50 protein-coding genes and 3 pseudogenes are annotated in these 54847 nt (G+C 60.1%); 20 read left to right on the top strand and 33 right to left on the bottom strand.

The window, feature by feature from the left end; translation table 11 throughout:
- Positions 1 to 51: 51 nt before the first annotated feature.
- The 4 genes from ACNA0J_RS07770 to ACNA0J_RS07785 form a co-directional block, all read right to left on the bottom strand.
- Positions 52 to 468 (bottom strand): DUF4168 domain-containing protein, encoded by a 417-nt coding sequence (locus ACNA0J_RS07770; RefSeq protein ID WP_415818118.1) that lies wholly within the window; start codon positions 466 to 468, stop codon positions 52 to 54.
- A gap of 133 nt (positions 469 to 601) precedes the next feature.
- A complete protein-coding gene (locus ACNA0J_RS07775) occupies positions 602 to 1879 on the bottom strand; it encodes an RNA polymerase sigma factor (RefSeq protein ID WP_415818120.1) in 1278 nt (425 codons plus the stop codon).
- Positions 1876 to 2286, bottom strand: coding sequence for a VOC family protein (locus tag ACNA0J_RS07780; protein ID WP_415818122.1), 411 nt, complete (start codon positions 2284 to 2286; stop codon positions 1876 to 1878). The genes ACNA0J_RS07775 and ACNA0J_RS07780 overlap by 4 nt, the downstream gene beginning before the upstream one ends.
- 200 nt (positions 2287 to 2486) lie before the next feature.
- The gene (locus ACNA0J_RS07785) at positions 2487 to 2840 is read right to left on the bottom strand and encodes a YciI family protein (protein ID WP_415818124.1); all 354 of its coding nucleotides are present in this window, start codon (positions 2838 to 2840) and stop codon (positions 2487 to 2489) included.
- Between the two features lie 237 nt (positions 2841 to 3077).
- Between ACNA0J_RS07785 and ACNA0J_RS07790 the strand changes: the two genes are divergently transcribed.
- A complete protein-coding gene (locus ACNA0J_RS07790; RefSeq protein WP_415818126.1) occupies positions 3078 to 4745 on the top strand; it encodes a SulP family inorganic anion transporter in 1668 nt (555 codons plus the stop codon).
- A gap of 112 nt (positions 4746 to 4857) precedes the next feature.
- Here the strand turns inward: ACNA0J_RS07790 and ACNA0J_RS07795 are convergent, their stop codons facing one another.
- The gene (locus tag ACNA0J_RS07795; RefSeq protein WP_415818128.1) at positions 4858 to 5481 is read right to left on the bottom strand and encodes a DUF937 domain-containing protein; all 624 of its coding nucleotides are present in this window, start codon (positions 5479 to 5481) and stop codon (positions 4858 to 4860) included.
- Between the two features lie 201 nt (positions 5482 to 5682).
- Here ACNA0J_RS07795 and ACNA0J_RS07800 point away from each other — a divergent pair, with 201 nt between their 5' ends.
- Complete coding sequence (locus tag ACNA0J_RS07800; protein WP_415818130.1) at positions 5683 to 6549, top strand: ParB N-terminal domain-containing protein; 867 nt, start codon at positions 5683 to 5685, stop codon at positions 6547 to 6549.
- A 27-nt stretch (positions 6550 to 6576) separates the two neighbouring features.
- Here the strand turns inward: ACNA0J_RS07800 and alkB are convergent, their stop codons facing one another.
- The 4 genes from alkB to ACNA0J_RS07820 all read right to left on the bottom strand — a co-directional run bounded on the left by alkB (position 6577) and on the right by ACNA0J_RS07820 (position 10840).
- Positions 6577 to 7227: a DNA oxidative demethylase AlkB gene (gene alkB / locus ACNA0J_RS07805; RefSeq protein WP_415818132.1), complete on the bottom strand. Its 651-nt coding sequence runs from the start codon at positions 7225 to 7227 to the stop codon at positions 6577 to 6579.
- A 182-nt stretch (positions 7228 to 7409) separates the two neighbouring features.
- Complete coding sequence (locus ACNA0J_RS07810; protein ID WP_415818134.1) at positions 7410 to 7739, bottom strand: I78 family peptidase inhibitor; 330 nt, start codon at positions 7737 to 7739, stop codon at positions 7410 to 7412.
- A 207-nt stretch (positions 7740 to 7946) separates the two neighbouring features.
- A complete protein-coding gene (locus ACNA0J_RS07815) occupies positions 7947 to 10031 on the bottom strand; it encodes an acetate--CoA ligase family protein (protein ID WP_415818136.1) in 2085 nt (694 codons plus the stop codon).
- Positions 10032 to 10036: 5 nt separating this feature from the next.
- Positions 10037 to 10840: an enoyl-CoA hydratase/isomerase family protein gene (locus ACNA0J_RS07820; RefSeq protein ID WP_415818138.1), complete on the bottom strand. Its 804-nt coding sequence runs from the start codon at positions 10838 to 10840 to the stop codon at positions 10037 to 10039.
- Positions 10841 to 11023: 183 nt separating this feature from the next.
- Between ACNA0J_RS07820 and ACNA0J_RS07825 the strand changes: the two genes are divergently transcribed.
- Positions 11024 to 11824: an IclR family transcriptional regulator gene (locus ACNA0J_RS07825; RefSeq protein WP_415818140.1), complete on the top strand. Its 801-nt coding sequence runs from the start codon at positions 11024 to 11026 to the stop codon at positions 11822 to 11824.
- A 63-nt stretch (positions 11825 to 11887) separates the two neighbouring features.
- Here ACNA0J_RS07825 and ACNA0J_RS07830 read toward each other — a convergent pair whose 3' ends face one another.
- Both ACNA0J_RS07830 and gorA read right to left on the bottom strand, forming a co-directional pair.
- Positions 11888 to 13015, bottom strand: a complete 1128-nt coding sequence (locus ACNA0J_RS07830; RefSeq protein WP_415818142.1) for a 3-deoxy-7-phosphoheptulonate synthase — start codon at positions 13013 to 13015, stop codon at positions 11888 to 11890.
- Between the two features lie 111 nt (positions 13016 to 13126).
- Positions 13127 to 14485, bottom strand: a complete 1359-nt coding sequence (gene gorA / locus ACNA0J_RS07835) for a glutathione-disulfide reductase (RefSeq protein ID WP_415818144.1) — start codon at positions 14483 to 14485, stop codon at positions 13127 to 13129.
- Positions 14486 to 14701: 216 nt separating this feature from the next.
- Between gorA and ACNA0J_RS07840 the strand changes: the two genes are divergently transcribed.
- The gene (locus ACNA0J_RS07840) at positions 14702 to 14998 is read left to right on the top strand and encodes a hypothetical protein (protein WP_415818146.1); all 297 of its coding nucleotides are present in this window, start codon (positions 14702 to 14704) and stop codon (positions 14996 to 14998) included.
- Between the two features lie 58 nt (positions 14999 to 15056).
- On the opposite strand, the gene pdxR is transcribed toward ACNA0J_RS07840, so the two are convergent.
- A complete protein-coding gene (gene pdxR / locus ACNA0J_RS07845; protein ID WP_415818148.1) occupies positions 15057 to 16598 on the bottom strand; it encodes a MocR-like pyridoxine biosynthesis transcription factor PdxR in 1542 nt (513 codons plus the stop codon).
- Between the two features lie 74 nt (positions 16599 to 16672).
- Between pdxR and ACNA0J_RS07850 the strand changes: the two genes are divergently transcribed.
- Positions 16673 to 17395, top strand: coding sequence for a GNAT family N-acetyltransferase (locus tag ACNA0J_RS07850; RefSeq protein WP_415818150.1), 723 nt, complete (start codon positions 16673 to 16675; stop codon positions 17393 to 17395).
- 35 nt (positions 17396 to 17430) lie between these two features.
- On the opposite strand, the gene ACNA0J_RS07855 is transcribed toward ACNA0J_RS07850, so the two are convergent.
- On the bottom strand, positions 17431 to 17766 hold the full coding sequence (locus ACNA0J_RS07855) for a thioredoxin family protein (protein ID WP_415818152.1): 336 nt from the start codon (positions 17764 to 17766) through the stop codon (positions 17431 to 17433).
- A gap of 293 nt (positions 17767 to 18059) precedes the next feature.
- On the opposite strand from ACNA0J_RS07855, the gene ACNA0J_RS07860 reads away from it, so the two are divergent.
- From ACNA0J_RS07860 to ppk2, 3 genes are all read left to right on the top strand, one after another.
- Positions 18060 to 19916 carry a phosphoenolpyruvate carboxykinase (GTP) gene (locus tag ACNA0J_RS07860; protein ID WP_415818154.1) on the top strand — a complete coding sequence of 619 codons (1857 nt, stop codon included), beginning with the start codon at positions 18060 to 18062 and terminating at the stop codon, positions 19914 to 19916.
- A gap of 136 nt (positions 19917 to 20052) precedes the next feature.
- Positions 20053 to 20595, top strand: coding sequence for a DNA-deoxyinosine glycosylase (locus tag ACNA0J_RS07865; protein ID WP_415818156.1), 543 nt, complete (start codon positions 20053 to 20055; stop codon positions 20593 to 20595).
- A gap of 213 nt (positions 20596 to 20808) precedes the next feature.
- Positions 20809 to 21729 (top strand): polyphosphate kinase 2, encoded by a 921-nt coding sequence (gene ppk2, locus ACNA0J_RS07870; RefSeq protein ID WP_415818211.1) that lies wholly within the window; start codon positions 20809 to 20811, stop codon positions 21727 to 21729.
- Positions 21730 to 21768: 39 nt separating this feature from the next.
- Here ppk2 and ACNA0J_RS07875 read toward each other — a convergent pair whose 3' ends face one another.
- Entirely contained in the window at positions 21769 to 22734 is a 966-nt protein-coding gene (locus tag ACNA0J_RS07875; protein WP_415818213.1) for a 3-hydroxyacyl-CoA dehydrogenase family protein, read from the bottom strand.
- A 78-nt stretch (positions 22735 to 22812) separates the two neighbouring features.
- Entirely contained in the window at positions 22813 to 24558 is a 1746-nt protein-coding gene (locus ACNA0J_RS07880; protein WP_415818158.1) for an IlvD/Edd family dehydratase, read from the bottom strand.
- Between the two features lie 127 nt (positions 24559 to 24685).
- Here ACNA0J_RS07880 and ACNA0J_RS07885 point away from each other — a divergent pair, with 127 nt between their 5' ends.
- Entirely contained in the window at positions 24686 to 25690 is a 1005-nt protein-coding gene (locus tag ACNA0J_RS07885) for a Bug family tripartite tricarboxylate transporter substrate binding protein (protein WP_415818160.1), read from the top strand.
- A gap of 82 nt (positions 25691 to 25772) precedes the next feature.
- Here ACNA0J_RS07885 and ACNA0J_RS07890 read toward each other — a convergent pair.
- The 3 genes and pseudogenes from ACNA0J_RS07890 to ACNA0J_RS07900 all read right to left on the bottom strand — a co-directional run.
- A partial coding sequence (locus tag ACNA0J_RS07890) for an Ldh family oxidoreductase (protein ID WP_415818162.1) occupies positions 25773 to 26775 on the bottom strand: 1003 nt, incomplete at its 5' end.
- A 1-nt stretch (position 26776) separates the two neighbouring features.
- A pseudogene (locus ACNA0J_RS07895) lies at positions 26777 to 26894 on the bottom strand (hypothetical protein); the annotation flags it as partial.
- Positions 26891 to 27865 carry a Bug family tripartite tricarboxylate transporter substrate binding protein gene (locus ACNA0J_RS07900; RefSeq protein ID WP_415818164.1) on the bottom strand — a complete coding sequence of 325 codons (975 nt, stop codon included), beginning with the start codon at positions 27863 to 27865 and terminating at the stop codon, positions 26891 to 26893. The gene ACNA0J_RS07900 and the pseudogene ACNA0J_RS07895, both read right to left, overlap by 4 nt.
- 184 nt (positions 27866 to 28049) lie before the next feature.
- Between ACNA0J_RS07900 and ACNA0J_RS07905 the strand changes: the two genes are divergently transcribed.
- Positions 28050 to 28898 carry a LysR substrate-binding domain-containing protein gene (locus ACNA0J_RS07905; protein ID WP_415818166.1) on the top strand — a complete coding sequence of 283 codons (849 nt, stop codon included), beginning with the start codon at positions 28050 to 28052 and terminating at the stop codon, positions 28896 to 28898.
- A 51-nt stretch (positions 28899 to 28949) separates the two neighbouring features.
- Here ACNA0J_RS07905 and ACNA0J_RS07910 read toward each other — a convergent pair whose 3' ends face one another.
- Together ACNA0J_RS07910 and ACNA0J_RS07915 are read right to left on the bottom strand one after the other, a co-directional pair.
- Positions 28950 to 29915: a 2-hydroxyacid dehydrogenase gene (locus ACNA0J_RS07910; RefSeq protein ID WP_415818168.1), complete on the bottom strand. Its 966-nt coding sequence runs from the start codon at positions 29913 to 29915 to the stop codon at positions 28950 to 28952.
- 90 nt (positions 29916 to 30005) lie between these two features.
- Complete coding sequence (locus tag ACNA0J_RS07915; protein WP_415818170.1) at positions 30006 to 31001, bottom strand: Bug family tripartite tricarboxylate transporter substrate binding protein; 996 nt, start codon at positions 30999 to 31001, stop codon at positions 30006 to 30008.
- Positions 31002 to 31204: 203 nt separating this feature from the next.
- Between ACNA0J_RS07915 and ACNA0J_RS07920 the strand changes: the two genes are divergently transcribed.
- Entirely contained in the window at positions 31205 to 32122 is a 918-nt protein-coding gene (locus ACNA0J_RS07920) for a LysR family transcriptional regulator (RefSeq protein WP_415818172.1), read from the top strand.
- 80 nt (positions 32123 to 32202) lie between these two features.
- On the opposite strand, the gene ACNA0J_RS07925 is transcribed toward ACNA0J_RS07920, so the two are convergent.
- On the bottom strand, positions 32203 to 33786 hold the full coding sequence (locus ACNA0J_RS07925; protein ID WP_415806097.1) for an aldehyde dehydrogenase (NADP(+)): 1584 nt from the start codon (positions 33784 to 33786) through the stop codon (positions 32203 to 32205).
- Between the two features lie 231 nt (positions 33787 to 34017).
- Between ACNA0J_RS07925 and ACNA0J_RS07930 the strand changes: the two genes are divergently transcribed.
- On the top strand, positions 34018 to 35721 hold the full coding sequence (locus ACNA0J_RS07930) for an ankyrin repeat domain-containing protein (RefSeq protein WP_415818174.1): 1704 nt from the start codon (positions 34018 to 34020) through the stop codon (positions 35719 to 35721).
- Positions 35722 to 35882: 161 nt separating this feature from the next.
- Here ACNA0J_RS07930 and ACNA0J_RS07935 read toward each other — a convergent pair whose 3' ends face one another.
- The 6 genes and pseudogenes from ACNA0J_RS07935 to ACNA0J_RS07960 all read right to left on the bottom strand — a co-directional run bounded on the left by ACNA0J_RS07935 (position 35883) and on the right by ACNA0J_RS07960 (position 41653).
- Positions 35883 to 37103: an ABC transporter substrate-binding protein gene (locus tag ACNA0J_RS07935; RefSeq protein WP_415818176.1), complete on the bottom strand. Its 1221-nt coding sequence runs from the start codon at positions 37101 to 37103 to the stop codon at positions 35883 to 35885.
- 251 nt (positions 37104 to 37354) lie between these two features.
- The gene (locus ACNA0J_RS07940) at positions 37355 to 38965 is read right to left on the bottom strand and encodes a GMC family oxidoreductase (protein ID WP_415818178.1); all 1611 of its coding nucleotides are present in this window, start codon (positions 38963 to 38965) and stop codon (positions 37355 to 37357) included.
- A gap of 17 nt (positions 38966 to 38982) precedes the next feature.
- Positions 38983 to 39987, bottom strand: coding sequence for an ABC transporter substrate-binding protein (locus tag ACNA0J_RS07945; protein ID WP_415818180.1), 1005 nt, complete (start codon positions 39985 to 39987; stop codon positions 38983 to 38985).
- A gap of 86 nt (positions 39988 to 40073) precedes the next feature.
- Positions 40074 to 40432, bottom strand: a pseudogene (locus tag ACNA0J_RS07950) (ATP-binding protein); the annotation flags it as partial.
- A gap of 3 nt (positions 40433 to 40435) precedes the next feature.
- Positions 40436 to 40907: pseudogene (locus tag ACNA0J_RS07955) on the bottom strand (ABC transporter ATP-binding protein); the annotation flags it as partial.
- On the bottom strand, positions 40886 to 41653 hold the full coding sequence (locus tag ACNA0J_RS07960; protein WP_415818182.1) for an ABC transporter permease: 768 nt from the start codon (positions 41651 to 41653) through the stop codon (positions 40886 to 40888). The pseudogene ACNA0J_RS07955 and the gene ACNA0J_RS07960, both read right to left, overlap by 22 nt.
- Positions 41654 to 41753: 100 nt before the next feature.
- On the opposite strand from ACNA0J_RS07960, the gene ACNA0J_RS07965 reads away from it, so the two are divergent.
- The 5 genes from ACNA0J_RS07965 (at position 41754) to ACNA0J_RS07985 (ending at position 45146) form a co-directional block, all read left to right on the top strand.
- Positions 41754 to 42479, top strand: a complete 726-nt coding sequence (locus ACNA0J_RS07965) for a GntR family transcriptional regulator (protein WP_094838431.1) — start codon at positions 41754 to 41756, stop codon at positions 42477 to 42479.
- A gap of 13 nt (positions 42480 to 42492) precedes the next feature.
- Positions 42493 to 43638 (top strand): mandelate racemase/muconate lactonizing enzyme family protein, encoded by a 1146-nt coding sequence (locus tag ACNA0J_RS07970; RefSeq protein ID WP_415818184.1) that lies wholly within the window; start codon positions 42493 to 42495, stop codon positions 43636 to 43638.
- Positions 43639 to 43920: 282 nt separating this feature from the next.
- On the top strand, positions 43921 to 44418 hold the full coding sequence (locus ACNA0J_RS07975; RefSeq protein WP_415818186.1) for a YjjA family protein: 498 nt from the start codon (positions 43921 to 43923) through the stop codon (positions 44416 to 44418).
- A 186-nt stretch (positions 44419 to 44604) separates the two neighbouring features.
- Positions 44605 to 44823, top strand: coding sequence for an antitoxin MazE family protein (locus tag ACNA0J_RS07980; RefSeq protein WP_415818188.1), 219 nt, complete (start codon positions 44605 to 44607; stop codon positions 44821 to 44823).
- A gap of 14 nt (positions 44824 to 44837) precedes the next feature.
- Positions 44838 to 45146 (top strand): type II toxin-antitoxin system PemK/MazF family toxin, encoded by a 309-nt coding sequence (locus tag ACNA0J_RS07985; protein WP_460490247.1) that lies wholly within the window; start codon positions 44838 to 44840, stop codon positions 45144 to 45146.
- A 48-nt stretch (positions 45147 to 45194) separates the two neighbouring features.
- On the opposite strand, the gene ACNA0J_RS07990 is transcribed toward ACNA0J_RS07985, so the two are convergent.
- The 6 genes from ACNA0J_RS07990 to ACNA0J_RS08015 form a co-directional block, all read right to left on the bottom strand.
- The gene (locus ACNA0J_RS07990; protein WP_415818217.1) at positions 45195 to 45527 is read right to left on the bottom strand and encodes a YegP family protein; all 333 of its coding nucleotides are present in this window, start codon (positions 45525 to 45527) and stop codon (positions 45195 to 45197) included.
- 152 nt (positions 45528 to 45679) lie between these two features.
- A complete protein-coding gene (locus ACNA0J_RS07995; protein WP_415818190.1) occupies positions 45680 to 46873 on the bottom strand; it encodes an MFS transporter in 1194 nt (397 codons plus the stop codon).
- Positions 46874 to 47061: 188 nt separating this feature from the next.
- A complete protein-coding gene (locus ACNA0J_RS08000; RefSeq protein WP_415818192.1) occupies positions 47062 to 48939 on the bottom strand; it encodes an ABC transporter ATP-binding protein in 1878 nt (625 codons plus the stop codon).
- A gap of 424 nt (positions 48940 to 49363) precedes the next feature.
- Positions 49364 to 49918, bottom strand: a complete 555-nt coding sequence (locus tag ACNA0J_RS08005) for a helix-turn-helix domain-containing protein (protein WP_094820811.1) — start codon at positions 49916 to 49918, stop codon at positions 49364 to 49366.
- Between the two features lie 12 nt (positions 49919 to 49930).
- A complete protein-coding gene (locus tag ACNA0J_RS08010; protein WP_415818194.1) occupies positions 49931 to 50713 on the bottom strand; it encodes an aldolase in 783 nt (260 codons plus the stop codon).
- Between the two features lie 127 nt (positions 50714 to 50840).
- Positions 50841 to 51809: a Bug family tripartite tricarboxylate transporter substrate binding protein gene (locus ACNA0J_RS08015; protein WP_415818196.1), complete on the bottom strand. Its 969-nt coding sequence runs from the start codon at positions 51807 to 51809 to the stop codon at positions 50841 to 50843.
- 232 nt (positions 51810 to 52041) lie between these two features.
- On the opposite strand from ACNA0J_RS08015, the gene ACNA0J_RS08020 reads away from it, so the two are divergent.
- From ACNA0J_RS08020 to ACNA0J_RS08030, 3 genes are all read left to right on the top strand, one after another.
- Positions 52042 to 52941, top strand: coding sequence for an NAD(P)-dependent oxidoreductase (locus ACNA0J_RS08020; protein WP_415818198.1), 900 nt, complete (start codon positions 52042 to 52044; stop codon positions 52939 to 52941).
- 115 nt (positions 52942 to 53056) lie between these two features.
- On the top strand, positions 53057 to 53458 hold the full coding sequence (locus ACNA0J_RS08025) for a carboxymuconolactone decarboxylase family protein (RefSeq protein WP_094820814.1): 402 nt from the start codon (positions 53057 to 53059) through the stop codon (positions 53456 to 53458).
- Between the two features lie 165 nt (positions 53459 to 53623).
- Positions 53624 to 54604, top strand: coding sequence for a Bug family tripartite tricarboxylate transporter substrate binding protein (locus tag ACNA0J_RS08030; protein ID WP_415818200.1), 981 nt, complete (start codon positions 53624 to 53626; stop codon positions 54602 to 54604).
- Positions 54605 to 54847 lie beyond the last annotated feature (243 nt).

Below are 54847 nucleotides of genomic sequence, written 5' to 3' on the forward strand. Positions count from 1 at the left end.
AAATNCGAGGCTGTATGCCGCCGCAGTAGGTGGCAGTGAGCGCAGTAATGCTTACTGTGGCGCCGTACTACCTGCAGGAGCGTTTTTCTGAGCCATGTCGATCACGCGCTGGCGTAGTTGCGGATCTTGTTCGACGGCTTGTCCGATGCCGTTGAACTCATCGACTGTCAGGCCATCGGCTTGCACCATTTTCACCATTTTGTCGTCGGCTTCGCGATAGACCTGTTGGCGGGCAGGCTCATCCTTTGCGGCTTGCAGCTTCGGACGATACTCGTCGGCAACCATGGCGACTTTCTGTGATGCACTGGCGAATTTTTGCAGTTGTGCTTCAGAGGGTTTGATAGCAGGCTGTACTTGGGCAGGGGGTTGCGCAGCCGGTGCCTGTGCCGTTTGGGCCAGTACCACGGCGGGCGACAGGCTCGCGGCGAGTACGGCTGCGGCAAAGAATGCGTATGTAGAACGCGGCATGGAGACCTCCTTCATGGGTTAAACGTCGTACCCCTCCATGATGACAAGTCCACCAAGTATGGTTCAAGCTTTCGGATGTTTGCGCATGTGACAGCCCGCAGGGACCCCGCGTTACGGGGCGTTTCAAGGCGGTTCAGGACTTGAGCGCGCGCGCTCTGGCCAGTAGAAATTCACGTTCACGCGCATTGCGTGTGAGAGCCGCGGCGCGGTGGAATTCCGCATCGGCTTCGTCGCGGCGGCCCAGTTTTTCCAGGAAATCGGCGCGCACGCTGGGCAACAGGTGATAGTCGGCCAAAGACGATTCGGTCAGCAAAGCATCGGTCAGCGCGAGCCCGGCCTGGGGGCCATACGCCATGCCTACGGCGACAGCGCGGTTGAGTTCGACGATAGGAGATGGGGCGGTTTGCACCAGCGCGTCATACAGTGCGACGATCTGTGGCCAATCCGTATCCTCGGCGCGGGCGGCGCGAGCGTGGCAGGCAGCGAGCGCCGCTTGCAGGGCGTACGGGCCCAATGTGTCCGATTGACTTTGCGCACGATGCAATGCGGCCAGGCCGCGTCGAATTTGCAGTGCGTCCCAGCGGCTACGGTCTTGTTCCATGAGCAAGATAGGGTGACCCTGCGCATCGGTCCGCGCCGCCAGACGCGATGCCTGCAGTTCCATCAATGCTACCAGGCCGTGAACCTCGCTTTCCTGGGGCGCGAGTTCAGACAAGATGCGGCCTAACCGCAGGGCCTCGTCGCACAAGGTTGGACGCGTCCAGTCGTCGCCCGCCGTGGCAGCGTAGCCTTCGTTGAAAATCAGGTAAATCACTTCCAGCACAGAAGTCAGGCGCGCCGCCAAATCGTTTCCGCGTGGGACTTCGAATGGGACTTGTGCCTCGCGCAGGGTCCGCTTGGCGCGGACGATGCGCTGGGCAATGGTGGCTTCGGAAACGAGAAAGGCGCGCGCGATTTCGTCGGTACGTAATCCACCTAGCAGACGCAGCGTCATCGCGACACGTGCCTCGGCTGACAACACAGGATGGCAGGCCGTAAAGATCAATCGCAGCAAGTCGTCGCCGATCTCGTCTTGGCGGGCCTGGTCCAGCGCGTCGACGAAATCGGGTTCGACATGGGTTTGCAACGCGTCCATTTCATAACCCAATTGCTCGTGCTTGCGTTCGTGTAACGCGTGTTGCCGCAATCGGTCGAGGGCGCGGTTCTTGGCTGTGGTCATCAGCCAGGCTCCTGGTTTGTCAGGAATGCCGTCGCGGGGCCAGTGCTCCAAGGCCGTGACCAGCGCATCTTGAGCGAGTTCTTCGGCCAGGCCCACGTCGCGCACGACGCGCGCGACGCTGGCGATCACTTTGGCTGACTCGCTGCGCCAGACGGTCTCGATGGCCCGATGGACGGCGTCGCGAGAACTCATTGTTGCGGCATTTCCGCGTTGGGATCCATATACATCAGTTCCCAGATATGACCGTCCAGATCTTCAAACGCATGGCCGTACATGAAGCCATAGTCTTGCGGCTCTCGCGGCACCGAGCCTCCAGCTGAGACGGCGCGGGCGACCAGATCGTCAACCTCGGCGCGGCTGTCGCACGACAGGCAGACCAGCACCTCGGTGCTTTGTTTCGGGTCGCAAAGGGGTTTATTGACAAAGGTCTTGAAGTACTCGCGCGTGAGCAGCATGGCGTACAGGTTTTCACCCAAAACCAGGCAGGCCGCGTTCTGATCGCTGAACTGAGGATTGAAGTCCAACCCGAGTTTGCGGAAAAAGGTCATGGCAGCGGGCAGATCAACAACGGCGAGATTGACGAAAATTTGCTTATGCATGGTGGACTCTCAAAGTGGGAGGTCGAGTTGGAGGATTTGCGACAGCCGGGTTGATGGTGGCTGTTATGCATACGACGAATCAGATCTCCTGCAATCGACATGAAAATTGATGCTCAGGGAAAACCCTAATCAATCGGTCCAGCAATCGGCCTGGCAAGGCCAAATGACAACTCAACGTCCCGCAGACCTGCTACCGCAAACTAAGCGAAGCAGGGCCCGAGTTCGCGTATTTCCACCGTGCACCATTGGGCGGCTGGACATTCTGCAGCGATGGCGATGGCTTGTTCGCGCGTGTCACAGTTCAACAGAAAAAATCCGCCGATCATTTCCTTTGCCTCGGCATAGGGGCCATCCAGCAGACGTTGCCGGCCATCGCGGACCTGGAGTTTTACGCCTTCTTTTTCTGATTTTAGGGATTGGGCGTCTTGCAGCAGGCCGCGGGATTTCAGGTCCGCCGCGAATTGCATCATGCTGTCGTAGGCGGCATGCCCCTCCTCAGGCGTGCGCTGCGCCCGTTGGCCGATGGGTTCGACGATGAGCATCATAAAAGACATGACTGTCTCCTGAATAGGCGAAGAATCGCAGTCTAGCCGGGCAATGGGGCGAATGGAAGTCTCATCCGGGCCGCTGGGGAAGTGCTGCCTGCGGGACGCAGACTGCGTGTTATTTGCGCTTTGTCAGTGACTTCCCCATAGGGGCAGTAGAGAATCGCACCGCCGTAGCAGTAGACTGTGTCATTCTGTATTTGCCCCCTGGGTGGGGCGTGCTGTTTATTCCAAAGGATCGACGTCGTGATCGCGTTGCGGGAAGCTTATCGGGCGGGGCTGTTTCAGCGGCGGCAGTGGTTGCCGAATATCGTGTCTGGAGTGATTGTCGGGGTAGTGGCGTTGCCATTGGCGATGGCATTTGCAATCGCGTCCGGCGTGAAGCCCGAACAGGGTTTGTACACCGCGATTATTGCCGGGTTATGCGTATCGATATTTGGGGGGAGCAGGCTGCAGATTGCGGGTCCCACCGGCGCGTTCATTGTGATCCTGGCTGCCATCGTGGCCGAGCACGGGGTGGCAGGGTTGCAGATTGCCACCCTGATGGCGGGCATCATTCTGCTGTTGCTGGGCGTGGCTCGTATGGGAGCCGTGATCAAATTCATTCCGGCGCCTGTGATTGTGGGTTTTACGGCGGGTATCGGCGTCATCATCTGGGTCGGGCAGTGGAAGGAGTTTTTCGGTCTGCCCAGTATCACGGGTACGCATTTTCACGAGAAATTCTGGCAGCTAATACAGGCTTTGCCCCAGTTGCATGTGGCGACGACGGTGCTAGCCTTGATCAGTTTGGCGATCTTGATTGTGTCGCCTCGGGTGCCATATCTGAGGCGCGTGCCAGGCCCCTTGATTGCGTTGGTGGCTGCCACGGTGCTGCAGGCCTTGTTTGGTTTCGACGGCGTTGCAACGATAGGGTCGGCCTTTGGCGGCGTACCTCAGGGGTTGCCCTCGTGGCATTGGCCGGAGGTCACCTTGTCGCGCGTGGTCGAGTTGATCGGTCCGGCGTTTGCCATTGCCATGCTGGGGGCGATCGAGTCGCTGCTGTCGGCGGTGGTGGCCGATGGAATGGCGGGCACGCGTCATAACTCCAACCAGGAACTGATCGGCCAAGGCATTGCGAACATTGCCGCGCCGCTATTCGGCGGGATAGCGGCGACGGGCGCGATTGCGCGCACGGCGACCAATATCCGTAATGGTGGCACCAGTCCCTTGGCGGGCATTGTGCACGCAGCGACGTTGGTCGCTATCGTCGTGCTGCTGGCGCCGTTGGCAGAGTACGTGCCGTTGGCGGCCTTGGCTGCGATCTTGTTCATCGTCGCCTGGAATATGAGCGATCTGCGGCATTTCGGCAGAATGCTGCGCCGCGCCCCTCGGGCGGATGTGGTGATCTTGCTGGTGACCTTTGCCTTGACGGTGTTCGCTGATTTGGTAGTCGCGGTCAATATCGGCGTGATCCTGGCGACATTGCATTTTCTGCGTCGCATGGCGTCCAGCGTGGGGGTTCAGCAAATGGGCCGCGATGAATTGAGCCGGGAACTGGCGGCCAATGCAGGCATCGATGTCCCGGATGGCGTGTTGGTCTATACCATCGAAGGACCCTTGTTTTTCGCGGCGGTAGAAAATTTCGAGCGAGCGCTCGACAACACGAATACGGATCCCCGTGTGCTCGTGCTTTGCCTGCGCCGCGTTCCGTTTGTCGATGTGACAGGGTTGCAGGTGCTGGAGGACGTGATTGTCCGTTTACGCTCGCGTGGGGTGCGTGTGTTGCTGGCCGAGGCAAATACCCGCGTGCGAGGCAAACTGCGTAAAGCCATGATTGCCGACTTGGTGGGACCGCAGGGGATGTTCGATACGTTGCCACAGGCCTTGTCGGCTGGGGGCGCATCGCAGATGCCAGACGCTGCCGCGACGGCGTAGTAAAACTGGCCGGAAGCGTCAGGCGCCGGACACCGTCCAGCGCCTGACGCAGACCGCAAGGCGCAACCCGGCAGGTGCAGTTGGAGCCAGGTTGCGTCCGATCCCGCGGAATTTAGTTTTTACCGAAGAGTCCGCCGCCCATTTTCAGCAAGTCGCCCAGGCCGACTTGGCCATCGCCGTCCTGGTCCAGCAGCGAGCCCAGCAGGCCGCCACCCACACCGCCTTGTTGTTGGGCGGCGTCGCGTTCCTGTCCTAGTTGGGCGCCGAGTCCGCCGGCGTCCAGGTTGTTGCCTTGCATGCGATTGGCCAGAAAGGCCATGACGATGGGCGCCAGGATCTGGAGCAGGTTCGACGCATTGCCGCCGCCCAGGCCGGTCGCTTGGCCAAGGTTATCTTCGGCGCGTTGCTGGTTGCCGCCAAAGATGTTGCCCAGAATGCTGGCGCCATCGGATTGGCCCGCACCTGCGTTCGCGCCGCCGCCGAGCAACGACCCCAATAGTCCACCCAGATCGGCGCCACCGCCGGCATGATCACGCTGCAGTGCGCCAAACAGGGCGTCGGCGCCTCCCGGTTGCGAGGCGTTCTGGCCTAGCGTACCCAGCAGCATGGGCAGCGCGGCGCTGACCGCGTCTTGCGTTTGAGCCGTATCGGTCCCCAGTTGTTGAGAGATTTGTTGCATCGGCCCGCCTTGTAACTGCGCGAGCAATTCGTCGGAAAGCGTAGTGGGGGAGTTCATGGTGTGTTCTTCCTGGTTAAAGGTGGACTAAGCGTACCACCGGATGGCGTTGCAAGTGTGTTCTTGACAGTTATTGATGATTGGTCCGGGCGCAGGGAAAACGCCGTCCTTGCCGGCCCATCTCGCCAGGCGGCAGCCGGATCGCGAGGCCAATGTTCTAATAGCGGTCGCGCAGATGAACTACACGCCAAAATCGCTACGATGACGATCCAGATTAACGAAGAGTTACGAACTTATATCGACCCGCTGAGCGCCGACGAATACGAGGCGCTGGAGCGCAGCCTCCTGGCCGATGGGTGCCGCGATGCGCTCGTGTTATGGGGCGATGTCCTGGTCGATGGACATAACCGCTATGCGCTGTGCACCAAACACGGCATCGAATTCAAGACTACGCAAAATACCCGCTTTAAATCGATGGACGATGTGCGGTTATGGATGATTGAAAATCACCTGGGCCGGCGCAGTGTCTCGGATTTCCAGCGAGGAGTGCTGGCCTTGCGCAAGAAGGAAATCTTGCAGCAGCGGCAGCAGGAGCTAGAGGCACAGCAACAGGCGCAGCAGGCAGACGCTGGCTCAGCCGGCGAGGCGGAAACGCCCGCGGCCTCACCGGCCGAGCCGGTGGTCATTCCCAATCGCCAGGCGTTGGCACGTGCGGCACGGGTCAGCAGCAATACGCTAGGACAGATCGAAAAGATTCAAAAAGATGCCGCGCCAGAGCTGGTCCGTGCGGTCAAGTCCGGCGAGATTTCCATCAACGCTGCTGCGGCCGTTGCCGAAATGCCGGTCGACAAGCAGGTCGCCGCCGCAGCCGAAGGGCGCAAGGCATTGAAGGAGCTCGCGCGCCAGGCCCGCGAGGCGAAGGCCAAGGCAAAAGAACCGTCAATGGACACTGAGGCGGGGGACGGCGAGTTGGAGGCAGAGCCACCCGTTGAGGCGATCGAGGACTATCCCGCCGAGGTGGCGCGCCTGCGTCGACTGGTGGCGGCACTGACCGAGGAGCGCGATGGTTTGAAAAAGAAAGTCATGCACTTGACTGTGGCATTGTCCGAGGCGCGTCAGGACAAATAAGAGCCAGAGCGCGGGCGTTCGGGCGTATCATCCTGCCCGGCGAAACGTCAGATTGATGCGCATGGCGCCCAACAAAGGGTGCGTGGCGTCTTTCAACTCGGACACGCCGTGATACCGCAGCCGATCCCGGCCGCCCCACACGGCGACGTCTCCATGCTGCAGTGGCACGCGTTGCGCGCGGTCACTGCGTTGTTCGCCGCCGAACAGGAACGTCGCAGGAATTCCCAGCGACACCGATACGATAGGCGCGCTGAAATCCCGTTCATTCTTGTCCTGGTGCAAGCTCATGCGGGCACCCGGCAGATAGCGATTGATCAGGCAGGCATCGGGCTGAAAATCCGGAAAGCCGGCGGTTTGCGCCGCCTGCTGCGCCAGTCGCAAAAACGACGCGGGTAAAGCGGGCCAGGGCAGGCCGGTTTGCGGATCCTGCTGGGTGTAACGATAGCCGCGCAGATCCGTTGTCCACCCCAGCGAGCCGCAGTTCGTCAGCGCGACAGACATCCGGAACCCGCCCGGCGTCACCATATGGCGTAAAGGCGCCGCCGCGAATATGGCGTCCAGCTCGGACAATAGCGCATCAATATAGGGCAGTGCCAAGCCTCGCAGTACAACCGCTTGCGGACCCAATTGCACGTTGACTGGGGCGACTGCGTCGGGAGCAAACAAGTCCAGGTTCATGGTAAGGCTGCGTCGGCGTGTAGATGGTGTTTCGTTGCGCTGGCCGGCGGTTGCGCCACGGTGGTCGGTCACGCGACCATGGGCGAAGAGGCCGGAGTGTGCGTCAGAATCGTATATGACCCTAATGTAGGCATCCTTGCGATGCCAGACACTCCGGCTTTTGCGCTTGAACTCGTTGGTGCTCAGCCGCAGCGCAATGCGCTGATCGAGCCGTCGCTTTCCACAATCACGTTCAAACGCGTGGGGTTGTATTCCATGGTCATGACTTCGCCGGGTTTCAGCACGCGTAGTTGCGTCGCGTTGGCACTCGAGCTCAGCGTGCGGTTGAGCGACTCCGAGTACTTTTGACCCACCTGATCTTGTACCGGCTGGGCATCGCAGGTGGCGGCCGTGCCAGACGACGCGCCACTGCCGCCGTATGTACTGGTATCCGATGAGGTGTGCTGCGTTCCAGAGGAGGCGCAGGCGGTGAGGCCGGCGACGAGGATGACGGGAAACAGCTTGCGCATCATGAGAGAAACTCCTTCTTGCAAATTAGTCGTCAATGATAGACCAGCTTGATCATTGATTTGTTTGCATATGATTCCACGCCAGGCCTGCTGCGCTGTTATTCGCCGGGTGTGTCAGGATCAGGAGGCTGTCATGCACCTGATGTTTCCATTGTATGGAATTTCAGGTGGTGGAACGCAAGCCCGTCTCGTTTTTCCGTCTATCGGTGCTCAGGCAAGCACGGCAATACCGTCCGCGGCACGCACGCCTTGACCTGCAGGCATAACGAACAGGGGATTGATTTCGGCTTCGACCAAGCGGTCGCCCAATTGTGCGGCCATTTGCGAGAACGCAACGATGGCTTTCACCAGCGCATCCAGATCGGCTTTGGGCCGGCCACGAAAACCGTCGAGCAGTGGCCAGGTTTTTAACTCGTGGACCATGTCGAGGGCATCTTCGCGGCCGAGGCCTTTATTGCCGGATGGCAGCAGGCGCATCGTGGTGTCCTTGAACAGTTCCGCGGTGACGCCGCCCATGCCTAGCAGGATCGCCGTGCCGAGCGGGTCGCGATGCATGCCGAGAATCAGCTCCGTGCCGCCGGCGACCATTTCTTGTACCAGAAAGCGCTGAGGCACGATGCCGGTCTTGCTTTGTACTTCGTCCTTCATTGCCCTCAGCCGGTCACCGATCTGCTCGGCAGTGAGGTTGATGGCGACGCCGCCGACGTCGCTCTTATGCGTAATTTCACTCGACAGGATTTTTAGCGCGACACGCGTATTAAAGGCACGCGCAGCTTGTTCCGCGCTGGTGGGCGTTGTCACAACGGTTTCTTGCGCGCAGGGCACGCCGAAGCGCGTGAACAATTGCTTGGCTTGCGCTTCGTCCAACGAACCTGCAGGCAGATCTGCTATGTCGATCGGCGCAGCAGGAACCGAATATGTCGGCTCCCTCCACTGCGCGTGCTGCAGCATACCGGCCAGCGCGACGGAGCATGCCTCTGGGATGGCGAAAGCCGGGACGCCGCGCTGTGTGAGCAGGGCACCGACATTCGGCGCGTGAGGACTGACGAAGGCGATCACGGGCTTATCGCTTTCGGGTAGGCAGTCCTGGATGGCGCCAGCCATCAGCTCCGGCATGGCGAGGCCCGAAGACCCCACAATGATGGCGAGCGCGTCATAGCTGGGACTTGCCAGCAGCGTTCGGATAGCGCCACGTAACAGATCTGGCTGCAGACCGGCCAGGGTGACATCGATGGGATTGCGATCCAGCGCGGCGTGGTCGCCGGTCTGCAGCGCGCGCAATTGCGCAGCGGTGGCGGCATCAGGGGCCGGCGCCTCAAAACCCGATACGCCCAGGCTGTCGGACACCAGTGTGCCAGCGCCACCCGTCGAGGTCAGGATGGCGACACGATTGCCCCGCAGCACGCGGTTTGTGGCCAGCGCAGCAGGGATATCCAGCAAGTCGCTAAAGGTCTGGGCGCGAATAATGCCGACTTGCTTGAATAGCGCGTCGTACATGCGGTCGGCACCGGCCAGTGCACCTGTATGCGACACGGCCGCTTTTGCGCCGGCTTCCGAGCGGCCGATCTTGAAGGCGACGACCGGCTTACCGGCGCGGGCGGCCTTCAGGGCTGCAGTGCGGAATTTCTCCGGGTTGCGCACGCTTTCGACATAGAGCGCGATGACTTTGGTGGCTTCGTCGTCAGTCAAGTAATCAATGAAGTCGGCCAAATCGAGATCGACTTCGTTGCTGGTTGAGATGAGCTTGGACAAGCCGATCCCGCGAGACGCTGCGCGGGACAGCAGCGCACCGAGGATGCCGCCGCTTTGCGACACCACACCGATGGACCCAGCCGGGAAATGATCCATTTCCAGTGCGCCGCTGGCCGACAGCACGATGTTGTCGGTCAGATTGACCAAACCGATCGTGTTGGGGCCGAGGATGCGCATACTGCCTGCGGCCTCGATGAGTTCGGCTTGCCGGCGCGCTCCCTCTGCACCGACTTCGGTGTAGCCGCTGGCCAGCACGATCGATGCCGCCGTACCGCGCTGTGCGAGTTCTCGTACGGCCAAGTGCGCGCGTTCGGCGCCCAACAGTACGATGCCGACGTCGGGTACCGACGGCAGCGATGCGATGTTGGGATAGCAGGGCAGGCCGTCGATATTGTCGGCTCGTGGATTGACAGGATAAATGTGGCCGGTAAAACCGTGCTTGCGCAGATAGGCGACAGGGCGGCCGGCGGTCTTTCTGCTATCGGCGGAGGCGCCGATGACGGCTACGCTGCGTGGATTGAGGAGGCGGGTAAGGGGGCTCATGTTTGTTACTCTTTGCTGGTGCGCTTTTCGGCGGCCTTGGCCAGGAAAGCCATGACCGATTCGCGGTGCTCCGTGCTCGTGTAGCAGATGCCTTGCGCTTGGCTGCCTTGTGCGAATACTTGTTCAGCCGACATTTCGAAGCTCTGGTTGAGAATGGTCTTGCCCAGCGCCAATGCAGTCCCGGAGCCTTGGCTCAGCTCGGCGGCCCAGGTCTGCGCATCGGTCAGCAGTTGCGCTGCGCTGGTGGTGCGATCCACGATGCCTAACCGCAGGGCTTCGTCGCATTCGACTTTTCGACCGGTGAAAATCAGTTCTTTTGCTTTGGATAGACCCACCCGGCGCGGCAGGAAATACATACCGCCACCGTCCGGGACGATGCCGCGATTGATATACGACCAGGTAAAGCTCGCGGCGTCGCTGGCAATGATGAAATCGCAGGCCAGGGCAGTGTCGGCGCCCAGGCCGGACGCAGCGCCATTGACGGCAGCAATGGTCGGCTTGGGCATGGTGTGCAGCAACGATTGGGTGTAGTGCACGCGCTGCTGACGGTGCCAGCCGTTGAAAGCGATTTCGCCAACAGGGGCGTTCATCCGCCGTTCCATCCCCGCGACATCGCCACCGGCGCAGAATCCCTTTCCGTTACCGCTGAGCACCAATGCGCGGATCGCTTTGTCGGCACTGATGCGTTCCAGCGCCGCGATGAATGCGCTGCGCATATCGTCGCTCATGGCATTGCGTTTCTCAGGGCGGTTGAGCAGCAGTGTGGCAATGCCGTCGGTAACGGTCAGTTCGATCAAATCCGTGGTCATGTCGCGAGTTTTCCTTGAGTCGGCTCAGTCGTTGGCGATGTGGCTTTTCTTGACGCGCCTGCGTCAAACCAGCATTTGCCTTTTGCCGGATAGTTTAGGTGCCCAAGCCGCAATATGTATTCCCTGAATTCCACTTGATGGAAATAGTGCTAAGCTGCTGCGTCCCACCCATTTCGCTACATCATGTCCGATTCTTCTCCCCAGACCGTGCGGCGGCACCATCACGAAGACCCTGTGTTGAATCGTTCGTTGGTGCGTGGGGTCGAGATTCTGCGCGCGTTTCGCCCCGGTGCAGATCAACTCGGCAATGGAGAAATCGCGGAAAGGACTCAGCTTTCGCGCGCCACGGTCAGCCGTCTGACGCAGACGCTGGTCGAATGCGGGCTGCTGGAGCATGATCGGGTGCGGCGGACTTACCGTCTGGCCACGCCGGTATTGAGCCTGGCTCACGCAATGCGTGCGGGCTCGCCGGTGTTGAATGCGGTCGCGCCGCTGATGCGTGCGATGGCCGAGAAAATGCGGATCAATGTGGGGCTGGCGACCGCGGACCGTGACGAAATGGTCTATTTGGAATCGTTTCGGTTTAACCGCAAGGTGGCGCTGCGCAGTGTTGTCGCGGGGCAGCGTGTGCCGATGGAGCTCACTTCGCTGGGCAGAGCCTATCTGGCGGTCGTCGATGACGTACAGCGGCAGGCGTTGCTGGAGCAGTTTCGCCAACGGCGCAGTACTGACTCGCGCCGTCTGCTTGACGAAATCCACGCCGCCAGGCTCAGCGTCGATACCAAAGGCTATTGCGCCGCCTCATGGCAGCCGGAGGTCGTGGCAATGGCAACGCCGCTTGTGCTGCCAGACCGCCCCATTTACGTATTGAATGTCAGCGTCCGGACCATAGCCAGCATGTCAGAGACGCAGAAACAGCTGGGTGGCCCGTTGCTGGAACTCCGCGAGAAGGCGAAGACCGCGTTACTTACCGCTGACGCGTGACCGGCTCCAGCGGTGACAGCACTCGGCGACATACATGATGTGCCAAGTGCGTAATGATGCTGATCAGCCTGCCTTGCGTGCGCGCCGCTTGCGTACGGCCTCGGCCAGATCGGCCAGCACCGGTTCGGTCTGTGTCCAACCCAGGCAGGCATCGGTGATCGACACCCCATGACGCAACGGCACGCCGGGTTTCAGGTCCTGGCGGCCGGCCTCCAGATGGCTTTCGATCATGACGCCAATGATGCGCGAATCGCCGTTGGCGAGTTGCGTGCCGATATCGCGGGCCACGTCGATCTGGCGCTCGTGCGATTTGTTGGAGTTCGCGTGCGAACAGTCGATCATGACCTGTTCGCGTTGGCCTGCGGCTTTCAGTGCGGCGCAACTGGCCTGGACGCTGGCGGCATCGTAGTTGGGGCCTTGTTTGCCGCCCCGCAGGATCACATGGGTATCGTCATTGCCGCGCGTCTCGAAAATCGCGGCCATGCCCATTTTGGTCATGCCCATAAAGGCATGTTTGGCGCGGGCCGCCACGATCGCATCGGCGGCGACCTGCATGCCGCCATCGGTGCCGTTCTTAAAGCCCAACGGGCAGCTCAGGCCGGACGCCAATTGGCGATGGCTGGGGCTTTCCGTTGTGCGTGCCCCGATTGCGCCCCAGGCGACCAGGTCGGCAATGTATTGCGGGCTGAGCAGGTCCAGGAATTCGGTGGCGATGGGCAAGCCCAGTTCGCTGATTTCCAGCAACAGCTCGCGCGCGCGGTGCAGCCCCTCATTGATACGGAAACTGCCATCGAGGCGCGGGTCATTGATATAGCCCTTCCAGCCGACGGTGGTGCGCGGTTTTTCAAAGTACACGCGCATCACGATCAGCAGGTCTTTGCTCAGTGATTGCGCGGCGCTTTTTAGCTTGCGCGCGTATTCGATTGCCTGATCATGGTCGTGGATGGAACAGGGGCCTACCACCACGACCAGACGGTCGTCGCGGCCGTGCAGCACGTCGGCAATCTGCCTGCGGGCGTTTTCGACGAGAGCCAGCGTCGTAGGAGGAATTGGTAGTTCATCCTGCAGCAGGGCAGGCGAAATCAGCGGACGTACCGCGCCGATACGAACGTCATCAATGCGGGTCGTGTCTTGCGTGGAGTCGGCCTGGCCAACTTCACGGTCGTGGTGAGAATCGTCGATACGGGTCATTATTGTCTCGGGAGGAAGAGCCGCGCGCTCAACGGCTACTGCGACGGAGTCGGCAGCGGATCGAGCGGAGCGTGCAGGCGGGCTATCTGATGTGCGTTAATCGTATTCGGGTCAATCTGCGACGGGCGTGCGCAGCGTGACGAATTCCTCGGCGGCTGTCGGGTGGATGCCGATGGTCTCGTCAAAGACCTGCTTTGTCGCGCCCGCTTTCAGCGCGACGGCCAGGCCCTGCACGATTTCACCCGCGTCCGGGCCCACCATGTGGCAACCCAAAACGCGGTCGGTATCGGCGTCGACCACCAGTTTCATCAAGGTTTTTTCCTGGATACCGGTCAGCGTGAGCTTCATCGGGCGGAACCGGCTTTCGAAACGCTTGATGCGATGACCGGCCTCGAGCGCCGCCTCGGTCGTCAGGCCGACGGTGCCGATATTGGGCAGGCTGAATACGGCCGTAGGAATCAGGTCGTAATCGACCTTGCGGTACTCCTCGGGTTTGAACAAGCGGCGCGCGACTGCCATCCCCTCGGCCAGAGCGACTGGGGTCAGCGGCACGCGGCCGATCACGTCGCCGATGGCCAGGATCGACGGTTCGCTGCTGCGATATTCGTCGTCAACCCCGATAAAGCCGTCGTCGTTGAGTGTCACGCCGGTGTTTTCCAGCCCCAGATTGTCCAGCATGGGGCGGCGGCCGGTGGCATAGAACACGCAATCGGTTTCGATGACCTCGCCGCTTTTCAGGGTGACGCTCAGGGTGCCGTCATCGCGTTTGTCGATGCGGGCAATATCGGCGTTAAAGCGTAAATCCAGGCCTTTTTTTATCAGTTCGTCGCGCAGGTGCTCGCGTACGCTGCCGTCAAAGCCGCGCAGAAACAGGTCGCGTCGATACAGTTGCGTGGTTTGGGCGCCCAGGCCATTGAAAATCGAGGCGAATTCGACCGCGATGTAGCCCCCGCCCACGACCACGACGCGGCGCGGCAGTTCCTGCAGGAAAAAGGCCTCGTTCGAGGTAATGGCGTGTTCTTTACCTGGAATATCAGGGACTTGCGGCCAGCCGCCAGTGGCCACCAGGATATGCTCGGCCGTGTGGCGCTGGCCGTTGATTTCCACGGTGTGAGGGTCGACCAGCCGGGCATGGCCTTCGTGCAGGGTCACACCGCTATTGACGAGCAGGTTGCGATAAATGCCATTGAGACGTTCGATTTCGCGGTTTTTATTGGCGATCAGGGTAGTCCAGTCAAAACCCGGGGTCCCGACGGTCCATCCAAATCCGGAGGCTTGCTCGAAGTCTTCGTGAAAATGCGCGCCGTACACCAGCAGTTTTTTGGGTACGCATCCAACGTTCACGCAGGTGCCGCCGAGATAGCGGCTTTCCGCAATGGCTACACGAGCACCGAATCCCGCGGCAAAGCGCGCCGCGCGCACGCCGCCTGAACCTGCGCCTATGACGTATAAGTCGAAATCGAAAGCCATCACGAATCCTTGTTACGAGTCTGCTTGGTGGGACGCAGCCGCCCACATAATTTCTGAAAAGAACGGTATTAAACCGCTAATCTTAAACCGCCGTCCGGCGGGTATGCTGCGACCTGGCTTGTGGTGCCCTCAGCACAGGCCCCGCATATGGGATACATTCTGACGGTGGTGCCGCCGTATCGGGCGGCGTTCGGGGTGATTCCGTGATGGGAATGCATGCAGACTGAAACTAGTTTCTTTGGCTCGGTGGGCGCCGTGTTGGGCGAGGTGATCCGTGCCATTGTGTCAGGCATCCGCTATGTCTTTAGCGGCCTGGGCTCGGCGATCGGGGATTTTTTCTCGGGCCTGGCCGGCGCATTGGGCATGAGCTCGTCGATATTTCATTTCGCGCTGCTGCTCCTGGGCCTGGTCCTGCTGTGGTCCGCGGTCAAGGCCTTTATGGGGCGTTCCATTGTGGCGGGATTGTTCTGGCTGCTATTGGCCATGCTGTTGTTGTCCGGCCTGATCAGTTAGCGGGGCAGGGGGGNNGCCNCCGGCAGCCTCGGTTCTATCGGTAGGTTGAGCTTTCCCTCTATGCCGGGCGCCGCGCAGTGGTTTGCGCGATCAGCATGGTGAGCCGCTTGATGAGCGGTTCGAACAGATCCGCCGAGGTGTTGCCATAGCCCAGCACCAGGCCGTTGTCCTCGGCGGTCGGTTGCAGGGCAAAGGCCGACAGGGCGCTGGGCGCCATGCCCGCCTGCCGCGCTGCAGCGGCCAGTTGCCGGTCCTGAATTTCAGGCGGCAGTCTCACGGTCAAGTGCAGGCCGCCTTGTCCGCCTAACACCTCGTGCGAGACGGACAGGTGGCGCGCTAGGGCTGATCGCAAGGCGGATTGCCGGTCGCGATAGAGACGCCGCATGCGGCCCAGATGGCGGGCAAACTGTCCGCTTTCCATAAACTCCGCCAAGGCGAGTTGCTCATGCCGATGGCCGCCGCGCAGCAATTCGTGCACGGCCGTGTGTAACGAACCTGTCAGCCCCTCGGGTAATACCAGGAATCCAATGCGCAGGGCGGGAAACATGGTCTTGCTGAACGTACCGATGTAGACCACGGGTGCATTATCGGCGAGCCCTTGCATGGCGGGGATCGGATCGCCCTGGTGCCGGAATTCGCTGTCGTAGTCGTCCTCGATGATCCAGGCGTTGTTGCGCCGGGCGCGTTCCAGCAGGTCCAGGCGGCGAGCGGCGCTCAGCACGGCGCCCGTCGGATATTGATGCGAGGGTGAGGTGTAGATCATGCGTGGCGCATGGGTGTGCCAGAGCGTGGCAGGCGCCGCCAGGCCCTCGTCGTCAACGCGCACCGGTATCACCTGCAGGTCCCCTGCCTGGAGCGCGGCCTTGACACCCCGATACCCCGGGTCTTCCATCCAGGCGATATCGCCTGGATTACTTAGCAGCCGTACACATAGAGACAACGCCTCTTGGGCCCCCTCGGTAATCAGGATCTGTTCCGCGTGACAGCGTACACCGCGAGACAGACCCAGATGGCGGGCGATGGCGTCGCGCAGCGCAGGTTCGCCAGCGGGGTCGCCGTAGCCCAGCGTGCTGATGGGCATGTCGCGCAGCGTACGGTCCAGCGTGCGGCGCCACGCGCCGAGGGGAAAATGGCTGAGCGCCGGTGTCCCCGGGCGCAGCGCCACGGCGGCCTCGATGTGACGGGGAGACGCTATCAAGCGGCTGACGCGTTGTGCGGCACTGGCGTCCATGGGGGCCGGGCTGATAGGTTTGGGGAGGCTGATGCGGGCGGCTGGGTTGATGCCTGTGGCGGGGGCCATAGGCAGGAAGGCGACCCATGTCCCTTGGCGATCGGCTCGCACGTAGCCTTCCGCCGTCAACTGGCTGTACGCCAGCAGCACGGTATTGCGCGAAATGCCGAGTTGCTCCGCCAGCGCCCGCGAGGCGGGTAGCCGGCTGCCCGCGGGTAGCCGTCCGTCCAGAATGGACGCCTTGAGCCGTCGCAACAACTGACGTTGCAGTGTATTGCCGTCCTGGGGCGGCGACAGCGGGCTGTCCAGCAAGGGGGCTGGCGTATCCATGGCACCATCAAATAGTCTGATATTGGATCTTTTTACCATGCCACGATTCGGCTAGGCTTATGGCTTGTATTCGCGTAATGCCATTTCCCCTGAGCCTCAGAAGGATGTTTCGTATGCCGTCGACCAGTGCCGTGACTCAACAACCCGTGGGCGATTCCCTCCCGCATTGGACGGCGCGTCCGCGGCCCCCGCATGAGGCGATCGCGGGACACTACTGTCGGCTCGAACCGCTGGACGCGGCGCGTCATGGCGCTCAACTGTATGCCGCGTTTCGTCAGACGCCGGACGATGCCGATTGGACGTATACCCTGGCCGGGCCATTCGCCGACGAGGCCAGCTATCTGGCGTATGCGCGTACGGTGCAAACCTCTGAGGACCCACAGTTTTTTGCCGTTATTGACTCGGCTACAGGACAAGCAGTCGGCACTTTGGCCGCCATGCGCATTGATCCGGCCAATGGCGTCATCGAGGTAGGCAACGTGGCGTACTCGAATCTGCTCAAACGTACGCCTGCCGCCACCGAGGCCCAGTATCTGCTGATGCGCCGGGCGTTTGATCAACTCGGCTATCGCCGCTATGAATGGAAGTGCGACAGCCTGAATGCGCCGTCGCGCGCCGCTGCGTTGCGCATGGGATTTCAGTTCGAGGGGATTTTCCGGCAGGCCGTGGTTTACAAAGGGCGCAATCGAGATACCGCCTGGTTTTCCATCATCGATTCGGAATGGCCGGCCGTGCGCAGAGGCTTTGAGCAATGGCTCGCGCCGGATAATTTCGATGCGGACGGACGGCAGCGCCGCCGGCTGTCGGATTTGATCGAGTCGGCGCGGACGGCGTGACCNNCCCCGCTACGGGGTAACTGCCAGCCTGATCGTCACGGTAACTCCGCGGGGTAACTATCCAGCGCCAGACTGATCTGCTGGCGCAGATCCCATTCCGCCAGCGAGGCATTGACAGCACCGTAATAGGCGCCGTCGCGCACCAGGAACAGGGCGGGCAAATGAAAGACCTCGTAGCGCTCGACCAGCCCGCCGTTATCGCCCGCATCGATCCAGCACAGGCGCTCGACCGGCAGATCCAGCTCGGGTAACTGTTCCCGCGCCACGCGGCACGTGCCGCAGGTACGGCTATGAAAGGCCAGCAGCGACAAGCCGGGGGCATCCAGCAAGTAGCGGTCGGCAGTACTGTCGTTGAGTTCGATTTGTTGCATGGGATGCAGGCGGCTGAAAATCGATATGTTATCGGGGTTTACCCTGTTTTCGCGAAACGAACACAGCGGAATGCAGTACGCTCGACGACTTCTGAATTCGCGTCAAGACACTCGTGCATCTGTTCATCCTATCCTCGTTGACGATACAACAGACATACGATGTTGCATTCCTGATGCCCCGAATTGGTTCGGCGGGCGTGCGGGCAAGTAATATTGCGAAATCAGATAAATAGATGAAATGCGGGTCCTCATGGGGGACCCGCATCGTTTTTTTATTAAAGGAGATGGTCCCGATGAATAAGCCGTTCGACGGAGAAGTCGCCTCGCTTAACGTACCCGAATACGTCAAGCACAAGGGGTTGGTCGAGTGGGTGGCGCATGTGGCTGCGCTGACAAAGCCGGACAATGTGGTCTGGTGCGATGGTTCCCAAGAAGAATACGACCGACTGTGCGAGCTAATGGTGCAAGCGGGCACCCTGCGACGATTGAATCCGGAAAAGCGGCCCAATTCGTATCTGGCCTGGTCCGATCCCTCCGATGTGGCGCGGGTCGAAGACCGCACCTTTATCTGCTCGCAGCGCGCAGAGGACGCCGGTCCTACGAATAATTGGGCTGATCCCGCTGAAATGCGCGCCACGCTGGATGGCTTGTTTGATGGCGCCATGCGTGGACGCACGATGTATGTGGTGCCGTTCTCGATGGGCCCGTTGGGCTCGGACATCGCCCACATCGGTGTCGAGCTGTCTGACAGCCCCTATGTCGTGGTCAACATGCGCATCATGACCCGCATGGGCCGCGCCGTGTTTGACGTGCTGGGCAGCGATGGCGAATTCGTGCCTTGCGTGCATAGCGTGGGCGCCCCGCTGGCAGCAGGTCAGGCCGATGTGGTGTGGCCGTGCAATCCGACCAAATACATCGTCCATTATCCCGAAACGCGCGAGATCTGGAGCTTTGGCTCGGGTTACGGCGGCAATGCCTTGTTGGGCAAAAAATGCTTTGCCTTGCGTATCGCATCGACCATGGGCCGCGATCAGGGCTGGTTGGCCGAGCACATGCTGATCCTGGGCGTGACCTCGCCCAAAGGCCGCAAGTATCACGTCGCTGCGGCATTCCCGTCGGCTTGCGGCAAGACCAACTTTGCCATGTTGATCCCGCCCGAGGGCATGGACGGCTGGAAGGTCTCCACCATCGGCGACGATATCGCCTGGATCAAGCCGGACGCCGAAGGCCGCCTGCGCGCCATCAACCCCGAAGCGGGCTATTTCGGCGTAGCGCCTGGCACCAGCGAAAGGACCAACTTCAATGCCATGGCGACGTTGAAAGCCAATGTCATTTTCACCAACGTGGCGTTGACCGATGATGGCGACGTCTGGTGGGAAGGCATGACCGATACGCCGCCCGCGCATCTGATCGACTGGCAGGGCCAGGATTGGACGCCCGCAAGCGCGAAGGAAACCGGTCGCAAGGCTGCGCATCCGAACGCGCGCTTTACTGCACCCGCCTCGCAATGTCCGTCCATCGACCCTGAATGGGAAAACCCCAAAGGTGTCGTCATCGACGCGTTCATCTTTGGCGGCCGTCGTTCCACCACCGTGCCGCTGGTCACCGAAGCCCGTAATTGGGTAGAGGGCGTCTACATGGCGGCCACTATGGGCTCTGAGACCACGGCAGCGGCCGCAGGCCAGCAGGGCGTCGTGCGCCGCGATCCGTTCGCCATGTTGCCGTTCTGCGGCTACAACATGAGCGACTACTTTGGCCATTGGCTGAAACTGGGCAAACGCCTGCAGGATGCGGGCGCCACGCTGCCTCACATTTACTGCGTCAATTGGTTCCGTAAAGGGCCGGATGGCAAATTCGTCTGGCCGGGCTTTGGCGACAACATGCGTGTGCTGAAGTGGATGCTGGGCCGCATTGACGGCACGGCCAACGGTGTCGAGCAAGTGTTCGGCGTATCGCCCACGTATCAGGACATCGACTGGACTGGCCTGGAATTCAGCCCGGATCAGTTCCAGCAAGTCATCTCGGTCGATGTGAAATCGTGGCGTGATGAATTGGCGCTGCACGATACCTTGTTCCAGCAGTTGGCTCAGCGTTTGCCGGGTGAATTGCCTGGTGTGAAGTCGTCGATCGAGACGCGTCTGGCCGCTTGAGGCAAGGCGTGTTTTGGCATTAGCCGGGCTTGGCGCTGATTGCTGACGTAATCAAGCGCTGAGCCAAGGACGCGGCCATCGGGCTCTGCCGGAGTCAGATGGCCGCGTTTTTACGTGTTGATTGAAGGTTTTAACGGTGTCAGTTTTTCCTGACCAGATTGAGCCGATTGCCCCTCGTGTGCAAGGGTTCGCTCCGTTGATGGCATCGGGCGCACGCATCGTCGTGCTCGGCTCGATGCCTGGCGTCGCGTCGCTGCGGCGACAGCAGTATTACGCACATCCTCGCAATGCATTCTGGCCGATTGCTGCCGAGGTTTGCGGTTTTGATGCGCAGGCCAGTTATGACGCGCGCAGCGAGGCATTAGTATCGTCGGGGATCGCGCTGTGGGATGTGCTGCAGGCCTGCGAGCGTCCTGGTAGCCTGGATGCGAATATCGATATCCATAGCATCGTGCCTAATGACTTCGAGTCGTTTTTCCGCGAGAGCCCTGGCATCGTGCGTGTCTGTTTCAACGGTGGCAAAGCTGCAGCGTTATATCGACGCCACGTGTTGCCCGCATTGACGCTCTCGCGTGAACTGCAATACGTTGATTTGCCGTCTACGAGCCCGGCTCATGCTGCGATGAGGCGGGAAGAAAAGTTGGCGGTGTGGGAGCGTGCGTTGACGATTTCGCGGTGAGCTTCGTGCGTGGTGGGGATGAGTGCCATTGGACGTCGAGGCNGGGCAGTGACCGTGTTGNCNGGCCTCGACGTCCACAAGCACGCCAACGTCACCTTCACGCAAACACCTGATAATGTCCCCAACCCCATACCGCTTAACAGCAACAACGCTGTCAACAATCCTTCATCTACACCCGCTACGCTGTCAAAAACGGGCAAAGGACCTGACATCATGAATTTTGAAGACCGCGACGAACTGCGACGCCGCATCGAAAACGATTTGCTCGACAGCCTGGACGAAGAGCTGGAGCTGGAAATCGAAGATCGCGCCTATGATCTGGCACAGCAGGAGGGCGGTGCTGCGCCGGGAGGCGAAACTCACGCGCAGCGCGTAGCCTATTTCCGTGAGCTGTTTCGTCTGCAAGGCGAGTTGGTCAAACTACAGAACTGGGTGGCATCGACCCGGCAAAAAGCAGTCATCATTTTCGAGGGGCGTGATGCGGCAGGCAAGGGCGGCGTGATCAAGCGCATTACACAACGCCTGAATCCCCGCGTATGCCGCGTAGTGGCTTTGCCGGCGCCCAATGATCGCGAGCGTACACAATGGTATTTCCAACGCTATGTGGCGCATCTGCCCGCTGCCGGCGAACTCGTGCTGTTCGATCGCAGTTGGTACAACCGCGCAGGCGTCGAGCGCGTCATGGGGTTCTGTTCAGACGAGGAATACGAGGAGTTCTTCCGTTCGGTGCCGGAATTCGAACGCATGCTGGTGCGTTCGGGGATCAAGGTCATCAAATACTGGTTCTCGATCACCGACGAAGAACAGCATCTACGCTTTTTGGGCCGCATCCACGATCCGCTCAAGCAATGGAAACTCAGCCCCATGGATTTGGAATCGCGCCGTCGCTGGGAGGACTACACCCGGGTCAAAGAGGCGATGTTGGACCACACACACATCGATGACGCGCCATGGTGGGTCGTGCCCGCCGACAACAAGAAGCAGGCACGACTCAATTGCATCCACCATTTGCTGTCGCAATTTCCTTACCAGGAAGTCGAACGTGCCGAGGTGATCTTGCCAGAGCGCGTGCGCAACGAGGACTATATTCGTCATCCGGTGCCGACCGAGATGATGGTGCCGCAGGTGTATTGAGCTGGGACTTTAGTCCGGTTGGCGGCATTTGGGCCACCATCAGGGTTCTATCGGCGGCAGTTCATCCGCAATCAAATCGAGCCCTGCGCGCAGTAGCCGATCATAGCGCGCACGCTCAGCAGCGATGCTTTCGGGTGTCCACTCGTAAAAGCCTTGGCCCGCCTTCATCCCGTGCCTGCCGTCCGCGGCGCGTTCGGTGAGACAACGCGCGGGGGTATCGCTATTGCAAAACGAGGGATACATCGTAGCGCCCGCTGCCGCGTGTACCTCGATACCCGCGTGATCGCGCTGCAACACCGGGCCGGCGGCCAGAAACCGGAACCCAAAACCGAATCGCACGGCTGCATCGACATCCTCGGGCGAGGCGATACCGCGATCGATCAGATCAAATGCCTCGCGTGACAACGCGTGCTGCAAACGATTGGCCAGAAAGCCAGGCAAGTCTTTCAACACCTTGACCGGCACCATGCCGCAGCGGCGCATGAACGCAATCAGCGCATCGGCCTGCGCGGGATCGCTGGCGTCGCACAACACTACCTCGACCAGGGGCACGAGGTGCGCAGGCATGAAAAAATGCAGGCCCAACATGCGATCACGTGTCTTGAGCCCCTGGCCGATCGCACTGATTGGAAAGCTCGAGCTATTGCTCGCCAGAATGGCACGCGCAGGCGCACGTTGCTCCAGTTCGGCAAACAGGGCCTGTTTCAGATCCAATCGTTCGGGAATGCATTCGATCACCAGCCCGACGCTATTCCAGTCGACGCTATCCAGATCGGGCGCGGTTTGTACATAATCCGCCGCCTCTGCACGTCCGGCCGCAGCCAGATTGGCGGCGACGCGTGCAGGCAGGGCCTGGGCGCGCGTAGCATCGGGTTCAATGACCGTCGTGCGGCAATGCGCACGTGCCAGGACCACGGCAACGTCAGCGCCCATCGTGCCGCCACCCACCACCACGGCGTGCGCGGCGGCAGGGTTACTGAGCAGAGGTTGAGGTAATGAAGACATCATGTTTCCTTTGACGGCGCCGCGCTGAGTCATTGCGCACGTCTCGAATGCGTGGTGAAAGCAGGTGTGGTGAGAGGACTAAGCCTTGCCAGGCACGCTTTCCTTCGTATCGGTCGCACGCAGAAAATCGAAATCCACGCCTTGATCGGCTTGCGTCACACTCTGCATATACAACTTGCGATAGCCGCGATCGCCAGTGGGGTGCTCGATGGGATGCGCAGCGGCGCGGCGGGCGAGTTCCTCATCACTGATCAACACCGCGATTTCGCGATTTTTCACCGACAGACGGATACGGTCGCCCGTCTGTATATGGGCCAACGGCCCGCCCACCGCTGCCTCGGGTGTCACATGCAACACAATCGTGCCCGCTGCCGTGCCGCTCATGCGGCCATCGGAAATACGCACCATGTCTTTGACGCCGGCTCGGGCGAGCTTGCGCGGAATCGGCATATATCCGGCCTCCGGCATACCCGGGCCGCCGGTCGGGCCAATGCGCTTCAAGACGAGCACGTCATCCGCCGTGACGTCCAAGGCATCGTCGTCAATGCGATTGGCCATGTCCTCGGCGTCCTCGAATACGACAGCGCGGCCTTCATGTTCCATGAGTTGGGGGTTCGCCGCCGATTGCTTGATGATGGCGCCGCCGGGGGCCAGGTTGCCGCGCAAAACGGCCAGGCCGCCGACGGGATAGATTGGCGAGTCGAATGGCCGGATCACGTCTTGCACGAAGGCGGCAGGCGCAGCGTCGAGCTCCTCGCCCAAGGTACGGCCGGATACAGTCAGGGTATCCAGATGCAGCAACGGCCGCAGTTCACGCAGCAGGGCAGGCATGCCGCCCGCTTTGTGAAAATCCTCCATGTAGTGCTGTCCAGAGGGCTTCAGATCGACCAGCACGGGGGTCTCGCGGCTCAGGCGATCCAGCCCGGCCAGATCGATATCGATGCCCAACCGTCCTGCCATCGCGGTCAAGTGCACGATGCCATTGGTCGAGCCGCCTACTGACAGCAGCACCCGCAACGCATTCTCGAACGCCTTGCCTGTCAGAATCTTGTCGGGCGTCAGGCGGTTGATCGCCATGGCCACAGCAGTGGTGCCTGTCTGCTCCGCCACACGCATGCGGTCAGCCGTGACGGCAGGCGCCGAGGCGCCACCAAAAACCATGATGCCCAAGGCCTCGGCCAGGCATGCCATCGTGCTGGCCGTTCCCATCACCGAACAGGTTCCGACGCTGGCCACCAGTTGATTATTGACGTCGGTGATCTCCTCGGCGTCGATCTCCTCTGCACGGTAGCGGCCCCAATAGCGGCGGCAGTCCGTACACGCGCCCACGCGTTCGCCACGATGCGAGCCCGTCAGCATGGCACCCGTGACCAATTGAATCGCCGGTACGCCTGCCGATGCGGCGCCCATCAATTGAGCGGGCACGGTCTTGTCGCAGCCGCCGATCAGCACCACGGCATCCATGGGCTGCGCGCGAATCATCTCCTCGGTGTCCATTGACATCAAGTTGCGCAGATACATGCTCGTCGGCTGCGAAAAACTTTCATGCACCGAGATCGTAGGGAAATCGACCGGCAGCCCGCCCGCCAGCATCACCCCGCGCTTGACCGCCTCGATCAGCTGCGGGGCATTGCCATGACAGGGGTTGTAGCTGCTGCCCGTGTTCGCGATGCCGATCACGGGGCGCGACAGGGCGTCCTCGGTATAGCCCGCACCTTTGATAAAGGCTTTGCGCAGGAACAGCGAGAAGCCCGTGTCTCCGTAATTGGTCAGCCCCTTGCGCAGGCCGGTGGCGGGGGAATCAGGTTTTTTTGAGGAAGCCATTGTCATCTCAATAATATTATTGATAATCTATGGGCGATCATATCCGGGCCTTCTCGCGTAATGCAAGTACCGGACGGTGAATCGGCGCCAGAAACACATTCAACCACTAACCTGGCAGGAGACAAACATGTTTTTATCGAGCAAGCGTCCCCCCGCAAGGCGGGCATTTCTAGCCTGTGCCTTGACCTTTTGTGCGAGCCTGGGTCTGCCCACCGTCGCTGCTGCCGCGGGCTATCCCGAGCGTCCCGTGCGCATGGTGGTGCCTTATCCGCCCGGCGGGGCGACCGATGTGATCGGCCGCGTGATGGCGCAGGAACTATCGCTGGCGCTGGGCCAGCAGTTCGTCGTCGAAAACCGTGCCGGCGCGACAGGCAATATCGGGGCCGATCAGGTCGCGAAGTCCGATCCCGATGGCTATACGCTGTTGCTCGGCGCGTTGACGAGCCATTCCATCAATGCAGAGCTCTACAAAGGCAAAGTCCCTTACGACATCGAAAAGAGCTTTGCTCCGGTTTCTATCGTTGGCTCGGTGCCGCTGGTGTTCGTGGTGAATCCTTCGGTGGAAGCGAAGTCGCTGCAGGAGTTCATCGATTTAGCCAAAAAGCGCCCGGGCTATTTGACGATGGCTTCATCGGGCAATGGTTCGCCCCAGCATCTGGCCACCGAAATGTTCAAAAGCATGGTGGGTGTGGACGTCCTGCATGTGCCATACAAGGGCAGCGGCCCCGCGATGACGGATTTGATGGGTGGACAGGTGCTCAGCATGATCGAGACCGTACCCGCGGCGCAGGGGCACGTGAAAGCCGGTAAATTGCGGGCTCTGGCAGTGGCGTCAGATCAACGCGCCGAGGCCTTGCCCGATGTGCCGACGACCGCCGAGGCGGGGCTGCCGAATTTCCAGGTCAGTTCCATGTTCGGGATCGTGGCGCCTGCCGGAACGCCGGACGCTGTCATTCAGAAGCTGAATGACGCGCTCAAACAGATCCTGGCCAAGCCTGCAGTCAAGGCTGCGCTGCTGAATCAAGGTGCGGTGGCAACGTGGACAACGCCTGCGGACGCGGCTGCGCGCATTGCCGCAGAGCGGGCCAAATGGGCGAAAGTGATTGCGGACGCCGGGGTGAAAGGCGAGTAGCGAGGCAAGGCTGGCGGAACCCGCCAGCCTGATACTGCATCAGTGAATCGCAGCCATTAAACAGTGTGCGGTCTGGCGCGATTCATGGGCTGCCGCGGTTGCTGCTATCGACCGCACGCACAAAATCCCGCCAGGCGATGCCTGCCTCGTTTCCAACCTGTTCAAGCGCGCTCAACGTGTCAGCCGGCAGCAGCAGGCCATTTGCGCGGTGACGAAGGTCGGCTTCGGCCTCGATTTCGCCTGGGTAATAGACCTTGTCGTGACCTGCGGCGACGGGGACGCTCTTGAGAGAAGCGATGTACGCCTCCATGCGCGTTTGAAATTCGGCGATCGGCTGAAACGCGTCGATATTCAGGGCCATGATGAAATGGCCGGCCCGGCTGCGATTGACCGGATCGTATGGGCCGTGCACTTGATCCTGAAATCCGCTGCCTGACAAGACCCCTGACATCACATCGACCATGACGCCAATGGCATAACCTTTATGGCCGGCCATGGGCAGGATGAAGCCTTTGAGCGCCTCTTTCGGATCGGTCGTCGGGTTGCCTTGCGTATCGACCGCCCAGTTGGCAGGGATAGGCTCATGACGATTGTTCGCCAGATAAATCTTTCCCCGGGCGACTCCGGAATTGGCGATGTCCATGACCATCGGCGCATGCTTGCCGGCCGGTACGCCGATAGACCATGGGTTCGTGCCGATTTTCTTTTGCAAACCGCCCCATGGGGCCATATTGGGCCCGCCATTACTCATCATCAGCATGGCGCAGTTCTGCAGCGCGCCTTGCCGAGTGAAGTACATGCACGTGCCAAAATGGTTCGAATGCCGGACCGACACAATACCCACGCCATGCGCACGCGCGCGCCGTACGGCTTCTTCGGTAGCCTGATGCGCAATGACCGGGCCGACGCCGTCATTGCCGTCCAGTACGCCGACAGCGCCCGCATCGGTCACGGTCTGCAGGCGAGTCACGCCTTTCATCGCACCGGAGCGCAAGCGGGCGTAATACCAGCCCAATCTGAGCAGGCCGTGTGATTGGTGCCCCCATAAGTCCGCCTGGACCAGGGCGTCGGCCGCCAGGCCGGCGNCGGCAGGCGGTACGCCCGCCTGCTGGTACACGGCGCAGGCAAAATCTTTAAGCGCCTCGGCCGACAATGGCGTGCGCGACAGTTGGTCGATAGATGAGGATTGCATCGCGTGACTCATTTGTTGAGATGGATATTGCGTTCGCGGATAAAGGTCTGCCACTTGTCCAGATCTGACCGGAACAAGGCATTGAATTGTTCATGGGACAGATTGCCAGGCCGCAGACCTTCTTCGGGAAAACGAGCCTGAATGGTGGGATCTTTCAGCGCCTGGAGCATGGCCGTGTTGAGCTTGTCGACGATAGCGTCCGGCGTGCCTGCGGGGACGAATACGCCGAACCAGACGCTCATTTCGAATCCCGGATAGGTCTCTGCAATCGTAGGAACGTTGGGCAGCACACTGATTCGCTCACGGCTGGCGACGGCGACAGGTTTGAGTTTCTTGGATTCGATAAAATTGATGAACCCGGGTACTGTCCCGAAAGACATCATGATCGTACCGCCGACCAGGTCGTTGATCGAATTGGCCGTGCCCTTGTAATGAACCATCGTCAGTTTGGTATCGCTGGCTTGGCTGACCATCTCCGCGACCAGATGCGACATTTGGCCGGCGCCCGGTGTGCCCACGGTCACCTCATTCGGATGTTGTTTGGCGTATGCCACCAATTCGGGAACCGTGTTAAAGGGAACTGAGGGGTGAGCGGCGAGCAAAGTCGGCGCATCAGCCAGATAAGTGACGGGTATCAGATCCTTGCGCGTGTCGTAGGGCAGCGTTTGATACAGCGAGGGGTTGCTGGTGATCGCACTGTTGGTCATCAGGATGGTATAGCCATCGGGCGATGCCTTGGCGACCAGGTCCGTACCGATGATGCTCGACGCGCCTGGGCGGTTTTCTACCACGACATTCTGTCCCAGTAACGGGCCCATTTTTTCCGCGACGAGACGAGCCACCACGTCCGAGCCGCCGCCCGGAGCAAAGGGGGCTATCATGCGGATCGGTCTTTCTGGATAGTCAGCCGCCGAGGCGGACATGCTGCAGCCGAGCAAGAAGAGGGCAGGAAATAAGCCGCGCAGTATGGTGATGGGTTTCATGGTTGTCTCCTTGAGTTTTTTGTCACCGGGCCGTCCCACGGCAAGAACGTCGCCTTGGGGCACAGCGAGCTAAGGTGCAGCGTGGGGCCTTCCTTTTTATTTGCTGCGCCTGCACTATAGGAAAACCTGCCTGCGTCACAGTGCGGGTTTTTGAGCCGAATACATTAGAAGCGCTTAACAAAAAATGAAAAGCCTGGACATCGATCATCTACGGACATTCGTCGCTGTCGTGGATCGGGAATCATTCGCCGCGGCTGCCGTCGAGGTGTTGCGTACGCAATCGGCAGTGACGCAGCAAATGCAGCGTTTGGAGGCATTGTTCGGCAAACGGCTATTCCAGCGTGTGGGGCGCAACAAGCAATTGACTCCGGACGGATTGCGTCTGCTGGATTACGCGAGGCGCCTGCTGGCGCTAAACGATGAGGCCTGTGCCGCTATGCTGTCCCGGGAGGAGAGCGGCGAGTTGAGATTGGGCGCGCCTCATGACGTGACCGACAGCATCCTGCCCAATCTCTTGGCGCATTTTTCTCAGGCGTTTCCCCGAATGCGGATCGCGATTCATGTCGGACGCAGTCCGCATCTATTGCAGCGCTTGCGGCAAGGGGAAATCGATATGACGATTGCGGGATCGGATGCACCGGATCTGCGGCACATCACATTGCGTACCTCGCCTATCGTATGGATGTGTGCCGCCCGCTATCGTTACGATGCAGAGCAGCCCTTGCCGCTGATCGTGGCGGCCGAGTCCAGCCAGTTTCGCCGCATCGCGATAGAACACCTGGATCGCGTGGGCATTCCGTGGCGGATCACCTATACCTCTCCGACGGTGGTGGGGGTGCGTGCTGCAGTGAGGGCAGGGCTGGGCGTGACCGCGCGCAGTGTGGAAATGTTGGGCAGCGATCTGCGCGTGATGAGCGAGGCAGAGGCCTTGCCGAGATTGCCCGACGTCAGTTTCAGGCTGTATTTGAGCCCGCTCAGTGCGAACAGCGCGGCGCAGCGGGTGTTCGATTCACTGGGGCATTTGAACTTGTAGCCCGAGGTGGTCGAAAAGGCCCCGCGCTGCAGGCACGCTGGACCATTGCCATCAACCGACCGGCGTCAGCACTTTACGCTGCTGAAACCATCCATCCAGATTACTCAACACCAGATCGGCCATGGCTTGCCGGGTTTCTTTCGTGCCGCTGGCCAGATGCGGAAAGAGCACGACTTGATCCATGTCCAATAGCGCTTGCGGGACTTGAGGCTCGTGCTCAAACACGTCCAGGCCTGCACCAGCGATACGGCCGTCTTGCAAGGCCTTGATCAATGCCGATTCGTCGACGACGGTGCCCCGTGCCACGTTGATGAGATATCCCTTTGGGCCCAGCGCATTGAGCACCGCATCGTTGATCAGATGACGCGTTTCTGCACCGCCTGGTACAACCACCACTAGAAAATCGCTGTTTTCGGCCAATTGGATCAGATCGTCGTAATAGCGATAGTGATCCGGCACATCGTTGCGCGCGCGGCGGTTGTAATACGCAATGCTCATGTCAAAGGCTTCGGCGCGCTTGGCGACCTGCAGGCCGATGCTGCCCAGCCCGACAATGCCGCAGCGTTTGCCGCTGGGTTTGATCGTCAGAGGAAAGGCTTCATTGAGCCAGTGGCCCTCGCGCACAAAACGATCCGCCAGGCAGAGACGGCGCGACACGTTCAAGACCAGTGCGAGCGCAGTGTCCGCAACGCAATCGTTCAACACGCCGGGCGTATTGGTCACGACGACGCCGCGTTTTTTGGCGGTGCCGATATCGATGGGATCGTAGCCTACGCCTTGGCTGAAAATGCCTTCCAGATTGGGCAGGCTATTGATCAGTTCTGCCGATGCCCCATGGCGTCCGCTGGTGACAATGCCACGCACGGTTTGCCCTTGCGTTTGCAGAAAGCCGGCTTGGTCTTTGATTTCCCACCAGCGGTGCAAGCGGTAATGGCGATCGACGTGTTCGGTGATGGCGGGTGGCATGGGGCCCACCATCAGTACGTCGATGAGGTCCGTGGAGACAGAGTCAGTCATGAAAAATCCAATCTATAGGGTTTCAAGAACCCGCTTTGCCTTCGACGGTCCGGTCATGAAGGGGCAGCGGGTTCTCGCGTATGAAACTTCTTATTGTGCTAGCAGGCCGCGCGCCTTGATGATCTCGCCATAACGCGCGCGCTCACTTGCGGCCAGCTGTGCCAACTCTTCAGGCGTCGAGCCATGAGCGCCCGCACCCTGAGCCAGCAGCTTTTGCTTGATGCTTTCCTCGTTGGCGACATCGCGGATGGCTTTCGAGAGCTTGTCGACGATGGCTTGCGGCGTGCCTGTGGGCACCAGCACGGCGGTCCAGGATCCGCCTTGGGCATTCTTGATGCCGGCCTCGTCGATCGTGGGCACGTCCGGCATCGCGGGCGAACGCTTGTCGCCCGTGACGGCCAGCGCGCGCAGCTTGCCGGCTTGTACGAACGAATTGGTTTCCAGCACCGAGGCGAACAACATATCGACGCGGCCGCCCATCAGGTCGCCCATGGCGGGGCCACCGCCTTTATAGGGGACGTGCAGCAATTCCGTACCCGTGGCCAGTTGAAACACCTCTGCCGTCAGGTGAGGCGCGCCACCTGTGCCCGAACTGGCAAACGTATGCTGGCCGGGCTCGGCCTTGGCCAAGGCCACCAGGTCTTGCACCGTTTTGACGTTTAGCGAAGGCGGCACGACCAGCACAAAAGGCAGGTCCGAGAACAGCGACACCGGGGCGAACGCCACCGCCGGATCGGTTTTCAGCTTGTAGATCCAGGGATTGATGGACAGCATGCCCGAGTTTGCAAACAGCAGCGTGTAGCCATCAGGGTCAGCACGCGCGACCAAATCGGCCGCGATTTGCCCGCCTGCGCCCGCCTTGTTATCGACCACGATGGTCTGGCCCAACGTTTGTCCCAGGCGTTCGGCCAGAATGCGGGCGGAAATGTCAGTCCCGCCACCGGGCGAGAACGGGACGACCAGCGAAACAGGACGATTAGGGTAATCACCCGCCGCTTGGCTGGCGACGGGAAAACATGCTGCGACCGCCAGGGTCAGGGCGCCCATGACCTGGGCGCGAATACGAGAAATCCGCTTTGCTTTCATGCGTTTGTGTCTCCGCAATACCGTTTTTGAATTGATCTTTAACTGAGCCGCTCTCGCTGGGGTGCAGCGGGCATGCTGTCTGGTTTACGGCATCTTTGAATGATGCCAACGGCAAAAGTATAGGGGCGGGGGCACCATTCAATACCAATTGAGCTATAAATAACATTACCCGATACACATATTGAATGGATGGATGCGGCAGTATGGAACTGCGTCAATTGGAATGTTTTGTCGCCGTGGCCGAGGAATTGCACTTTGGCCGGGCAGCGGCGCGCTTGCGCATGACACAGCCGCCGCTCAGCAGGCAAATACAGTTGCTGGAACAGGATCTGGGCGTAACGCTGCTCGAACGCCATAGCCGCGTCGTGAGGCTGACCGCGGCCGGGCAGCGTTTGCTGCGCGACGCACGTCATCTGTTGGATTATTCGGCACGTGCAGCCCTTGCGGCGCGGCGAGCTGCGCATGGCGAGGCGGGGCATCTGACCTTGGGATATACCGCGGTGGCAGCCTATCGTTTGATGCCGGCGATGCTGATGCGTGCGCAACAGGTGCTGCCCGACGTCAATATCCAGTTGCGCGAAATGGTGTCCAGCGATCTGGGCCGCTTGCTATTGGCGGGCGAGCTCGACGTTGCGTTGACGCGGCATGTGCCTATGCATCAAGGGTTGGAAAAACGGTTGATGGAACGTGAAGCGCTGATATTGGCGCTGCCTGCCGGTTCTCCGCTGTGTGCGATGGATACTGTGCCGCTGCGTGCCTTGCATCAACAGCCGCTGATACTGTATTCGCCAGGGGACAGCCGATATTTCCATGACCGCATTGTCGGCGCCATGGGTCTGGCCAATATCGCGCCGCGCTATGTACAACGCGCCAGCCAAACGCATACCTTGGTCGCGCTGGTCAGGGCAGGGCTGGGATATGGCATCGTGCCGGATTCGGCGCGAGAGCTGCATTTCGAGGGCGTGGAATACCGCCCCATCGCGCAAAAGAACCTGTACGCCGACATCTATCTGGCGTGGCGGCAGCAGGCGGACAACCCTACGGTAGAGGCGTTCCTGGATCGCGTCGCGGGGCGGGATGGGATGAAGGACGGGCCCGATGCCACGCTGGATGAGGATTGAATCTGTCACGCAAAAAATAACGCCGGATTCGTTGGCGAACCCGGCGTTATCGTGGCGCTGTACAGCGTTTCTATCTAGGATCAGGGCTTTTGCGGCGCGCCGTCGACCAGACGCCACAGGCCCAGCGGATTGGCCTGTTGAACCGCCTCGGGCAGCAGCGCATCAGGCAGATCCTGATAGCAGACCGGACGCAAGAAACGATCGATCGCCGTCGTACCCACGGACGTGTACATCGCATTGGATGTCGACGGGAACGGACCGCCGTGCACCATGGCGTAGGTGACTTCCACGCCCGTGGGGAAGCCATTGGCCAGAATGCGGCCAGCCTTGCGTTCCAACACCGGCACGAGCGTACGAGCCGCCTCGACGTCGCTCGCTTCGATCTGCAGCGTGCTGGTCAACTGGCCTTCCAGGTGTTCGGCGATCTCGCGCATTTCCGCGACGTCGCGCACGCGGATCAGCAACGAGGCCGGGCCGAATACTTCGGCCTCTAACGCCTTGTCCTTCAAAAAGCGCTGTGCATCGGTGCTGTAAAGCGCGGCTTGAGCGCTGTTGGGGCGGCCTTCGTTGCTTTGGCCCTTGGCCACGCACGACACGCCTTCGACGGCGCTCAGTTGCGCCACACCGGAGTTATAGGCGTCAGCGATGCCCGGGGTCAGCATGGTGCCGGCCGGTGCGGGTTGCAGCGCTGCCGTCACCGCGGTCTCAAAGCGCTTCAGATCCGGGCCGTCGATCGCAATGACCAGACCAGGATTCGTGCACAGTTGGCCCACGCTGCCGGTCAACGAGGTCGCGAAGCCTTGCGCAATGCTTTCCGCGCGGGCAGACAACGCACCCGGGAACAGGAACACGGGGTTGATGCTGCTCATCTCGGCGTAGACCGGGATCGGCTCGGGGCGGGCATTGGCGGTGCGCACCAGCGCCAGGCCGCCTTGGCGCGAGCCGGTAAAGCCCACGGCCTTGATCGCGGGGTGCGCAACGAGCGCATCGCCCAGGGTGCGGCCTGCGCCGAACAGCAGCGAGAACACGCCCTCGGGCAGATTGTTGTCTTTGACGGCTTTTTGAATGGCACGGCCCACAAGTTCCGACAGACCGGGGTGACCGCTATGCGCCTTGACCACAACCGGGCAGCCCGCGGCCAGTGCCGAGGCGGTATCGCCACCGGCGACCGAGAACGCCAATGGGAAATTGCTGGCGCCGAACACGGCGACCGGGCCGAGCGGCACGCGCGCCAGGCGCAGGTCCGAGCGGGGCAGGGGCTTGCGTTCCGGTTGGGCCGGATCGATGGTGGCGTTCAGGAACAAACCATCACGCACGACTTTTGCGAACAAACGCAGTTGGCCGACCGTACGGCCGCGCTCGCCTTGCAGGCGGGCTTCGGGCAGGCCGGTTTCGGCCATGCCGCGGGCGATCAGTTCGTCGCCCAGCGCCATGATATTGTCGGCAATACTTTCCAGGAAAGCGGCGCGCTGAGCCAGCGGTGCGGCGCGATAGGGATCGAACGCCGCGGCGGCCAATTCGCAGGCGCGATTGACTTCGTCCTTGCCGCCCATGCCGAATTCAGGCTCGATATGTTCGTTACGAGCCGGGTCAAACGCGCGCTGTGCGCCCAGCGTGCCGCGCACGGCGCTGGCGCCGATGAGCATCTCACCAGTGATAGACATGGAAAAGTCTCCTGAAGCTGAATTGAATGGATTCCGGAGGGGAGTCCGTATAAACGTTCTAGTATAGGGAAAGATGGTGGCCGGCCTGAGGTTTCTTTTCTGATTCAGTCAGAAAAAACATCGATCTATATAAAAATTGGATTAAAGGCTGGCGCAAGCCCGGGAAAAGGAGGCGTTCCGCGCAGGAACTATTTGTCGTGCCGTGGTTACTTCACATGGCCGGCTGGTGATATGCCGACGGTACGTTTCCTTAATTCGCACAATGCGATTTCTTATACGAGTGAGCTTTCCATGGACTTGAATCCACCAACTTCAGCGGGCGCGCAGCCATCCGCATTGGGCACTAAGCCGCTGGCCGCCTATAGCGACAGCGAGGTCAGGGCCGAGTTCTTCGACGCGCTCGAAGACGGGAATATCAACCTCTGCCTCGAACTGTATGCCCATCCCGCTATTCATGGTGAGATTCGAAATGGTCAAGGGGAGACCATGCTTCACGTTGCCATACGGTCGGGCCATACGATGATCGCGAGGCGATTAACGCAGGAGTGTGACGGCGCTGTCGATTATCTCGACGCTATCGATGATCATGGATATACGCCATTAATGCTCGCGGTCCGGCTCGGTCAGCTCGAGCTGGTCGACGCACTGCTCGAGGCCGGTGCCAGCGCTGACGTGCCATTGACTGAGCAACGCGCCGCACTCGTCGATGAGGCCTCGGGCAAAAACTCGTCCATTGTTCCGTCTGCATTGCACTTGGCGGTGCATTTCCGCGCGTATGCAGAGAATTCTGATGATGTCCAGAAGGGCAAGGACATGATAGCCTCATTGACCAGGGCGCGTGCCGACTGCGCCGATGCGTTGATGAGGTCCATATCGATGGGAACGATAAAGGCCACACGAATCCTGATAAATGAACTGAAGGCCGATCCTTCGCGTGCGTTCTATCATGCTGCGATGGCAAAGCTGCCGAAGACTGCATACGCGTTGCAGTTCCTCGGCGCGGACGGCATCGCGGATCTGGCCGCTGCGGCGCAGCGCGGTGATGAGCGTAGTATCGGAGCCCTGCTGGGCCCCGTGTTGGCACGGAACATCGCCACTGCGGTTAACACCGTTGCGGCCACGGGAGATATCGCGGCCGTGCAATCGATACTGCTCGATAGGGGCATTTACTCGTATGCAGTCAGGCAAGCCATAAAAGCCGGGAAACCTGAAATTGTAAAAGTACTGATCGAGGCAGCAGTGACCTCTCCGTACGAGGGCCTGAACGACGCTGGAGAAGCAGACGCTGCGAAAGGTCATACTTTGTTTGATCCGATCGAAGACGACAACCCGCCTGATACCGATAAGTATGAGGAACTAGTTGAACACACGGTCAGCGGAAACCTCGAAGCGCTCACAGAGTTGAGCCGTGCACGCATATATGACGCTGATGCGTTGACCTATTTCGCCGAGACGGGCAACGCGGACAAAGGGAAAGTATTGCTGAACGTGCACAGGGGGGAGACCATTGGCTTGACGGCACTGGCGCAAGCGATCGTAGATAACAAACTCGACTCGGCAAAAGCGTTGATTTCCGTTGGTGCGAATGGGGAAAAACTGTTGATGCAGACGATCAACGGATCAAATGTGTGGATTGCGATGCCATTAATCGACCTGGGCGTCGATCTGTCGGCAGCGCTAATGTACGCGGTAGAATCCAAGAGCCAACGGGCGGTGGATGTGTTGTGCCTGCTCGGCGCCGAGTTCCCCGATGCGCTGCTATGCGCGGCAAAGCGTGAGAATACCGCGGTGGCAAAAACACTAATCGCCACCGGGAGCGTCAACGTTGCAGACATCGTAGAGCTCGTAGAGCTCGCGCGGAACAGCGGTGATGAGCGCGCGGCCAATTTCTTGCTGAGCCTGAACAACCCCATCGGCAAGCTTAGCAAGGCATAATCTGTCCGCAAACCAAGGCGCCCGAGGTCGGTGTGCTGCCGGGCCCTGGCGCCGAGGTCTTAGCATTAGTATTGGCCGACACCATTGTGAGAGGCACTGTCGAGCGGCTATCGAACAATCAATAGCCCCGCGACAATCTGCTTATCGGAAAGTCCGCCTATTTATTTCTTGGCATCGGCCGCGACCAAGGGGCATTCGCTCTTTGATAATGGGCGATACGCTTCGTCCCCTGGGATCGTGTCCAGGATTTTCAGGAGGTCCCAGTCGCTTTTGGACTCGCCCGGCGTTTTGGCCTGCGCCAAATACATGTCATAGACCATGCGGCCGTCCGCGCGAATTTTGCCGTTCTTGGCGTAGAAGTCATTAATCGGCGTTTCTTTCATTTTCGCAGACACGGCATCGGCATCGTCCGATCCGACGGCCTGGACGGCGTTCAGATAATGCAGCGTGGCTGAGTACGCGCCGGCTTGCACCATGGACGGCATGGACTTTTGCCGTTCAAAGTAGCGTTGCGACCATTTACGGGTTTCATCGTTGCGATCCCAGTAGAACCCCGTCGTGAATTGCAGCCCCTGTGCGGCTTGCAAACCCATTCCCTTGATGTCGTGCAGGAACACCAGCAATGTGGCGAGCGCCTGCCCGCCTTGCGTGATGCCGAACTCGGACGCTTGGCGTACGGAGTTCTGGGTATCGGTGCCCGCGTTGGCCAAGCCAATGACCTTGGCACGGGACGCCTGCGCCTGCAACAAGTAAGACGAGAAATCGGGGCTCGAAAGCGGTGCGCGTATTTGACCGAGAACCTTGCCGCCGTTTTCTTCGATGACCGCTTTGGTGTCGCGCTCCAGAGAATGACCGAATGCATAGTCGGCAGTGATGAAAAACCATGTATTGCCGCCAGCACGAGTGACGGCGCGGCCCGTGCCATGTGCCAGGGCGTACGTGTCATACACATAATGCACGCCATAGGGCGAGCATGATTTTCCTGTCAGATTGGAGGTGGCCGATCCGGCGAAGATGGTGACTCGTTTTTTTTCTTGTCCCAGGGCCTGCAGTGCCAGCGCCGATGCGGAGTCCGTCGATTCGATGATGGCGCTGACATTTTCTCTGTCATACCATTCGCGTGCTCTTGTCGCGGTGATATCGACCTTGTTCTGATAGTCGGCCGACAAGACTTCTATCGGACGGCCCAGGACTTTGCCCCCAAAATCTTCCACGGCCATTTTTACTGCGGTCACCATCCCCGGCCCGCCATGAGCCGAATAGACACCGGTCATGTCGACAATGGCTCCCAGGCGGAATGGCTGGTTATCTTGAGAATGGGCGGTCAGTGCAAACAGCATGCTGCCCGTCAGCGATACCAGGCGCAAGACGTTTTTCCTCATTGTGCTCCTCCTTATATTGGCATTCTTTTTGGTCTGGACCGAGTGCCGCTGCGCGTACTCGATGGTTGACCGACTCGTTACGGGATTCGTCCCTGGGAGGAGTCAAGCAACTTCTATGCCAATTTACATACGCGGAGGAGAGCCAGGAAAAGGCCGTTCAAACAGTGTGCATAGTGTCTTATGTTTGGACACTTGCCAAAAATACGGGACACTCCTGAGTACAGGTCAGGGGCGTGGGGGTGGACAGGGCTTCACTGATGTGCAGCAGAGCTGCGGACCAGTTGGGCGCCTTTTTCCCCGATCAGGATCGCGGCCGCATTGGTATTGGCCGACACCATGGCCGGCATCACCGATGCGTCAATGACGCGCAGCCTGTCCACGCCTTGCACCCGCAGCGCCGGATCGACGACGGCCTGTGTGTCGCTGCCCATACGGCAGGTCCCCGAGACGTGGAATACCGTCCCCCCGCGTTCGCGCGCGAACTGTGCCAGGTCCTGCTCTTTTTTTAATCCGCTGCCAGGCATGTACTCCTCGCCGGTGGCGAATTGGCGGAAAGCGGGTTGGTGATAGATGTCGCGCAGCATGCGCAGCCCTGCGATCAGGACTTTGATGTCGTGCGGTTCGGTCAGATAGTTGGATACGATGCGCGGGGGATCGAAGGGATCGGCCGAACGGATTTCGACCGTACCGCGAGAATCGGGCCGGCATTGGGTAGCAGATGCGGAAAAACCGGAAAACCCATGCAAGGGGTCGCCGGGCTTGTCTACCGATAGCGGCATGACATTGAACAGAATATCGGCCCGGCTATCGCGCGCATGCTCGGTACGCACCATGCCACCGACCTGTCCGGCGCCGACAGTCAGAGGGCCTGCTTTGTTGAACAGCCACTTCGCGCCCATGTTCGCGAGCTTGAACGGATTGCGCACGTCGTCATTGAGCGAGAGTTTGTCCTTGACCTTGACGATGACGCGCGCCTGGTAGTGATCCTGCAAATTGCAGCCGACTTCCGGTGCATCGACCTGGACGGGGATCTGATGCTTTTGCAACAAGCGGGCAGGGCCGACGCCGGAGAGTTGCAGCAGATGTGGCGATTGCAGCGCACCCGCGGCCACGATCACTTCGCCCGCTGCATGAGCACGCATGACTTGTCCGTGGTGCAGCCAGGTGACGCCGTGGCAGATGCCCCGTTCTATCAGTAATCGGGTGACATGGGCATCGGTCAATACCGTGAGGTTGCGACGTGCCCGCACCGGCCGTAAAAAGGCCGTGGCCGCACTGTCGCGCCAGTGCCCTCGCAGTGTCAGTTGGTAGCTGCCCAGGCCGCTATCCTGTGCGCCATTAAAGTCGGGACTGCCAGGCAGGCCTGCTTCGGCGCCCGCGCGCAACCAGGCCGCGCAGAGCGGGTGATCATTACGCAGGTCCGAGACATGCAGCTCGCCCTGATCGCCGTGATACTCGCTCGCGCCGCCCGCATAGCACTCGGATTGCTTGAAAATGGGCAAGACATCCCGATAGCTCCAACCCGTCGCGCCCAGTCGCGCCCAGTCATCATAGTCCGCGTGTTGGCCGCGGATATAAATCAGCCCGTTGATCGAACTGGACCCGCCCAGCACGCGGCCACGTGGCCAGACGATGGCGCGATTGCCCGTTTCGGGCTGGGGCTCAACGTCAAACTGCCACGAATAGCGAGGGTCATAGATCGAGCGGAAATATCCCACGGGCAGCTTCAACCAGAATCCCGTGTTTGCGCCGCCGGCCTCCAGCAGCAACACACGGCAGGCCGGGTCCGCGCTCAGGCGATTGGCCAGCACGCAGCCGGCGGAGCCGGCTCCCACAATGATGTAGTCATAGGTTTGGGACATGGCGCGTTGCGGCGAGGTTAGGCTTTCACGATGTCTAGGTAGGGCTTGGGATCGAAATAGGTGCTGGCGGGCACGGGGTTGGAGATATTGGCGGTCTTGACGAAAAAGTCCGTGACCTGCTGCAGCCATTTTGTGACGGTGCCATCGGCGTATTTTGCCCGCCATTCGCTGGAGGTGAAATACTTCGACGCCTTGAATTGATCCTTGAGATCGGCCAGGGGGACTTCGGGGTAGTGCTTTTTCTGCAGTGCCGCGATGGCCTCGTCGGTGTGAGATAGCAGGTGATCGTTGGCCTTGACCCAGCCTTTGATCAGGGATTGGATCAACTGCGGATTTTTTTCGTAGTAATCATTGCGCGCGGCCCAGCCGCCCACGATGGCGGCCTCGGGATAAAAGGCCGAGGCATCGACCAGCATGCGCGCGCCCTCGGCTTTTTGTTTGACGGTCACGTCAAACGGCACCCACAACGCCACGGCGGGCACAGCGCCCGAGATGAACGACGTGACGGCTTCGGTCATGCGTTGATTCACGATCTGCACGTCTTTGCCTTCTTGCAGATTGGCGCCTTGCAGTACCCGATTCAGGAAAACGTGTGCCGTGGTGCCGGCCGTGGTCGAGATTTTCTTGCCCTTGAGATCGGCGGCGCTCTTGATGCCGGAGTCGGCCCGTACCCAGAGTTGGGCGGTTGCATATTCCACGTTGTTCAGCAAAAAGACTTTGCCTTGGCCGCGCGCCGGGAAATTGGATACCACCGCGCCGGTGGACAGTACGTCGAGACTGCCGCCAATCATGGCCTGGAATAGTTCAAGCCCGGTGGTGAACTTGATCATCTGCAAATCCAGGCCTTGCTCGGCAAACGCTCGGGTTTCCAGGCCCGTCCAGATTTGACCATCTACGGCAGGGGTATGCAGGTAGCCCACGCGCACGGTCTGCGCGGCACGAGCCAACATTGGCATGCCTATACCCGACATGGCGGCCGCAAGGGCGCCGGTTTTCAATAAGGTTCTGCGCTGCGGATTCATGTGGAGGCTCCTTTTAGCAGGCGAAACGACGAAATAACAGGTTAGGGAAAACGACAGCAGTGAGGCACGTGAGACTCGCGCCAGCATTATTCAGATAGACGCACCGCCTGGCTAGCCTGCCGGGCGTATTCCTCCATGACCAGGCTGCGGATATGCGAACGCAGCTCCCCAAAGCGCGGGTCTTCGTGCAGATTCTCCGCGCGCGGATAGGCAAACGGCACGTCGATCACCGTGCGTATCCGCGCCGGCCTCGCCGTGACCACCACAATGCGCGATGACAGGTAGATGGCTTCTTCGACCGAGTGCGTGATCAGCATGACAGTCTTGTTTTCGGCCAGCAGCACTTGCAGCAATAAATCCTGCATCGCGCTGCGCGTCTGCGCGTCCAGCGCACCGAAAGGCTCGTCCATCAGCAAAAATTGCGGCTTGACGGCATAGGCGCGGGNNNGCGCCAGGCGCTGGCGCATGCCGCCAGATAAATGCTTGGGATGATGGTTTGCAAAATCGGCGAGCCCCATCAGCGTCATGTAGCGCTGGCAGATCTCGTCGCGTTCGGCGCGACTGACTTGATTGGCGCGCAGCGTCAGGCCGAAGGCGATGTTCTCTTTCACGGTCAGCCAGGGAAAGACGCCATACTCCTGGAAAATCACACCCCGGTCCGGTCCGGGGCCGGTAATAGGCGTTCCGTCCAGTTGTACTGTGCCCTGGGTAGGCTGCAAAAAGCCCGCCACCATATTCATCATGGTCGTCTTGCCGCAGCCCGATGGGCCGATAATCGAGACGAACTCGCCTTGGTGGATGTCGAGGTTGATACCGTCGAGCACCCGCATTGGCCCATGTGCCGTCGGATAGTCCACCGACACATCGGAAAATCGCAGTCGTACAGGCGTGTTCGATGTCATGCGATGCGCTCCTGCCATGCCACCAGACGGCGCGCCAGCGCGCGCAGAATCAGATCCATGATCAGCGCGATGACGCCGATGCAGATGATGCCGACGTAAATGATATCGAGCTGAAAGAACGACGACGCATCCTGAATCAAGGCGCCCAGTCCCTGCTGCGCAGCAATCAGTTCCGAGGCGACCAGCGTGGCCCAGGCGACACCTAACGCTACGCGCAATGCCGTCAACATATGGGGGATGGTCAGGGGAACGATGACCTTGCGAAAAATCTCACCATCGCTCGCGCCCAGGGTGCGCGATACACGCACGAATATGGGATTGATCTGCGCAATGCCTTCGTACATGACGATGACGCCGGCAAAGAATGACGCATAAAACAGGATCGCGATCTTTGCCGACTCGCCTATCCCAAAATACACAATCACCAGCGGAATCAACGCAATCGGCGGCAGCGCACGGAAAAAGTTGATGACCGGATCGACAAAACTGCGTATCGATTGATACCAACCCAGGACAAAGCCGACAGGCACGGCCAGCACAATTCCCAATACGACCCCGACCAATACCCGCTGGGTCGACATCAGGATGTCGTGAGGCAGCCGGGTTTGCATCAGTTCCAGGAATTTCGCCAGGACCTCGTGTGGGCTGGGGACCAGGGCAGGGCTGACCAGGCCGCTGGCTCGCACCGCATACCACGCCAATACGATGAGCAGCCAAGGGGCGGCAATCAACGCCACGCGTTGCACCACGGAACGATTGCGCAAGATGTCTCCTCCGTAAATAAAAGCGAAGGCGCTTGACCTTTTAAAGGTCAAATCGTACTGTAGACCATACGTTCAGCAAACAACATATGGCTATTTGTTTATGGCTATCAATTTTCACGACAGCCCTATTCCTCGCTATCTCCAACTGGCAGACCTGATGCGTCAGCGCATCGGCCGTGGTGTGTGGGAGCAGGGGCAAAAAGTCCCCTCGCTGGAGGAACTGGTCGCGGAGTTCGGAGTCGCACGGGTGACCGTCCGCCAGGCGGTAGATGTCCTGACTCGCGAGGGACTGGTCTCTCCCCAACAGGGGCGAGGGACCTTTGTGACGGGCCTGCCGCCCAATGACCGCTGGCTGCGGGTACAGACCACTTTGGCCGAACTGGCCAATATGTACCGGGATACCAAACCCAAGATCGTGACGATCGACGAGTCCATCCATCGTGCGCCGGTCACGCCGCAGGACGGCACGGCGGCCGAGCGCTATGTCTTTATGCGCCGCGTTCACGAACGCCAGGACCAGCCGTATTGCGTGATCAATATCTATCTGGCCGAGGATGTCTTTCGCCAGCACCCTGAGCGCTTTCGCAATGAAACGGTGATCCCTTTGCTGGTCTCCATGCCCAGCATCACGATTGCGCAGGCGCGACAGGCGTTGACCATCGGGACTGCCGATACCGAGGTCGCCCAGCATTTGCAGGTGGCGGTGAATACGCCCATTGCCGAGGTTCGCCGCGTCTTTGTGGATGCGGACGGGCGCGTGATTTATCTGAGCGAGGTCTCCTACCGGGGGGATTTCATCCACGTTGAAATGAACTTGATTCCCTGATTGTTCCAGAGCCATGACGAATAACGACCGCAGTGTCCATCCCGCCAAACTCAGCGTGCACGTGCTGCGCTACCCCTTGGAAAGCCCCGTGCGTACCTCGTTCGGTACGATGTATAGCCGTCCTGCCGTCTTTGTGCGTATAGAGGATCGTGACGGCGCGCATGGCTGGGGCGAGGTCTGGTGCAATTTCCCGTCGTGCGGGGCCGAGCATCGGGCATTGCTGGTCGAGACGGTATTGCAGCCTTTGCTGCTGGATCGCGAATACCAAGATCCCGCCGCCGCCTTTGCACATCTGACGGCAGCAACGGAAGTCCTGGCCCTGCAGTCCGGCGAACCGGGGCCCATGGCGCAGGCCATCGCAGGCATTGATCTGGCGCTGTGGGATTTATGTGCTCGCCGTGCTGGTCAGCCGTTGTGGGCTTTTCTGGGAGGCACGCATGATCAAGTCCAGGTCTACGCGAGCGGCATCAATCCCGATGATCCGGCCAGCATGGTGCGAAAAAAGTACGCTGAGGGTTATCGCGCCTTCAAGCTAAAACTCGGCTTCGGCCAGGAGCGCGATCTAAAGAACCTGCGAGATGCCCGCGATGTGATCGGCATGGATATGCCGTTGATGACGGATGCCAATCAAGGCTGGGACGCGCCGACAGCCGCCACCATGATGGCGGCGATGGCCGAATTCAATCTTGCCTGGTTAGAAGAGCCGCTGCGCGCGGATCGGCCATTCGAAGAGTGGCAAGCGTTGTCTCGCCACAGCGCGATTCCCCTGGCCGCGGGCGAGAACTATCTGGGTCTGCCGATGTTTCAGGCAGGCATCGGTGCGGGGTTCTTGCAAGTCGTTCAGCCCGACCTGGCTAAATGGGGCGGTATTTCGGGGTGTTTGCCCGTCATTCAGGCGGTGCGGGCCGCGGGCCTGCGTTATTGTCCGCATTACTTGGGGGCGGGCATCGGCCTGATGGCATCGGCCCATCTGCTGGCGGCTGTCGATGGTATTCACCACGGCGGCTTGCTGGAAATCGACGCGAACGACAATCCGCTGCGTACGCTGCTCAGCGAACCGTTGCTAAAACTGGATAACGGATTCGCCCATTTAGGCCAGGCCCCCGGCATAGGTGTCGAACCCGATTTGCAGGCGTTGCAAACCCGCTGTGCGAGATAGCTTTGCACGGTTGGCGCAGCGATTGTTTACGGGATCGCGGGCTGTGTGCCATTGGCGCGCAGCGCGGCATGAGCCCGGTATGTCGTACTCGTGACAATCCGGTTCGAGGTGTTACCACGCTGGCGTGCCGATGATAGTTCTCGTGGGAGAGAGCCTCATGGTGCAAGCTCCTCGATCGTCAAATTTTGTCGCACTCGCGTTGCCGTCTTTGCGTTGTTTGTCTTGTTGCTTGCTGCACGTGCCCGCTAGGATGACTGTGGTTTTATCAGCCTGGAGCACCGAATGAAACTGAATCATCGATATCTCATCAGCGCTGCGGCCCTCATCGCCGCACCGTTTTTTGCGACCGGCGCGCATGCGCAATTGATGGACGCTGTCAAAGGTCAACTGGGCGGCGACGCTGCACAGACCGGGTCTTCGACTGGCGGCGCGACGCAAGGTCTGGGCAGTGCTCTAGGCGGCGATAGCAGTTCGGCGTTGTCGGCTCTGGGCGGCTCGGCGGGTTCCGGCACGGCGGGCAATGCTGCAGGCGTGCTCGAGTTTTGCATCAAGAATAATTACCTGAGCGGCGGTGACGCGTCGTCGGTGAAAGATAAATTGGTCGGAAAGTTGGGTGGCTCAGAAAAGGCCTCGTCCGACGAGGGCTACACCAAGGGCGCCTCTGGCGTATTGACGGGTAGCGATGGCAAATCCCTGGATTTGAGTGGCGGCGGGATGAAAGAAGAAATCACCCGCAAAGCGTGCGATCAAGTCCTGGAGCACGGCAAATCGTTCTTGTAAGCGATCGACGCCCGAGCAGACCGAGGCTTTTGCGGTAACTACGAATAGCCGCCATTCTTCTCAACCAGCACAATCATAGGTTGCAGAAAAGGAATGGAAATGGACTTGGGAACATTTGCGTCAGCCGCTGTTGCATGTAACGGCTTTAAGGGCTACCATGTTGCATGTAACAGGGAGCATGTCGACATGGCTGACGTTAATTCACGCGTACAAAAGCACCGCGCCGCGCTGCGGATGGCTGGATTGCGTCCAGTGCAGATCTGGGTGCCGGACACACGGCGCCCAGGGTTTGCCGACGAGTGCCGCCGTCAGTCTCGGCTAGCCGCGCTGGCAGATCAGACCGACACTGTGCTGCAACATCTCATGGACGAGGCGCTGGGCGAGATCGAGGGTTGGACGGAATAATGCGCGGCGATTTCGTGAGTGTCGCGATGCAGGGCGATTTTGGAAAACCACGGCCGGCTTTGGTCATCCAGGCGGATCAGTTTGACGAGCACTCGTCAGTGGCGGTATTGCCCGTGACGAGCACACTGGTTGCCGCGCCTCTGCTGCGCATCACCATCCCACCGAGCCCTGAAAACGGTCTGCAGAAACCTTCTCAAATCATGGTTGATAAGTCGATAACCGTGAAACGCGACAAAATAGGACCCGCCTTTGGGCGGATTCATGCCGATGCGTTGCTGGAGGTAGAGCGTTGTCTGGCGGTGTTTCTGGGCATTGCCAAGTGATCCTCGGTACGCCTGTATATCGACGTACCGGGTAGCGGCTCGAGGGTATCAACTGTTATCGCGGATATCCGCCGTCGCGCCATTTTGCCTGACGGACTCGATACCGCCATCGCGCGCGGCCTCGGACGCATACATCTGACTGTTGCCGATGACCTGATTATTAGCGGCCCGCAACGAGAAATAGAATTTGCCATTCGATGATGTCGCCGATTTGTACCGGGCGCTGTCACCGCTATTCTTTTGTACCGAGGCGATGCCGTTCGAGGCCGAGGCCTTGGTCTCGTACATCTCACTGGTCAGGATGATTTCCCCATTTCCGGCTTTCAGGGAAAAGTGGAATTGTCCGTTGCTTGCTTTTTTTAGTTCAAACCAACCTGCCATGATGTGACTCCTTGGGTTGAAAGCGATGAGCGAAACGATACGTGCCGGGGGGGATCCCCCGCAGCGCTTCCCGATCATAGGGGAACGCAACGGGTTTTGCCTAGGCTCGGATCGCTGTTTTTGCGAGATTCGAGCCCTGGTTTTGCATTGCTTTACGTTGCCTGCTGCAGCGTGTTGCGTTGCCGATCCATTGAGACCGAAATCAACCAGAGTAAAAATCCGCCCAGAGCGAGCAGGGCGCCGACCCAGCCTGGTGCGTGCCAGCCGTAGCCCTGGGACAATGCCAGTCCGCCCAGCAGCGGCCCCAGCGCGTTGGCAGTATTGAAGGCCGAGTGGTTCAGCGCAGCGGCCAGGCCTTGGGCGTGTTCTGCCACATCCATCAGGCGTGTTTGCAATACCGTACCCAGTGCACCGCCGACACCGACCAGGAAGACGGCAGGCGTAATCGTCCAGATGCTGTCGATGCTGAACGTAAACAGCACCAGCGAGACCGCGCTGAATACCAACAACCCGCCCGCGGTCGGCATCAACGCACGATCGGCAAATTTGGGAATGATCAGATTGCCCGCGGTCATGCCGATGCCAAATACCCCCAATACCAATGGGACGGCATCGGGCGAGACGTGAGTCACCTCCAGCAGAATGTCGGCCAAATAGGTATAGACCGCAAACAAGCCGCCAAAGCCGATTGCGCCTATGCCGAGTGTCATCCAGACCTGAGCATGGCGTAACGCGCTCAATTCGCGCAGCGGGCTGGCCTTGGGGTCGGCGGGCGTGGCTGGCGCAAACAAGGCAACGAGCAATACGGTGAGCAGGCCGGTCGCGGCTACCAAGGCAAATCCCCAACGCCAGCCTACGACGTGTCCTAGCCAGTTGGCCATGGGAACACCAATGATGGTGGCTACCGTCAGACCCAAAAACATGCGGCCAACTGCTTGGGTACGGCGGTTCTCCGGCACCAGTGACACGGCGACCAGTGAGGCAATGCCAAAGTAGGCGCCATGCGGCAAGCCGCTCAGAAAGCGCAGCACCATCATCCATTCATAGGTAGGGGCAAAGGCGCATAGCCCGTTGAACAGCGCGAAACTGCCCATCAACAACAGCAGCAGTGCACGTCGAGGCAGCCGGGCCGCCGCCACGGTGATCAACGGTGCGCCGACCACTACCCCCAGCGCATACGCGCTGATGACGTGGCCCGCCGTCGGTGCATCAATACCGAGCGCGGGCGCAAAATACGGCAGCAGGCTCATGGTGGCGAATTCGGTGGTGCCAATGGCAAATGCGCCGATAGCGAGCGCAAACAGCACCAGGCCGGGCGAACGCGGCCCGGAAACAGAGGAGGTCATGGAGTGAATCTTGGGAAATGAAAAGGCGGAGGGGCGCCATGGCCCGCGGCCGAAAAACGCTTAATTGTAGCGCCCCTCATATGACAGCAATACAACGTCCTAGTGGGGACGATATAACGAGGACGATATAACGAGCAGAACTGAGCGGCAGTAGGGCGGGGCGTGGCCCCGCTTGCGCCGAAAAATTTTCAGCTTTCGGTCAGTATGGCATCGTCCTCCGTGTCCAATGCCCTGAGCGGGCGGCGTTGCTGCGCGCCATCGGGCAAGGTCAGGCCTTTGGTCAATTCCAGGGCTTGGCGCTCGAGCAAACGGCGATACAGGCCGCCTTCGCGTCGCATCAGGGCGTGATGATTGCCTTCCTCGACGATGCGGCCTTTATCCATGACCAGCAAACGGTCCATGGTACGTATCGTAGACAACCTGTGTGCAACCACCAGCGTCGTGCGCCCGGCCATCAGGCGTTCCATGGCTTGCTGGATCAAGGCTTCGCTCTCGCTGTCCAGGCTCGATGTCGCTTCGTCCAGTATCAGGATAGGCGCATTGGCCAGAAACGCGCGCGCAAGGGCCACTCGTTGGCGTTCTCCGCCAGAGAGTTTGACACCACGCTCACCCACCATGGTTTCATAGCCCTTTGGCAATGCCATGATGAAATCATGGGCACTGGCCTGGCGGGCGGCCTGTTCGATTTCCACACGCGTGGCGTCCGGCCGGGCATAGGCAATGTTTTCAGCCAGCGTGCGGTGAAACAGCACAGGCTCCTGCTGTACGATGGCGATCTGGCTGCGCAACGAGGCCTGCTGTACCTCAGCAATATCCTGGCCGTCGATGGCGATGCGGCCGCTGTTGATGTCATAGAGACGTTGGATCAGCTTGATGAACGTCGTCTTGCCAGAGCCTGAATGGCCTACCAGGCCCACGCGTTCGCCGGGCTTGATGCGCACCGAGAAATCGTCGTATAGCGCGACAGGATGTGCGCCATATCGGAACGTGACGTTTTCAAAACGGATCTCACCCGCCTGGATCGCAATAGGATGCGCATCGGGTTTGTCGCTCACGCCTAGCGGCTGTGCGTGCAGCGAGACGAGCTCTTCCATATCGTTGACCGAACGCTGCAGGTTACGAATGTGCATGCCGATATCGCGCAGATAGCCCTGCAGGATAAAGAACATCGTCAATGCAAAGGTGATGTCACCGACGCTGGCTTGTCCTTTGGCCCAGAGCAGCAGGGCAGAGCCCAGAATGGCGGCTTGCATGGCTGCGAGCATGAGGCCCTGTACGCCACCGTTGAGCGTGCCGCGCACCCAGCCCCGCCGGGTACGGTGGCGCCATTTGCCTAGGATGCGCTCCAGTCGGATCTCTTCGCGCGACTCCGCGCCAAAGGCTTTCACGACCGCATTGCAGGTCACGGCATCGGCCAAGGCGCCGCCCAGCCGCGTATCCCAGGCATTGCCCAGGCGTGCGGCGGGCGCGACAAAACCCAATGACAAGGCGGCCGTCACCGAGATGTACACCAGTGATCCCACGCCCACCACCAGCCCCATGATGGGCCATTGCACACCCAGCAGAATGGTCGCGCCCACCAGCATGCCTATCGATGGCAATAACGCTATCAACAAGGTGTCGTTGAGCAAGTCCAGCGCCCACATTCCGCGCGTGATCTTGCGCACCGTCGAGCCGGCGAAGCTATTGGCATGCCAATCCGTAGACAGTCGCTGTACACGATGAAATGCGCGCGAGGCAACCGCGGTCATCATGTTCAGCGTGAGCTTGATGATGTTGAAGTACACCAGTTGCAGAAAGATCGTGCTGCCTAGCGCCAACGCGGCCAACGCCCAGAATGCGGTCGTTGCCATATCCCAGGCGCCAGGGCCGCTGGAGATGCCCGCCGCCACTGCGTCGACCAGCCGTCCGGCAAACATGGGCGTCAACACATCCGCTGTGGCCGAGAGCAGCACCAATAGAATGATCAGCAGAACGCGCCAGGGCTGCTCGCGCCAATGCCGGAACGTAAAACCTAAAACGTCCTTAAACGCTTGTCCGCGAAAATCGATTTTTCTTCGAGCCATTTTTTATTGCCCGGTATCGTGAGGAATGCCGGGGCTTTCAACAAAAGCAATAGAAAGACACATTGCCGCGCGTCCGTAGAGGCGGATAGGCCGAGCAAAATGTCTGGAATGGGCGATAGGCTGCCGCAAGTGCGCAGAACGCGTACTTACAAGCGAAAAGAGCTTGGCGGGCGGCCCAGCGCCAGCGACGACTTAAAGGTGTCGCGGGTCCACGCTGGGGATAGCATTGCGAACGATGGACATCAGACGCCTCCCTGGTGGTGAGTGAAATGGTGGAAGAGGGGGTACAACAAGATGGGCGGCAAACACCCAAGGACAAATGATATCAGCCAAGGCTTGACAATGGCAATTCATTCAGTCCTGTTTCTGTGGTGGATGCAACACTGCCTCGCCGTGCCGGCGGGTCAGCAGCGCAGCGCTGGCATCAGCGAGCTGCGACGACCAGCACTTCGGCGATTTCCCGGCTGACGGTACGCATGCGATGGGGGAGTTCCGAGTCGAAATATACCGAGTCGCCGCAATCCAGCCGGAACTGCCGTTCGCCGACGTGGACCTCGACCGAGCCTTTCAGGACCAGCATGAATTCCTCGCCTGGGTGCGGGAATACGGCTTTATCTGCGGGAAACTTGCGCGGCGGGCGCACGACAAAGGGCTCCATCGTGCGGATCTTGCGCCGGCCGGCCATGGATTGGTAGTGGTAGCCGACATGGGTGCCATCGCGCACCAGAGGCTCCCGGTCTGCCACGCGCACGATGCTGGTGGTTTCTTCTTGTGCATCCATGTCTGCGCCGACCAGCTGCGACACACCGATATCGTAGGCCTGCGCCAGGCGGAGCACCGTGGAAATGGAGGGCTCGCTCAGGCCGCGCTCCAGTTTGGACAGGTAGCTCTTTGTCAGGCCCGTACGCTGGGCGAGTTGCTCCAGCGAGAGGTCTTGTTGGCGGCGCAGGGCGCGAAGTCGGTGTGGCAGGTCTTGCATAGGCAATTCGGATCAGGTCAGCACGTCAGTATGGGTGCGCAGGGCTCGACGTGCATAATACGCGAAGCCGATCTGTGACCGTTTTGGCGTCAAGATCCAATCGTGGGCCTCCGCGCCGAGCTCCGGCGGGATGGGCCGGATCGTGCCGGCGCTCATGGCCAGCAATTGCATGCGGGCTGCGCGCTCGAATTGCAGTGACAGCACGCAGGCTTCTTCGATCGTCGTCGCTGCTACCAACATGCCGTGGTGCGAGAGCAGGATGGCGCGCTTGTCGCCCAGGGCTGCCGAGATGATTTCGCCTTCTTCGTTTCCAACGGGCACGCCAGGCCATTTTTCCAGAAACGCGACATCGCCATACAGCGTGCAGTTGTCCATGTGCGAAACCTCGAGCGGGACCTCCAGCATCGACAGCGAGGCGACATGCAACGGATGCGTATGAATAATGCACTGCACGTCAGGCCGGGCGCGATAGATCCACGAATGAAAACGGTTAGCCGGGTTCGGCATGCCGTCGCCTTCTTGTACGTGCAGGTCTTCGTCGACCAGCAGTAGATTGCTGGCCGTGATTTCGTCAAAGCCCAGCCCCAGGCGCTGGGTGTAATAGCTGCCCGAGGTTTCTGCGCGCGCGGTGATTTGTCCGGCCAGCCCGGAATCATGGCCGCCGTCAAACAAGATGCGGCAGGTCAGCGCGAGACGTTCGCGCGGTGTCCACTGCGAGTCGGCGAATTGACGGCGCATTTCGGCCTGGGCTTTCTCGATCAGTTCTTGTTTGGACAGGTGCATGGTGTCTGCCATGGTGCTTCCTTTCGTGTGATGTTTTGCGTTGTGCGTTATGACTGATAGGTCGTGCTGCGCGATCGGCCATCCCTGATGCGCACGATGACGTGTGCCATGTCTCGGGACCTCAAGCGCGGTACGGCCATCAGTCCAATCGAATATGGGCCCGTTGGATGATGTCGGTCCATTTCGCTTTTTCGGCGGTGATGAACTGTTGATATTCCTCGTTGGTTCCTTTGTACATCTGCGTCCCCTGCGAGGCCAGGCGTTCACTCAGCGCAGGCGAGGACAGGGCCTTTTGCAGGGCTGTATTTAACGTAGCGGCAATCGGCGCCGGGGTGCCGGCCGGGACATACAGCCCATTCCAGGAACTGATTTGCAGTTGGGGAACATGCACGTCTGCGCTGGTAGGCACACCAGGGGCCGAGGGCAGGGGGCTGGGATTTGCCAGTACCAGCGCTCTGAGCTTGCCGGCCTGGACCTGCGGCATGATGACAGGGATAGCGTCCATGACGACGTCGACTTGGCCGCCCATCGCTGCGTTGACGGCTTCGATGCCGCTCTTGAACGGCACATGCGTAATGTCGACGCCGGACGTGAGTTTCAGCAGCTCCAGACCCAGGTGCGGTGAGCTGGCGTTGCCCGCGGAGCCGAAATTCAGCTGGCCGGGATGGGCCTTGGCATATGTCACAAACTGCGCAAAATCCTGAGCCTGGACGCTGGGATGAACGGCGAGCATAAACGGTGAGCTCGATACCATGCCGACCGGCAGAAAATCGCGATTCGGGTCATAGGAGATCTTGTCGCGCACGAGCGGATTCACGATCTGTGTGCCGACCGTACCCAGGAACAGGGTGTAGCCGTCCGGGGCGGACGTGGCCGCGAGTTGCGCGCCGATCACGCCGCCAGCGCCAGGGCGGTTTTCAATGATCACACTCTGTCCCAAGGCGTCTCCCAATTCCTTGCCCACCTGGCGCGCCACGATATCGGTGATGCCGCCCGCACCAAAAGGCACGATGAGCCGCACGGCACGCTCCGGATAGGGTTGCGCCGCGACGGTGCTGCAGCTGACCGCAAAAAAAAGGGCGGAGATAAGAAGCCTGGATATACGCATGATTTTTCCCTGATGCTGATTGTAGTTAAAAACGATTCCTTAATGACACGAAGTGTCCTATAGATTTATGTGTGTCATCAAGGCCCAATGCGTAGGGGATTTCCCGGAAGGGAGTGGGCAGGCTGGCCGCTTATGCCGATGCGCACGTCTCAGGGTTATTACTGATGTGCTCGTCTACGTCATTTCCGTAGGATTGACTTATTGTCATACAATCAGATAAAAGGAGACGGTCTTGGAAAACCAGGAAATTGGCTTTGTCGGGTTGGGGCGCATGGGTCTGCCCATGGCGCGGAATCTGCTGAAAGCCGGATATGCGGTGCATGCATTCGACGCCTCCGAGCAGGCTCGGGCCGCTGCGAAAGACAGCGGAGCTGTCTTGGCAGACAGTGTCAGGGCGCTGGCGGATCGAGTCGGGACGATATGTTTGAGCCTGCCGACACCGGCGATCGTGGAATCTGTCTTGCTGGAGTTACGGCAAGGCGCAAAGGTCCGCCGGGTGATCGATCTGTCGACGATAGGTATCAGGGCCGCGCGACGCGCCCAGGAGATCGTCAGTGAGCGCGGCATCGAGTGGATCGAAGCCCCGGTCAGCGGCGGTGTCACCGGCGCTGCGGCAGGGACGTTGACCTTGATGGTGTCGTGCGCTACGGGCGTTCGCCATCAGGTCGAGCCGATATTCCAGGCACTGGGCAAGGTGCTTTACGCCGGCGAGGCGGCGGGTCTGGCGCAAGCGGCGAAACTGGCCAACAACATGTTGTCGGCGGCGGCGTTGGTGGCCTCGTCCGAAGCGCTTTCCATGGCAACAAAGGCAGGCGTCGACCCGGCCGTCGCGCTGGAAATCATCAACGCCAGCAGCGGCCGTAATACGGCGACCACGCACAAGATCCCCAACGAGGTTCTGACCCGCCGTTTTCAAGTGGGATTTGCCAACAAGCTGTCCCACAAAGACGTGACGCTTTGCATTGAAGAGGCTGCGTCCATGGGCATTCCCATGCCTGTCAGCGTCGCGATACGCGAGATGCTGGCGATCACCACGGCGACCTTTGGCCAGGACGCCGATATTTCGGACGTCGCCCGTGTCATGGAGCAATGGGCCGGCATCACGATCCGCGGGCACGCAGATCCCCAGTAAATACCGGTGCGTTCGTGATTTTCACGATCTGCCGGGCTTGACGCCGCAGGCATTTCTTTCTGCGTGTCAGGCTGTTCCTTTTTGATTAACGCTTTTCTCACTGTCAAGGAAGACTATGAACAATGAACTGTACGAAAAAGGCCTGAAAGTCCGACGCGAAGTGCTGGGCGCCGAACACGTGGACAAGTCGATCGCCAATGCGACCGATTTCAATCGCATCGCTCAGGAAATCACGACGACGGCGTGCTGGGGATTGTGCTGGGCCAATGATGACCTGACGCGCCGTGAACGCAGTCTGGTAAATCTGGCCATGATCAGCGTGCTGAACCGTCCGCATGAGTTGTCGTTGCATGTCAAAGGTGCCTTGCGCAACGGCTTGAAAGAGTCGGAGATCCGCGGCGCGCTGACTCACGTGGCGATTTATGGCGGTATTCCGGCGGGGATGGATTCGTTCCGGATCGCCTCTGAAGCGATCAAGGAATATCGCGAAGCACAAGCCGCCGGGACCGAGAAATAGGCGTATCCGGCGTCTGAGGCCGGGGATGACAGCACAACAATAACTGAATTGGCCCCCTGCATAGACCAGCGCGATATGCAGCGTTGAACGGGGCCGTTCAGATCCGGCCGTTCATTTTTAATGCTGAACTGACATCCGCCTGAGACAAGGTGGAGGGAGACACTCATGCGTAAATTTCTTCGCCCCGTGCTGGCGACGACCCTGGTCGTCCTCGCGAGTGCGGCACACGCGGCGTATCCAGAGAAACCAATCACCATGGTGGTGCCTTATGCGCCAGGAGGCTCTACCGACGCGCTGGCCCGCATTGTCGCCGAGGCCATGGGCAAGGATCTCGGCACGACCGTTATCGTTGAGAACCTGGGCGGTGTCGGTGGCGTGCCAGGGGTACAAAAGTTCTTGCGCGCGGCCAACGATGGCTACACGATCATGTTCAGCAACATGGGTTCGTTTGCGATTGCGCCGACCCTGTATCGCAGCATGAAGTTCGATCCCAAAACGGAAATGGAGCCCATAGGCCTGGTTGCAGAGGTGCCGATGGTGCTATCGGTCAGTGCGGCCAGCGGCATCAAGAACCTGCCGGATTTGCTCAAACGATTGCGCGATCAGTCTAAGCCCAGCGTGAACCTGGGCAATGGCGGCCCGGGCAGCACGGCGCACATCGGGGCGGAATATTTTCTCTATCTGACGAAGACGAAAGCGCAGATGGTTCCGTATCGCGGCACTGGACCCGCCTTGGTCGATCTGATGGCCGGCACGGTCGACATGCTGATCGATCAGACCGTCGCCATGATTCCAGCCAGCAAAGGCGGGCGAGTGGTGCCTTTGGCGGTCGCCAGTCCCGAGCGTATTTCGCAAATGCCTGACACGCCGACGTTTGCCGAGGGCGGCGTGCCGGAGTTCGATATCGCGGTGTGGAACGCCTTGGCAGCTCCGAAAGATACGCCCAAGGATCGGGTGGACAAGCTCGTCAATGCCCTGAATTATGCGCTGGACGATCCAAAGGTAAAGGCCTCGTTGGATTCATCGGGAGCGTTGGCGCCGCAGGGCGAGCGGCGCGGCCCCGGCGAGATGGCGCGCTTGACGAGCAAAGACCTGGACCGCTTTGCTAAATTGATTCATGACGCGAATATTCCTATTAATCCCTAGGAATCGGATTTATTGGCTTGGGCAGCATGGACAAGCCGATGGTTTAGTGCTTGTTGCTTAAGCGCTGACTGGCGTTTTTTAATCGCTGTTGGTGTTGTGGGCGTTTGCTGCTGTTGATTGTCTCTCTGAAGGCGTCCCTGTCGCGTGCCTGGGCGTGGTGCCGGGCCTATCGCACGGACTCGGCCCGTGACCAGGGGCCTCGGTCCGCTGCGCGGACTAAATCCGTGCTCAACGGCCCGGCAC

This window comes from Bordetella tumbae (assembly GCF_965139195.1).
GTDB lineage: Bacteria > Pseudomonadota > Gammaproteobacteria > Burkholderiales > Burkholderiaceae_B > Bordetella_A > Bordetella_A tumbae.

What these genes read in the sequence shown, in the direction of transcription:
- ACNA0J_RS07770 (WP_415818118.1), bottom strand. Translation starts at nt 468, where the DNA reads ATGCCGCGTTCTACATACGCATTCTTTGCCGCAGCCGTACTCGCCGCG.
- ACNA0J_RS07775 (WP_415818120.1), bottom strand. Translation starts at nt 1,879, where the DNA reads ATGAGTTCTCGCGACGCCGTCCATCGGGCCATCGAGACCGTCTGGCGC.
- ACNA0J_RS07780 (WP_415818122.1), bottom strand. Translation starts at nt 2,286, where the DNA reads ATGCATAAGCAAATTTTCGTCAATCTCGCCGTTGTTGATCTGCCCGCT.
- ACNA0J_RS07785 (WP_415818124.1), bottom strand. Translation starts at nt 2,840, where the DNA reads ATGTCTTTTATGATGCTCATCGTCGAACCCATCGGCCAACGGGCGCAG.
- ACNA0J_RS07795 (WP_415818128.1), bottom strand. Translation starts at nt 5,481, where the DNA reads ATGAACTCCCCCACTACGCTTTCCGACGAATTGCTCGCGCAGTTACAA.
- ACNA0J_RS07800 (WP_415818130.1), top strand. Translation starts at nt 5,683, where the DNA reads ATGACGATCCAGATTAACGAAGAGTTACGAACTTATATCGACCCGCTG.
- alkB (WP_415818132.1), bottom strand. Translation starts at nt 7,227, where the DNA reads ATGAACCTGGACTTGTTTGCTCCCGACGCAGTCGCCCCAGTCAACGTG.
- ACNA0J_RS07810 (WP_415818134.1), bottom strand. Translation starts at nt 7,739, where the DNA reads ATGATGCGCAAGCTGTTTCCCGTCATCCTCGTCGCCGGCCTCACCGCC.
- ACNA0J_RS07815 (WP_415818136.1), bottom strand. Translation starts at nt 10,031, where the DNA reads ATGAGCCCCCTTACCCGCCTCCTCAATCCACGCAGCGTAGCCGTCATC.
- ACNA0J_RS07820 (WP_415818138.1), bottom strand. Translation starts at nt 10,840, where the DNA reads ATGACCACGGATTTGATCGAACTGACCGTTACCGACGGCATTGCCACA.
- ACNA0J_RS07825 (WP_415818140.1), top strand. Translation starts at nt 11,024, where the DNA reads ATGTCCGATTCTTCTCCCCAGACCGTGCGGCGGCACCATCACGAAGAC.
- ACNA0J_RS07830 (WP_415818142.1), bottom strand. Translation starts at nt 13,015, where the DNA reads ATGACCCGTATCGACGATTCTCACCACGACCGTGAAGTTGGCCAGGCC.
- gorA (WP_415818144.1), bottom strand. Translation starts at nt 14,485, where the DNA reads ATGGCTTTCGATTTCGACTTATACGTCATAGGCGCAGGTTCAGGCGGC.
- ACNA0J_RS07840 (WP_415818146.1), top strand. Translation starts at nt 14,702, where the DNA reads ATGCAGACTGAAACTAGTTTCTTTGGCTCGGTGGGCGCCGTGTTGGGC.
- pdxR (WP_415818148.1), bottom strand. Translation starts at nt 16,598, where the DNA reads ATGGTAAAAAGATCCAATATCAGACTATTTGATGGTGCCATGGATACG.
- ACNA0J_RS07850 (WP_415818150.1), top strand. Translation starts at nt 16,673, where the DNA reads ATGCCGTCGACCAGTGCCGTGACTCAACAACCCGTGGGCGATTCCCTC.
- ACNA0J_RS07855 (WP_415818152.1), bottom strand. Translation starts at nt 17,766, where the DNA reads ATGCAACAAATCGAACTCAACGACAGTACTGCCGACCGCTACTTGCTG.
- ACNA0J_RS07860 (WP_415818154.1), top strand. Translation starts at nt 18,060, where the DNA reads ATGAATAAGCCGTTCGACGGAGAAGTCGCCTCGCTTAACGTACCCGAA.
- ppk2 (WP_415818211.1), top strand. Translation starts at nt 20,809, where the DNA reads ATGAATTTTGAAGACCGCGACGAACTGCGACGCCGCATCGAAAACGAT.
- ACNA0J_RS07875 (WP_415818213.1), bottom strand. Translation starts at nt 22,734, where the DNA reads ATGTCTTCATTACCTCAACCTCTGCTCAGTAACCCTGCCGCCGCGCAC.
- ACNA0J_RS07880 (WP_415818158.1), bottom strand. Translation starts at nt 24,558, where the DNA reads ATGGCTTCCTCAAAAAAACCTGATTCCCCCGCCACCGGCCTGCGCAAG.
- ACNA0J_RS07885 (WP_415818160.1), top strand. Translation starts at nt 24,686, where the DNA reads ATGTTTTTATCGAGCAAGCGTCCCCCCGCAAGGCGGGCATTTCTAGCC.
- ACNA0J_RS07900 (WP_415818164.1), bottom strand. Translation starts at nt 27,865, where the DNA reads ATGAAACCCATCACCATACTGCGCGGCTTATTTCCTGCCCTCTTCTTG.
- ACNA0J_RS07905 (WP_415818166.1), top strand. Translation starts at nt 28,050, where the DNA reads ATGAAAAGCCTGGACATCGATCATCTACGGACATTCGTCGCTGTCGTG.
- ACNA0J_RS07910 (WP_415818168.1), bottom strand. Translation starts at nt 29,915, where the DNA reads ATGACTGACTCTGTCTCCACGGACCTCATCGACGTACTGATGGTGGGC.
- ACNA0J_RS07915 (WP_415818170.1), bottom strand. Translation starts at nt 31,001, where the DNA reads ATGAAAGCAAAGCGGATTTCTCGTATTCGCGCCCAGGTCATGGGCGCC.
- ACNA0J_RS07920 (WP_415818172.1), top strand. Translation starts at nt 31,205, where the DNA reads ATGGAACTGCGTCAATTGGAATGTTTTGTCGCCGTGGCCGAGGAATTG.
- ACNA0J_RS07925 (WP_415806097.1), bottom strand. Translation starts at nt 33,786, where the DNA reads ATGTCTATCACTGGTGAGATGCTCATCGGCGCCAGCGCCGTGCGCGGC.
- ACNA0J_RS07930 (WP_415818174.1), top strand. Translation starts at nt 34,018, where the DNA reads ATGCCGACGGTACGTTTCCTTAATTCGCACAATGCGATTTCTTATACG.
- ACNA0J_RS07935 (WP_415818176.1), bottom strand. Translation starts at nt 37,103, where the DNA reads ATGAGGAAAAACGTCTTGCGCCTGGTATCGCTGACGGGCAGCATGCTG.
- ACNA0J_RS07940 (WP_415818178.1), bottom strand. Translation starts at nt 38,965, where the DNA reads ATGTCCCAAACCTATGACTACATCATTGTGGGAGCCGGCTCCGCCGGC.
- ACNA0J_RS07945 (WP_415818180.1), bottom strand. Translation starts at nt 39,987, where the DNA reads ATGAATCCGCAGCGCAGAACCTTATTGAAAACCGGCGCCCTTGCGGCC.
- ACNA0J_RS07965 (WP_094838431.1), top strand. Translation starts at nt 41,754, where the DNA reads ATGGCTATCAATTTTCACGACAGCCCTATTCCTCGCTATCTCCAACTG.
- ACNA0J_RS07970 (WP_415818184.1), top strand. Translation starts at nt 42,493, where the DNA reads ATGACGAATAACGACCGCAGTGTCCATCCCGCCAAACTCAGCGTGCAC.
- ACNA0J_RS07975 (WP_415818186.1), top strand. Translation starts at nt 43,921, where the DNA reads ATGAAACTGAATCATCGATATCTCATCAGCGCTGCGGCCCTCATCGCC.
- ACNA0J_RS07980 (WP_415818188.1), top strand. Translation starts at nt 44,605, where the DNA reads ATGGCTGACGTTAATTCACGCGTACAAAAGCACCGCGCCGCGCTGCGG.
- ACNA0J_RS07990 (WP_415818217.1), bottom strand. Translation starts at nt 45,527, where the DNA reads ATGGCAGGTTGGTTTGAACTAAAAAAAGCAAGCAACGGACAATTCCAC.
- ACNA0J_RS07995 (WP_415818190.1), bottom strand. Translation starts at nt 46,873, where the DNA reads ATGACCTCCTCTGTTTCCGGGCCGCGTTCGCCCGGCCTGGTGCTGTTT.
- ACNA0J_RS08000 (WP_415818192.1), bottom strand. Translation starts at nt 48,939, where the DNA reads ATGGCTCGAAGAAAAATCGATTTTCGCGGACAAGCGTTTAAGGACGTT.
- ACNA0J_RS08005 (WP_094820811.1), bottom strand. Translation starts at nt 49,918, where the DNA reads ATGCAAGACCTGCCACACCGACTTCGCGCCCTGCGCCGCCAACAAGAC.
- ACNA0J_RS08010 (WP_415818194.1), bottom strand. Translation starts at nt 50,713, where the DNA reads ATGGCAGACACCATGCACCTGTCCAAACAAGAACTGATCGAGAAAGCC.
- ACNA0J_RS08015 (WP_415818196.1), bottom strand. Translation starts at nt 51,809, where the DNA reads ATGCGTATATCCAGGCTTCTTATCTCCGCCCTTTTTTTTGCGGTCAGC.
- ACNA0J_RS08025 (WP_094820814.1), top strand. Translation starts at nt 53,057, where the DNA reads ATGAACAATGAACTGTACGAAAAAGGCCTGAAAGTCCGACGCGAAGTG.
- ACNA0J_RS08030 (WP_415818200.1), top strand. Translation starts at nt 53,624, where the DNA reads ATGCGTAAATTTCTTCGCCCCGTGCTGGCGACGACCCTGGTCGTCCTC.